Below are 57,671 nucleotides of genomic sequence, written 5' to 3'. Positions count from 1 at the left end.
GCTCGCCCCCGACGTGGTCGTGCTGGGCGGCGGGATCATGGCGCGCCGGGGTCTGGTCGCCCGGCGGTACCACGAGTCGTTGACCGGGCTGCGCTGGGCGGCCCGCACCCGGTTCGAGTTGTCCCGGCTGGGTGACGCCGCTGGACTGCTGGGCGCCGCCCGTCACGCTGCGGACGCGCTCCTGCTCGCCGGGTGATCGGCACCCGTCGGTGCGGCGGGAACAGACCAATTCCTCGGATTTGGATCTATCGTGGGGGCCAATGTGCGAGGAGAGTCCTCGATCACAGGGCGAGCCACCGGTCCCTCGACGAGCAGTCGAGGACTGCGAGAGCTGCCGGGGCACCACACTCAAGGAAGAGAGACCGTGCGAGTTGGGATTGTCGGAGCCGGGCTCCGAGGAAGCATGTTCGCCAACGCATTGCTCCAGGTCGGCGACGTGGAGATCGCCGGCGCGGCGGAGCCGAACGACGCCGTGGCCCAGCGGTTCGCCGACGAGTTCGGATCCCCGACCTTCGCCAGCGCCACCGAGCTCTACGAGTCGGGTCCGCTGGACGCCGTGATCGTCGCGACGCCCGACTTCGCGCACGAGCAGCCGGCGGTCGAGGCAGCGCGGCGTGGCATCCACCTGCTGGTCGAGAAGCCGTTGGCCACCACGCTCGAGGCCGCCCATGCCATCGCCGACGCCGCCCGCGAGAGCGGCTCCATGGTTGTCGCCGCGTTCGAGAACCGCTGGAACCCGGCCTTCCTGGAGGCCAAGGCGGCCGTCGCGGCCGGGCAGATCGGCGAGGTCATCTCGCAGTCGGCCTTCCTGTCCAGCACCACCCGGGTGCCCACGCAGATGCTCTCCTGGGCCGAGAAGACGTCGCCGACCTGGTTCTTCATGTCGCACACCGTCGACCTGGCCATGATGTTCGCCGGCCGTCCGGTCGTGTCCGTGTACGCCAAGGGTTCCAAGAAGGTGCTGATCGCCCAGGGCATCGACACCTACGACGGTGTGCAGGCCATCCTGACCTTCGACGACGGGACCACCGCCGTGCTGGACTCGACCTGGGCGCTGCCGGACAACCTGCCCTCGCCCTTCCCGTTCCGCTTCGAGGTCCGTGGCACCACCGGTTCGGTGCTCATCGACCAGACCAACCAGAGCGTCGCGATCAGCGGCCCGGCCGGATACGCGTGGCCGCGCACGTACTTCCCCACCGCCGACGGCCGCTTCCACGGCTTCCCGGCATGGATGGCGCACGCGTTCGCGGACAACCTCATGGGCAAGACCGAGCCCGAGGTGAGCCTCGACCACGCGCTGGCCGTCACCGAGGTCCAGGTGGCCATCGAGCAGTCCATCGCGGCCGGCACCGAGATCACCCTGCCGCTGCCCCGCTCCTGACCCTGCACACGGAAGCAACAGGACTCCCATGCGCGCTGTCGTCTACCACCAGCCCGAGCTCTACAAGATCGAGGAGGTGCCCGAGCGTCCGCTCGCCGCCGGTGAGGTGCGCGTGCGCAACCTCGTCGTCGGTGTGTGCGGCACCGACGCGCACCTGCACGTCGGTGAGTTCGGGCCGCGCTGGCCCCTCACCCCGGGTCACGAGATCGTCGGGGAGGTCGTCGAGATGGCGGACGACGTCGTCGACCTCGCCGTCGGCGACCGCGTCGCGGTCGACAACACCATCCACTGCATGCACTGCGAGAACTGCAAGCGGGGCGACTTCAACTTCTGCCTCAACGGTGTGGCGCTCGGCGTGCAGGCCCCCGGCGGCTTCGCCGAGACCACCATCGCCAGCGGCACCAAGTGCTACCCGATCGGCGATCTCGACCTGGACGCCGCGGCGCTCATCGAGCCCACCGCCTGCGTCGTGCACGGCCTGGACGTGCTCGACCTGCAGCCGGCCGCCGACGTGCTCATCATCGGTGCCGGCCCGACCAGCCAGATCCTGGCCCAGTTGATCGTGCACGGCGGGGCTTCGCGGGTCACCATCGCCGCTCCCACCCAGTTCAAGCTGGACGTCGCCGCGTCGCACGGGGTGAACCAGACGGTCCTGCTGGACCGCAACGACTTCACCGCCTCGGCCGACCAACTGCGGACCCTGGCCCCGCACGGCTTCGACGCGGTGATCGAGGCCAGCGGCGCCATCGGGGTGCTGCAGCACGTGCTCCCGCACGTCAAGTCGGGCGGCACTTTGATGATCTACGGCATGGCCTCGGAGACGAGCACCATCGAGATCCACCCCTACGAGATCTTCCGGCGCGAGATCCAGATCAAGGGATCGTTCGCCCACGCCTACGGTTTCGCCCGCGCCATCCAGTTCCTGCGCGCCGGCAAGGTCGACCCGAGCGGCATCATCACGCACCGATACAGCCTGGACCAGTACGACCAGGCGCTCGCCTCGCTGCGGGCCCCCGGCTGCCTCAAGGCCGTCGTCGAACCGCAGCGCTGATCCCGCCGGCGGCGCCCGCCTCGGCGTCGACTTCGCCGTCGCCGAACCACCCAGCCCGACCCGGATCACCGCAGCCCACCGCTGCGGTGATCCGGCCTGCCCGAAATCCCCACACCTTCTCTGACAGCTGCAGATCAAAGGAGATCAGATGGCATCCCACCGCCTGCACCGGAACCCGTGGTCCATCGGCGTCACTGCCACCGTCATGGCGCTGACCCTGACCGCCTGCGGTTCCTCCGGCTCCGACTCGTCGGCCGGCGGCGGGTCCACCTCCGCCACCGGTGGCAGCGCCGACAGCGACATCCTGATCGGCCTGGTCACCAAGACCGACACCAACCCGTTCTACGTCCGGATGAAGGAGGACGCGCTCGCCGAGGCCGACAGGCTGGGCGTGCAGCTGCAGACCTTCTCCGGGAAGGTCAACAACGACAACGACTCCCAGGTCACCGCGGTCGAGAACCTCATCGCCGCGGGCGCCGACGGCATCCTGATCACTCCGGCGGACTCAGCGGCCATCGTCCCGACGATCGACAAGGCCCGCGCGGCCGGCATCATCGTGATCGCGTTGGACACCCCGACGCAGCCGGCTGACGCGGTCGAAGCGACCTACGCGACCGACAACTTCATCGCCGGGCAGGAGATCGGCAAGTGGGCGGCGGCCCAGATGGAGGGCCAGGACGCGCACATCGCCCTGTTGGACCAGGACGCCGCCAACACCTCGGTGGACGTGGCCCGCAACCAGGGATTCCTCGACGGCTTCGGCATCGACCTGGCCGACGAGACCAAGAACGGTGACGAGGACGACCCGCGGATCGTCGGCAATTACCCGACGCTGTCCGAGCGCGACGAGGGCCGCACGCAGATGGAACTCGCGCTGCAGACGAACCCGGACATCAACGTCGTCTACGCCATCAACGAGGTGGTGGCCGCCGGCGCGTACGAGGCCATCGAGGCCGCCGGCAAGCAGGACGACATCATCATGGTCGCCGTCGACGGCGGATGCCCGGGCGTGCAGGCGATCGCGGAGGGCACGCTCGGCGCCACCTCCATGCAGTACCCCGGGAAGATGGCCGTCCAGGGCATGGAGGCCATCGTCAACGCCGTGAAGTCCGGCGAGGCCATCACCGAGACCGACGTGGACACCGGCGTCAACCTGATCACCGACACCCCCGTCGAGGGCCTCGAGTCCGAGGACAGCGCCTGGGGCCTGGAGAACTGCTGGGGCTGAGCGGCCCCAGCCGCCCCGAACCAGCAGCGAGCAGCAGTGACCCCGTTCGAGAGGGACGAAGATGTCTGAGCAGTCCGTCGCCACCGCACCACCGGCAGGCAAGGACGAGCACCGCCAGAGCCCACCGGCGCTGGTGCGTCTGCGCATCCTGATGCACGACAAGCCCATCCTGGGGCCATTGGTCGTGCTGGTGCTGTCCTTGGTGGTCTTCTCCCTGCTGGCCGACAACTTCCTGTCAGCCGGCAATCTGTCGCTGATCACCCAGCAAGTCATGGTGATCGGCATCGCTGGCCTTGGACAGACCATCATCATCCTCACGGCCGGGATCGACCTGTCCGCCGGCGCGGTCGCCGTCTTCTCCGCCATCGTGATGGCGAAGGCGGCGACCGACCTGGGCCTGCCCGGCCCGCTGGCCATCCTGGTCGGCCTGCTGTGCGGCGGGGTGTGCGGGGCGCTGAACGGCGCCCTGGTGGTCCGGTTCCGGCTGCCACCGTTCATCGCCACCCTGGGCACGCTCAGCGTGTTCTACGCCCTGGGTCTGTACCTGTCCGGCGGAGCCACCATCCGTGGCACCGACATGCCGGCGATCATGACGGCGATGGGCAAGTCGTTCAGCCTCTTCGGCACGAACGTCTCGTACGGTGCCGTGCTGCTGGTCGTGCTGGTCGCCGTGGTGAGCTACTGCCTGCTGTACACCTCGTGGGGCCGGCACGTGCACGCCGTCGGCGACGACGTGCAGGCTGCCGGGCTCACCGGCATCCGCACCGGTCGCGTGCTGATCAGCGTCTACATCGTGGCGGGCGTGCTGTACGGCATCGCCGCCTGGGTGCTCATCGGCCGGACCGGTGCGGCCAGCCCGCAATCCGCGTCCACGTTGAACCTGGACAGCATCACCGCGGCGGTCATCGGCGGGGCGAGCCTGTTCGGCGGCCGTGGCCGGGTGCTGGGGACCTTCGTCGGCGCCCTCATCGTCGGCGTGTTCCGCAACGGCCTGGCCTTGGCCGGGGTCCAGGTGCTCTGGCAGGACTTCGCCGTCGGGCTGCTCATCGTCGGCGCCGTCGCGCTGGACCAGTGGATCAGGAAGGGATCTCGATGACCGTCGACCGCACCGCCACCCCGATCCTGCAGGCCCGCAACATCACCAAGAGCTACGGCCAGGTGCAGGCACTGCGCGGGGTCGACTTCGACATCCTGCCCGGCGAGATCGTGGCCATCATCGGTGACAACGGCGCCGGCAAGTCGACCTTGATCAAGTGCCTGTCCGGCGCGGTGGCCCCGGACAGCGGCGAGCTGCTGCTCGACGGCAAGCCGGTCACCTTCGCCGGCCCCAAGGCCTCCCGCGAGCAGGGCATCGAGACCGTCTACCAGACCCTGGCCGTCGCTCCGTCACTGGACATCGCCAGCAACCTGTTCCTGGGGCGAGAACGACGCCGGCCGGGCGTGCTCGGCTCGGTGTTCCGCATGCTCGACGTCAAGGGCATGCGCAAGGACGCCGAGAAGGCGCTCAGTGACCTGGGCATCCTCACCGTGCAGAACCTGGGCCAAGCGGTCGAGACCCTCTCCGGCGGCCAGCGCCAGGCCGTCGCGGTGGCACGAGCGGAGGCCTTCTCCAGCCGGGTGGTCATCCTGGACGAGCCCACCGCAGCGCTGGGCGTCCGGGAGTCGGGCAAGGTCCTCGACCTGATCCGTCAGGTCCGGGACCGGGGCCTGCCGGTCGTCCTGATCAGCCACAACATGCCGCACGTGTTCGAGTTGGCCGATCGGATCCACATCCAGCGGCTGGGCCGCCGGGCCGCGGTCGTCACCCCGCAGAGCCACACCATGAACGAGGCCGTGGCGATCATGACCGGCGCCATGCAGGTCGACACCACCCCGTCGGCCGACGCGGCCAGCCTGTCGAAGGCGTGACCGCAGGTCCGCCCGCTGGCCTGACCCCCGGAGAGCCGAGGTCCGCGCCGATCCTGGCGCTGGACCTCGGCTCCACCCGTTGTCGGGTCGGCCGGTTCGACGCCGACGGCCGCCAGGTCGGCCCGATCATGTCGGTCCGCTGCCGGGATGACCGGCACGGTCCAGGGCGGGTGGACGCCCTTGGCGTCCTGCACGCAGTCGAGACCCTGCTCGACGCGTGCGATCTCGAGGGCGTGCAGGTGGTGGCCAGCAGCGTGCTGTGGCAGAGCCTGCTGCCCGTCGACAACGGCGGCGCACCGCTGGACGCGGTGACCACCTGGGAGGCGGCCCATCCCGAGCGGGTGCGACACCGCCTGCTGGACCGAGTGCCCGGGTACGACCCGACCGTCACCGGTGTCCCGCTGCACCCCAGCTCCCCCACGGCCGCGATCGCGGCGCTGCACGACCGTCCGCTCGCTGATGCCCCGGCCCGGCTGACCGACCTCGGCGGCTGGGTCCTCGGTCGGCTGACCGGCGCCGACACCGGGTGGAGCGAGGCCATCGCCGCGGGCTCCGGTCTGTGGGACCAGGCCGCACGGACGTGGGCCGGCCCGGTGCTCGACGGACTGGGCGTCGCCCCCGAACAGTTCGGCCCGCGGTTCGCCGCTCCGGTGACCATGACGCCCGCCCGGGCCCGCCGCTGGCCGGCGCTGCGCACCGCCCGCTGGCTGCCGCCGCTGGGCGACGGGCTCTGCCACAACCTCGGGCAGAGCGTGGTGGGCGCGGACGCGGTCGCGGTCACGGTCGCCACGTCGGGGAGTGTCCGTCGCGTCGAGCAGACCGCCACCTACCGTCCGCCCGTCCACGGCCTGTGGGCATACCGGTGCGACGCCCGCACGGTGGTCCGCGGTGCGGCGGTCACCTCAGCCGGAAACACCCTGGAATGGCTGGCCCGGTTCGTCGGCCGACCGCTGGACTGGTCGTTCGCCGCGGGTCCGCCCCGGCTGCCCGACCTGGTCACCGATCCCAGCGTCTTCGGCCGGCGTAGCCCCGACTACCCCTGGGAAGCCGCCGGATCCGTCGGCTCGCTGCGGCCGCACCACACGCTGGACGATGTCGGGACGGCCATGGCAATCGACCTCCTCGCCCAGTTCGGTCCGCTGCTGGATCTGGTCGACCCCGACCGCGGGGGGTCGGTGTGGGCGGCCGGTGGAGTGCTCGACCACGCACCCGTCGCCGCACAACTGCTGGCCGACACCATCGGCCGGGACGTGTCGATCAGCCCGCAGACCGAGGCGTCCCTGCACGGCGCCGCCCGCCTCGGCCAGGCCTGGCTGCGCCGATCGGAACGGATCGACGTCGACGGACTGGTGGACGACGCCGTGACGCTGGCCGCCGCCGGTACACGGCTCCCGCCCGTCGCCGTGCGGCAGCCGCGGCCGCTGTGGACGCGCGCGCTCGCCGCGCGGGCGCGACTGACCCGAAGCAGCGTGGGCTGACGGCGTCACGCCGCCAGGGCGGCGTACCGGCCCTCCCGTTCCAGCAGCGTCTCGTGCGTGCCCTGTTCGACGACCCGGCCGTGGTCGAGCACGGCGATCTGGTCGGCGTGCCGCACGGTCGACAGGCGGTGCGCGATGGTGATCGTGGTGCGGCCCTCGGCCAGGGTGTCGAGCGCCTGCTGCACGGCTCGCTCCGTCTCGGTGTCCAGCGCACTGGTGGCCTCGTCCAGCACCAGCACCTTCGGGTTGCGCAGCAACGTGCGCGCGATGGCCAGGCGCTGCTGCTCGCCGCCGGAGAACCGGTGGCCCCGCGAGCCGACCGTGGTGTCGTACCCGTCGGGCAGGCTCACGATCAGGTCGTGGATGCGGGCGGCCCGCGCGGCCGTCTCGATCTCGGCATCGGTGGCACCCGGTTTGGCGTAGCGCAGGTTCTCGCGCACCGAGGTGTGCAGCAGGTAGGTGTGCTGGTTGACCACGCCGACGATGCCGGCCAGGTCCTCCAGCCGCAGGTCGCGCAGGTCGACCCCGTCGATGGTGACCCGGCCCCCGGTCGGGTCGGCCAGCCGGGACACCAGCGAGGCGAGGGTGGTCTTGCCCGAACCGGTCTCGCCGACCAGGGCCAGCGAGCTGCCGGCCGGCACGGTGATCGAGACCCCGGCCACGGCGGCACTGTCGGCGTTCGGGTAGACGAAGGTGACGTCCTCGAACCGCACCTCGCCGCGCACCGTGGCGGGATCCATCGGCACCGGGTGCACCGGGTCGGCGATCTCCACGTCCAGGTCGAGGTACTCGAAGATGCGGGCGAAGAGCGCCAGCGAGCTGGTGATCTGCACGCCCACGCTGAGCAGGCCGAGCATCGGGCGGAACAGCGCGGCCTGCAGGGCGGTGAACGCGACCAGGGTGCCGATCGAGATCTTGCCGGCGGTGGCGGGCAACCCGGCCGACAGGTAGATGGCCGCCGGCACCGCGGCGAAGACCACACTCATGGTGGCCATCCGCCAGCGTCCGGCCAGTTCCGACCGGAGCTCGAGATCGACCAGCCGGTGGGAGGACTCGGTGAACCGGTCGATCAGCGACCGGGCGGTGCCGAGGGTCTTGCTCAGCTGCACGCCGCTGATCGACAGGCCCTCCTCGATGGTGACGTTGAGGTCGGCCAGCTCGGCCTGCCGGCGGGCGGTGATCTCCCGCCGCATCCGGGCCACGGTGCGGGTCAGGAGGAACGCCGGTGGCAGCACGATCAGCGAGATGAGCGACAGCTGCCAGGACAGGGCGACCATCGCGACCAGCGAGGCGACCACGGTGGTCAGGTTGGCGGCGATGGACGTGGCGGTCGAGGTGACCACCGACTGCATGCCGCCGATGTCGTTCTGGATGCGGGACTGCACCTCGCCGGTGCGGGTCCGGGTGAAGAACGCGACCGACTGGCGCTGCAGGTGGGTGAAGACCTGGGTGCGCAGCGTGTGCATGATCTGCTGCCCGACCCGAGAGCTGATCCAGGTCTGCACCACACCGAGCACGGCGGTGATGACGGCGACGGCGAGCATGCCGGCGACCAGCCACACCAGCAGCCCGAGGTCCTGCTGCGGCAGGGCCGTGTCGAGGACGGCGCGCAGCAGGAACGGCGAGGCCATGCCCACGACGGCGGCGGCGGCGATCATCAGGCTGACCACGACCAGCGGCCAGCGGTGAGGGACGAACAGGGCGCCGATGCGGCGCAGCGAGACCGACCGGGCCTCGGCGCGCTCCTGTGGCGTGATGCGGGACGAGCGACCCCGGCGGCCGCCTCGTGCCGGGGTGTCCGGGCCCAGACCCACCGGGATCTCGCTGCCGGCGCGGCCGGACCCACGGTCCGGCCGGGAACTGGGTGGCAGTGATGCCAGGCTCATGCGTACCTCCTCCACGGGCGCCGGACACTGCGGATGCGCGCGGCCGACCCGTGCTCGACGGCAACCTTCCTGAGGTTGCCTCAACATGAGGCTACAACAGGGAACCCTGCTAGGTTGTTCCCCGTGTCCGCGCCCTCCACCCGACCGCCGTCCGCGACCGGCGCCCCGGACGCCACCGGACCAGGATGCGGTCCCGAGCCCGGCGGCTCGGACTCACTGAGCGAGGCCTTCTGGTCGGTGGCCCGCACGCTGCGCCGGTCCACCCAGTTGGCGCTGGCCCCCTGGGAGGTGTCCCCGTCCCAGGTCCGAGCACTGAGCGTGCTCACCCGGCACGGCGACCAGCGCCTCGGTGCGCTGGCCGACCACCTGCACATCGCCCCGCGCTCGGCCACCGAGGTGGTCGACGGGTTGCAGGAGCGCGGCCTGGTCGACCGCCGCGCCGATCCCGACGACCGCCGGGCCACCGTGGTGACGCTGACGGCGGCCGGCCACGATGCGGTGGCCGCGATCGGGGCGGCCCGGTCGGCCGAGGCCGATCGCTTCTTCGCCGTGCTGGACGAACGGGACCGGCACGAACTGGCCCGGCTGTTGCGGCTGCTGCAGCCGGCCCGTACCGACCGATGACGGCCGAGCTGCCCGCCGCGCTGCTCGCGGTGCTGCCGGCACTGCGGTGCCCGGTGTGCGGAGGGACGGTGCGGTCGGACGGCGGCCGCTCGCTCGTCTGCCCGCAGGCCCACCGGTTCGACGTGGCCCGGCAGGGGTTCGTGACCCTGCGCTCCGGGCGCCCCGATCCGGGCACGGCCGACACCGCTGAGATGGTCGCCGCCCGCGAGCGGTTCCTGGCCACCGGGCACTACCGGCCGATCGCCGACCGACTGGCTGCGGTCACGGCGCAATCCCTGCCCGGGGGCTCCGGCGGGCTGATCGTCGACCTGGCCGGCGGCACCGGGAGCTATCTGGCCGTCGTGCTCGAGGCACTGCCCGACCGGCACGGCGTGTGCCTGGACCTGTCCCGGCCCGCGCTGCAGCGGGCGGCCCGGGCCCATCCCCGCGCGGCGGCGATCGGAGCCGACGTGTGGCAGCCGCTGCCATTGGCCGACGGCTGCGCCGCCGCGGTGCTGAGCGTCTTCGGCCCCCGGAACCCGGCCGAGATCGAGCGGGTGCTGCGCCCCGACGGCGTGTTGGTCACCGTCACCCCGACGGCAGACCACCTGGCCGAACTGATCGGACCGTTGGGCATGCTGAGCGTCGACGAGCGCAAGACGGAGCGGCTGGCCACCGCGCTGGCCCGGTTCGATTCCAACGCCGGACCCGAGCTGCGGCAGCAGTTCTCGTTGACCGACGCGGAGGCCGCCGATCTGACCGGCATGGGTCCGAGCGCGTTCCACACCGACCCGGACACTCGTGCGGCCCGGATCGCCGCGCTGCCGAGGCCGCTCACCGCGACCCTGTCGGTGCAGGTGACGGTGCACCGCCCGGCCGGAGCCTGACGGTGGCCCGTGGCACCGGGGATCCGGAAGCTCTCAGACCTTCTCGGGCAGCCCGACGACCAGGTCGCCCTTCGGCGCGGCCCGGGACCTGGATCACTCGTTCGACGCGCTGCGCACATCCAGGGCGGGGCGGGTAGAGCGACCGCGGCGCGGTCCGACACGGCTGCGGCCCTCGAGAACCATATCCATACACTCGAGCGTCGAGATCCGCACCGATCAAGAGGCTGCGCCTCTGGATGTCGGTGTCCTGGACGGAGGACGGTGCCCATGGAACTCCGACATCTGCGTTCGTTCGTGGCCGTGGCCGAGGAACGACACTTCGGCCGGGCCGCGGCGCGGCTGCACATCGCTCAGCCGCCGCTGTCGCAGCAGATCCGGACCCTGGAGGCCGAGCTCGGCGTCCAGCTGCTGCTGCGCACCACCCGGCGGGTCGAGCTGACCCCCGCCGGAGCGGCCTTCCTGACCCGGGTGCGCACGCTGCTGCAGGACGTCGACGACGCGGTGGCCGAGGCCCGGCAGGTGGCCGCCGGCAGCATCGGCCGGCTGGCGGTGGGCTGCGTCGGCTCGGTCACCTACAGCCTGCTGCCCGCGCTGGCCCGGCACCTGTCCGACGAGCTGCCCGGCATCGAGTTCGCCTTCCGCGGCGAGATGCTGGTGCCTGATCAGGTGGCGGCGCTGCGGGCCGGGGACATCGACGTGGCGCTGCTGCGCCCGCCCGTGCACGATCCGGCCATCACGCTGCGGGTGCTGCGCTCGGACGAACTGGTCCTCGCCGTCCCGGCGGATCATCCCCTGGCCGACCGGCAGTCGGTGCGCATCGGCGACCTCCGGGACGCCCGGTTCATCGTCCACTCCGGTCGCCGGGAGTCAGTCATGTACGACCAGGTCCGCCGGTGGTGCCGCGATGCCGGATTCGAGCCGGTGTTCCGACACCAGGTCGACGAGACCTCCACCCTGGTCACCCTGGTCGCCGGTGGCCTCGGCGTGGCGATCGTGCCCGCCCCGGTCATGGCGCTCACCGTGGCCGGGGTGGCCTACCGGCCGATCAAGGACGCGCGCAGGCTCGATCTGGCCGTGGCGTGGCGCACCGACCGGGACGAGCCACACCTGCTCCGGGCCGTGGAGGCGGTGGAACAGCACCTCGGCAGCCGGTGACCCGCCCGGGTCCCGCGGTCAGTCGCGGCCCGGTGACCGGACCGGGACCCGTCCGGGCCGGCGTGGACCGCGCGCCGCGGCCAGCGCCTCCTGGCACTCGGCCACGGACAGGACGTCGCCGGTGACGGTGGACAGGTCCAGCTGGAGCCGGGTCAGCAGCCGCAGCGCCCGGTCCCGGGCCTCGGCATGGGCCTGGGGGAACGTCGTGACGGCGAGCCGGCGCTCGCCGAGCCGGCCGAACGACTCGGCGGGGGCGCCGTGCGGCACCAGGACGCGCGCGCCGGTCAGCGCCACGTCGATCGAGACGTCGAGCGCGGCACTCCACGTCGCGGTCGGCGGCGCGCTGACCACGACCAGGTCGGCGCCCGCCGATCCCACCGTGCCCAGCGCGATGTCGATCTCCTGCCGCAGGGCCGGCCCGTCCGTCGCGTCGCCGACGAACTCGGCGCCGAGGCCGGCGGCGACGGCCCGGCGCTGCCGGTCGGCATCGACCGCGACCACGGTCGCGCCGGTGCGGGCCAGCAGGCCGACCATGGCCAGCCCGACGGTGCCGCACCCGAGCACGATCGCGACCTGGGAGGCGTCAGCTCCGCCGGCGGCCTGCAGCCCGCCCAGCGCGGCGGCCAGCGGCTGGACCGTGGCCGCCCGCCGGGCCGTGATCCCGGCCGGCACCCCACCACAGTCCGCGGCGGCGACGGTGAGCTCGCCGGCGAGGGTGCCGCCGATCCCGAAGCCCAGATCCCCGCGTCCGACCGCCACCTGGCCGACCGTCAGGTCGTGCACCGCGGCGCCGACGGCGAGCACGGTGCCGGACCAGGGGTGACCGGCACCGGCCGGCGGATGGCCGGGCTCCGGTCCGGTGAGCCGGTCCAGCTCGCCGCCGCCGAGGTCCACGAACTCCGGTCGCACGACGACGGTCCCCGCCCCGGGGGCCCGGCGGCCGGTCCCGAGCGGACGGCGGACGCCGGCCGGGACGACCTCCCACGGCGCCGGCGCCCCGGACGACGGGGTCATGGGCGTCGTCATCGGCGTGGTCATGGGGTGGTGAAGCCGCCGTCGACGACCAGCTGTCCACCGGTGACGTAGGAGGCCTCGTCGCTGGCCAGGAACAGGATCGCGTTGGCGACCTCGTCCGGCCGGCCGGCGCGGCCCAGCGGGGTGGTGTCCACGAGTCCGGCGGAGATGGCCGGGTCCTGCGCGTCCGTCATCGGAGTGGTGATCAACCCGGGGTGGACCGAGTTGACCCGGATCCCCTCCGGCGCGTACGTCACGGCCGCGTTCTTGGTCATCACCGTCACCGCGCCCTTGGACGCCTGGTAGGCGGAGACACCCGCGGCGCCGACCAGCCCCCAGATGGACGAGACGTTCACGATCGAGCCGCCACCGCGGGCCCGCAGCAGCGGGATCATGCTGCGCATCCCGTAGAACACGCCGGTCTGGTTGACGCTCACGATGGAGTGCCAGCGATCCACCTCGATCTCGGTGATCGATTCGTACGACCCGACGAGACCGGCGTTGTTGACCAGGATGTCGGCCCCGCCGTGGTCCGCCGCGATCTCCTCCGCGAGCGCCGTCCAGGACGCCAGGTCGCTCACGTCCAGGTGCCGCCGCCGGATGCCGGCGGCGTCGGTCCCGCTGCTCTCGGTCGCGATGTCACCGGCGTACACGATCGCGCCCTCCCGCGCGAAGCGTTCGGCCGTGGCGAGTCCGATCCCGCCGTGGGCACCGGTGACGACGGCGATCTTGTGCTCGAGCCTCATCGGTCGAGATCCTTCCGTTGGTGAGAGGTGCTGCCTCAGACCGACGCCCGGTCTGTGGCGGGGGTCCGGTCGAGGAAGCGGATGGCGGTGTCGTAGGCGCGCTGGACGGCCTCCTCCAGCGGCAGGCGGCGGTAGGCGGTGGAGAGCATCTCGACGCCCCAGGGTCCCTGGTAGCCGGTGCGCTGGATGGCGTCGACGAATCCCTGCACGTCGAGCACGCCCTCGCCGGGGAACTCCCGCCCGTTGAAGGTGTCCTCGAGCAGCGTGCCCTCCACCTCCGCGCGGGCGTCGTCGAGCTCGATGCCGAACAGCAGTTCCCCCGGCAGCTCGGCCAGGGAGGCGACGTCGACTCCGGCCCGGGCCACGTGCCACACGTCGATGAACAGCCCGGCCGCCGGGTGCCCGGCCCGCTGCACGATCTCCAGACCCATCGCTGGCGTGGTGATGTCGGCGAACGGCATCGGCTCGATGCCGACCTTGGTGCCCACCTCCGCGGCGTCCGCACCCAGGCGGTGCAGCTCCTCCGCGACGCGGTCGACGTCGACGGTGCCGCCGGCCAGGTGCCCACCCACCTTGATGTGCCGGGCGCCGAGCGCCTCGGCCGCGCGCAGGAAGTCGGCGCGACGCACATCGCTGAGCCGCCGGACCTCCCCGGTGTCGTACCAGCCCTCGAGGAACTCGAACTCCAGGTGCCGCATGCCATGGTCGTCCAGCAGCCGACGGAAGTCGGCGAACCCGAGCGTCTGCTCGACCCGCATCAGGTCGCCGTGGCGGATGCCGAAGCCGCGGAACCCGGCCCGCGCCGCGGCGCGGACCCGATCGGTGACGTCCAGGGGACTGCGGTCGTCGGCGGCCATCGGCTCACAGGCGCCGGCCGTGGTCCAGCAGGCGGAGATCAGGTCGTACTCGGACACGGGGGAGCTCCTCGGCGGGTGCGTGGTGGATCGAGCGACAGGGCGATGAGACGGATGTCAGGCGGCGGGTCTGACCGTGGGCTGGTAGGCGAGCAGCTTCCAGTCGCCGTCGAGCCGGGCCCAGACCGCCAGACTCACGTTGTCGAGCTGCTTGCGGACCCCGCCGGCGGTCAGGTCAGCCCGCATGTCGCCGAACACCAGCGCGGTGTCCCCCACCACGGTGATCGCCGCGATCGGGTGCTCGATCCAGTGGTAGTCGTAGAACCCGGTCGTGCACTTCTCCAGGTACGACTCGACGGTGTCGGTGATCGCGGTCGAGTGCGTGTACCGCAGGTCGGGATGACACAACTCGCGGAAGGTGACGAAGTCCCCGGCCACCATCGCGTCGTAACGACGGTCCTCCAGCTCGCGGATGACCGCTTCGTCCTGCGCTGCCGTGATCACTCCGGACTCCTCATGGGCCGACGGGTCCGCAGTGATCTGCGGACCGGCGCTGGGGTGGACTGGCCGGTTGTCCTTCGGTCGCCGCCGCAAGCGTTTGCACAGCGTGGCCTGTGGTCGTCGCCCCTGTCAACCGCTCCCTGATGGAGGTGCCTTCGAGGTCGAAGGATCTCATCGAATCATGGCGCCTGCAATTCGGATGCAAGCGCTTGTTGTGCATGCCGGTATGAGCGGCTACGGTCGCCACCGAACAGCCCATCGACGGCGCGGACGGAGGATGCCTGATGCCGGCTCGACTGTCCGAGGTCGCGGCCCTCGCGGGAGTGCACCCGGCCACCGCGTCACGGGCACTGAACGAGGCGACTCGGAACAAGGTCAGCGCGGACACCGTGCTCAAGGTCCGCCGAGCCGCCGAGCAGCTGAACTACAGCCCCAACCCGGCCGCCCGGAGCCTGGTCACCAACCGCACCTCCACGGTCGGCGTCATCATCGGCGATCTGACCGTGCCGTTGTTCCCGCCGCTGCTGCGCGGAGTCGACGACGTGACCTCGGCGGCCGGGTACACCGCCCTCATCGTGAACACCGACAACGACTGGTCCCGCGAACTGGCCCGGATCGCCGCACTGCAGGCGCGCCGGGTGGACGGCCTCATCGTGGCCACCGCAACGTCGGGCGACCAAGCCGACCCGAGGATCTGGTCGTCGGTCGCCCCGACCGTCTTCGTGGTCCGCGCCCCGGCCGACCCGTTGGCGCCCACCGTGTTGAGCGACGACTCGATGGGTGTGCACCTGGCCGTGGAACACCTGGTCGCCCAGGGCCACCGACGCATCGCCCACGTGGCCGGCCCCCCGGAGATCAGCACGGCCACCGCCCGGCTGCGGGCCTACCGCGAGGCGTTGTTCGAGCGGGGCATCGAGGTCGATCCCGCCCTGGTGACGACCATGGACTCGATCAGCGCCGACGCCGGCACCGAGGCCCTCGGTCGACTGCTGGACAGCGGCGCGGGAGTCACCGCGGTCCTGGCCTTCAACGACATCGTCGCCTACGGCTGCTACCGGGCCGTGCGCCAGCGGGGACTGCGGTGTCCGGAGGACATCAGCATCGTCGGGTACAGCGACATGAACGGCGCCGATCTCGTGGCCCCACCCCTGACCACCGTCCACGTCGACCACCAGGCCATGGGCGCCGAGGCCGCCCGGATGCTGCTGGGCATGCTCAGCGACCCCGGCGCGCGCCCCCCGCACTCGGTCCGGCTGCCGGTGTCCCTCACCGTCCGGGAGTCGACCGCCCCACCGCGACAAGGAGTTCCGAGATGACCGAGACGAGGATCGACACGGCGACGGACCGATCGTCCGCCGGCCCGACCGCTGCGCGCGAGCTGTTCACCGAGGAGCGCTCCGCCGAGGTGGTGGCCGCCAGCCTGGCCGACACCCCGGACCCGCGACTGCGGGAGCTGCTGACCGCGCTCACCCGGCACCTGCACGAGTTCGTCAAGGAGGTGCAGCTCACCGAGTCCGAGTGGGCCACCGCGATCGACTTCCTGACCCGCACCGGGCAGATGTGCAACGAGGTCCGCCAGGAGTTCATCCTGCTCTCCGATGTGCTCGGCATCTCCATGCTGGTCGAGACGATCAACCACCGCGCCGCCGGTGGCACCGAATCCACCGTGCTGGGCCCGTTCCACATGGTCGAGTCCCCCGAGCGGGACCTCGGCGCGGACATCGCGCTGGACGGCAAGGGTCAGCACTGTCTGGTCACCGGGCAGGTCACCGATCAGCACGGGAACCCGCTGCCCGGCGCCACGATCGACGTCTGGCAGGCCAACGAGGACGGCTTCTACGACGTCCAGCAACCGGAGCTGCAGCCGGAACGCAACCTGCGCGGCCTGTTCACCGCGGACGACAACGGCCGGTTCTGGTTCCGGTCCATCGTCCCGCGGTACTACCCGATCCCCACCGACGGACCCGTCGGCTCGCTGCTGGAGGCGACGGCGCGGCACCCGTTCCGGCCGGCCCACCTGCACTTCATCGTGACCGCCCCCGGGCACCGCCCGGTCACCACACACCTGTTCGTCGACGACAGTCCGTACATCGACTCCGACGCCGTGTTCGGCGTCAAGGAGAGCCTGGTCCGCGACTTCCCGGAGGTCGACGACCCCGAGCGGGCCGCCGAACTCGGCTTCCCGAACCCGTACCGGACCGTGCACTTCGACGTCGCCCTGCTGCCGCTGTCGGCCCCCGAGGCCCAGCACGACGGCGAGATCGCCCTCGAGGAGCGCCCGTGACCCGCACCTTCACCTACCAGGCCCTGCCGATGCGGGTACAGCTCGGCGTCGGCGCGCTGACCCGGCTGCCCGCCGAGGTCGAGCACCTCGGCCTGCAGCGGGTGCTGGTCATCTGCGCCCCCGACCAGCAGCACACCGGCGAACGGGTGGCCGCGGCCCTGGGCGACCGGGCCGCCGGCGTGCTCGCCGAGGCCACCATGCACGTCCCGATCGAGATCGCCGCCCGCGCCCGGGACCGGGCCGAGGAACTCGGCGCTGACGGTTGTGTCACGGTCGGCGGCGGGTCCGCGGTCGGGCTGGGCAAGGCCATCGCCCTCGAGTTCGGGCTGCCGGTCATCGCCGTGCCCACCACCTACGCCGGGTCGGAGATGACCCCGGTCTGGGGACTCACCGAGGGCGGCCGCAAGCGCACCGGCCGGGATCCACGGGTGCTGCCCCGCAGCGTCATCTACGACCCGGAGCTGACCGTCAGCCTGCCCGCGGCGATGTCGGTGACCAGCGGCATCAACGCGATCGCCCACGCCGTGGAGGCCCTGTACGCGCCGGACGCCTCGCCGATCATCTCGCTGATGGCCGAGGAGGGCGTGCGGGCGCTGACCGACGCGTTGCCCCGCGTGGTCGCCGACGGCGCCGACCTGGACGCCCGGGCCGACGCCCAGTACGGCGCCTGGTTGTGCGGCGCCTGCCTGGGCGGGACCACGATGTCGTTGCACCACAAGCTGTGTCACACCCTGGGCGGCACCCTCGACCTGCCGCACGCGCAGACCCACACCGTGGTGCTCCCGCACGCGCTGGCCCACAACCAGCCCGCTGCCCCGGACGCGGTGGCCGCGCTGTCCCGCGCCCTGGGCGGCGTCCCCGACCCGGCCCGGGCCCTGTGGGACCGGGCCGCGGACCTCGGTGCTCCGACCTCACTGCGGCAGTTGGGCATGGCCGAGGCCGACATCCCGCGGATCGTCGAACTGGCCACCGAGCAGCCGTACGCCAACCCGCGCCCGGTCACCCCTGCCGGCATCGAGGCGCTGGTGCGCGCGGCCTGGGCCGGCGAGCCGCCCCACGGCTCGCACTGACCGCAGCGCGATCCTCGTCCCATCTCCCGCCCGTGAAGGAACCCATGTCCACCAGCACCAGCACCATGACCGCGGTGACCATCACCGGACCGGGCACCGGCGGGGTCGCCCGCGTCCCGGTGCCCGAACCGGGCCACGGCGAGATCCAGGTCCGGGTGGTGCTGGCCGGCATGTGCGGCACCGACACCCACCTGCTGTCCGGGCACAGCTTCTACCTCGAGCACGGGTTCCTGCGGTACCCGTTCGTCTTCGGCCACGAGTACACCGGGGTGGTCTCGGCGATCGGGCCTGGCGTGCAGCACCTCTCGGTCGGTGACCGGGTGGTCGGGCACACCATGGTGCCGTGCCACCGCTGCGACAACTGCCAGCGCAGCCGGCCGCACCTGTGCCGCTCGCTCAAGGAGGTCGGGCTCCGGTTCATCCAGGGCGCGGCGGCCGAGTACATCAGCGTCCCGGAGTTCGCCGTCACCGTGCTGCCCGACTCGGTGTCGTCCGAGGCGGCCGTACTGGTCGAGCCCAGCGTCTCGGCCTACCGCGCCGGCCTCCGGCTCGACCTGCGGGCGGTCGACCGGGTCGCGGTGATCGGCAGCGGCACCCTCGGGCTGCTGGCCCTGCTGTACGCCAAGCTGGTGGCCGGCCGCGTCGAGGTGATCGGCGTCGCCGAGGGTGAGCTGGCGCTGGCCACCGAACTCGGGGCCGACGCCGTCCGGCACCCGGACCAGCTGGGCGACCAGCGGTACACCGCCGTGATCGAGGCGTCCGGCTCGCCGCGCGGCCTGCAGACCGCGATCGACATCGCCGACCTCGGCGGCCGCATCGCCGTGGTCGGACTGCCGCCCAACCCCGTCGCCGTGGACCAGACCGCCCTGGCCCTCAAGGACCTCACCGTGCACGGCGTGCTGCACGGCCTGGACTGCTACCAGGACGTCGTCGCCCTGCTCGCGGCCGGCGCCGTCGACCCGACCCCGCTCATCGCGCGGATCGTGACGCCGGACCAGGCGGTCGCGGCGCTCTCCGGCCAGGGCACCGACCCGGCCACCCGCCGCGCACCCAAGACGCTGGTCCGGTTCGCCGCCGACGCCTGAGCCGCGACCGGATCGCCGGTCCACCGGGATTGACCGGCGGCGACGCGGGTCGGGACGACAGCACCACCGCCCGAGACCCGGAGTCGCGCACGTCCGTCCGCCCCGCCCGCGCCGTCGGCCCGCTGGCCGCCGCCCTGACCGTGGTCGCGCTCGCGCTCGCCGCCTGCACTCCGACCCGGACGGCGGCCTGGGCTCCCCGTCCACCACCGCCCCGTCCACCACCGCCCCGTCGATCATCACCGAATCGGGTCGCACGTCGGTCTCCATCTCGACCGGCACCTCCACCCGCACCCCGACCGGCAGCCCGACCGGCGTTGGCCGGTCCGGAACAGCCGGGGCGACGGCGCCGTCACTGCCCGATCTGGTCGAGCAGCTGCAGCCATCCATCGCGACGATCGTGACGACTTCCGGATCCGGCAGCGGGGTCGTCTTCACCGCCGACGGCCTGATCATCACCAAACGAGCACGTCATCCGCGGTGCGACCGCTGTCCAGGTGCAGTTCGCCGACGGCCAGCAGATGGCCGGTGACATCGTGGCCAGCGACGTGGTATCCGACATCGCGCTCGTCCAGGCCGATCGCACTGGGCTGCCGGCCGGCGAGTTCCGGACCGAGCTGCCCCGGGTCGGCGGTCAACAGCCAGTCCCTGATCGACCTGATCCAGACCGACGCCACCATCGGCCCCGGCAACTCGGGCGGTGCGCTGCTGGCGGTCCGGGGCCGGACGCTGGCATCCAGGCCGGGGACGTCATCGTGTCGATGGACGACCAGGCCCTCGGCTCGGCCGAGGCGCTGCTGGGCGCGCTGCGCGGCTACTCCCCCGGCGAGCAGGCCGAGGTGGAGCTGGACCGCAACGGCACCGCCGTCACCACGACCGTGACCGTCGTCGACCGCCCGGTGCGCTGACCCGCCCCGGCCCGGCGGCGCCGCCCGCTGGATAGGCTGGGCCGCATGACTGCACCGGTGCCCCCGCGTGACCTGCGGGTCTCCGACGAGGAACGCCGGCACGTGCTGCAGCTGCTGGAGCGGGCCACCGGCCGCGGTCTGATCGACCTCGGCGAGTACACCGAACGCAGCGCCACCGTCATCGCCGCCCGGACCCGCGGCGAGCTCAACGCCGTCCTGCTCGACCTGCCCGGCCTGGCCGCCGCCGTGGCCAGCGGCGCTCCCGGGCCTGGGACGCCGCCAGCCTCGTGGACGGCCGGCGCGCCCGCCCTGCCCGCCGGGCCGGCAGCCCTCGAACCGGACGGTGGGGCCGCCGTCGCCACAGGTGGCGTGCTGGAGCTGACCGGCTGGAGTTCCCGGACCTACCGCGGCTACTGGACGGTGCCGCCGCGCATCGTGGTGGCCGGGACCGGGGCCGGCACCCGGCTGGACTTCAGCCAGGCCCAGCTCACCTCGTCCATGGTGACCGTGGAGTTCCGGTCGAACTACGGCGGCAACGCCGAACTCGTCGTGCCGCGGGGCACCGACGTGCGGCTCGAGGTGCAGATGCGGGGCGGGTCGCTGCACAACAAGGTGCCGCCGGGCAGCGCGACCGGCCACCTCACGGTCGTGCTGACCGGCATCAAGAAGCAGGGGTCGATCACGGTGCGACACCCGAAGCAGGGCTGGCAGGCCAGGATCGAGCAGTGGTTCTGATGACGAAGAAGAAGCCCGCCGGCAGACCCGCCGGCAAGGTCAGGCGACCCAGCACCTCACCCAACCGGCGGCCACCCGCCGCGCCCGCCGCCGATGCGGTGATCACCCCGGCCGTCACCACGGCCGGCCGCCCCGACCCGGTGCTGGTGGCCGCCGTCGTCGTCGCCGTCTTCGGCGTGGCCCTGCTGGTCGTCTCGATCCAGGCCGCGTGGTGGGTGGTGGTGCTGTTCGTCGTCGTGGTCGCCGCCGCCGCACTGCTCATCCGGCGGGTCCGGTCGGGCCGGACCGCCCGCGCGGGAGGACCGCCCTCGTCACGTCGGGTCTGAGTCCTCTTCGGACGAGCCGTCGAGCAGGACGGCCAGGATCAGCCCCGCGACGTTGGCGCGGAAGGTGTCGACGCGGACCAGCCTGGCGTTGCTGTACAGATCGGAGACGACGTAGAGGGCCAGTTGAACACGTAGGTGGGCTTGCCGCTGGGTGAGCGCAGGTCTCGTCTGGACCAGCAGTGACACCCACTCGTTCATGTACTCCTTCCGGAACGTCCGGACGATCTCCGCCTGCTCGTACTCGCCTCCCCTGGGGTACTCGACGCTGGACGCCCAGGGACGGGCCATGGCGATGTACGCGTGAGCGAGCTTGCCCAGGGCCTCCTCCGGATGACGCGAGGTCGCCAGCGCGACGTCGAGCCCGAGCCACAACGCGTGACTGTTCCGTTCGAACACGGCTCGCAGCAGATCGGCCTTGCTTCCGAAGTAGCTGTAGAGGTTCGGTCCGGTGACGTCGACCGCGGCGCCGAGGCTGGCCATTGAGGTGTCTTGGAAGCCTCGACGGCCGAACTGGTCCAACGCGGCGAGCAGGAGCCGCTCGCGCATCGAGTGGGGCAGCAGTTGCTGCGGCTCATGCTCCACGGCGCTGCCGGTGGGCACCAGCTGCGCAGCCGTGAGCGCCCTCAAGCCGTTCCGGACCGCTGGGATCCGTCCGCGCACCGACAGCTGGAACGACTGGCGGCCCACACAGGCGATCATCGACTGGATGGCCCAGATCAGCACCTCGACCTGGCCCGGGTCGAGGTCAGGTCGCTGACTGAGCAAGGCCGGTCGGAGACTGTCGTTCCAGACCCGCATCCGCCGCCGCAGGGCGCGTTGCTTGTCCTCGGGCAGGTGGCGGAGCTCGTGGGTCCAGAGGTCGGCCAGGTACGGCCGATCGATCACCAGCGCGATGACCTCGTCGACCGCGTCCTCGTAATCAATGTGTGTGACAGGATCGTCCAGGTACGAGAAGCTGTCCTCGATGACGCGCTCGAGCAGCACGGCCTTGTTGGCGAAATGGCGGTAGAGGGCACCCGCGGTGATGCCGACCTGCTCCGCGATCATCGCCATCGAGACACTCGCATAGCCGTTGGCCACGAACAGTTCGCGGGCCGCCACGAGGATCTGGTCCTTGCGATTCCGCGGACGCCGCCGGCGGTCGGCGGCAGCCGGGTCAGCCGCTGTCGTCACGCATCCATCCTAGTCGGCCGGATCGGTCCCGCGATCGACGGACGTCGCCAGCCCAGGCGGCGTGCTGCGCGTTTCAGGACCGTGAGAGCTGGCGGATGACGTCCAGTCCGGTCGGGTCGACGGGAACGCCGTCGAAGACGGCCCGCGCGTTGGCATGGCCGGTCTGATGCAGCGCGAAGGCGTGGCGCAGCGCGGTGAACTGCCCCTGTGCTTCCAGCGCCCCGTTCACCGACAACTTCGCCAGCTTCAAGCCGAAAGCGGGGCGCTGCGCGATCTCGATCGCGATGCCCAAGGTTGTCCGTTCCAGGTCCTCGCGGGCCACGACGTGATTGACCATGCCGAGTTGCCGGCATTCCTCAGCGGTCAGCGCGTGACTGCGGAACAGCATCTCCTTGGCCTTGCGAGCGCCCAGTTCCCAGGTGTGCGTGTGGTATTCGTGCCCATTGACCGCGAAGGCGACGGTCGGGTCCGAGAAGGTGGCGTCGTCGCTGGCCACGATGATGTCCATCGGCCACACCAGCATGAGGCCTCCGGCGATCACCTTGCCTTGGACCTGCGCGATGGTCGGCTTGGGGACATTGCGCCAGCGCCAGCACATCCCGAGGTAGAACTCCTCCTCGTTCGCCATACCGCCGGCCTGACCCTCCTGGGTGTATCCACCGGTCATGCAGTGCGGTTCGAAGTCGGCCCCTGTGCTCGGGGTGACGACGTCGTGACCCGACGAGAAGTGCGGACCGTCGGCGGCGAGGACGATGACGCGGATGTCGTCGTCGAGTGTGGCTCGCTGGAAGGCGATGTCCAGCTCATGCAGCATCCGGTAGTCCTGCGCGTTGCGCGCCTCCGGTCGCGCCAGGGTGATGCGAGCGACCCGCTCCACCGGCACGTCGTACCGGATCCGCTCGAACGTCATGTCAGTCACGGATTTTCAACCTTTCCAGTGCTTCGTCCCGCATCTGGCTGCGGCGGACCTTTCCGGCGTCGTCGCGCAGCGGCTGGTCGATGAACTCGATAGACCGCGGGATCTTGTACCGCACGAGACGGGTCGCCAGGAAGTCGAGCAGTTCCTCCGCCGTGGTTCCCGCCTCGGCCTGCACCAAGGCGTGCACCCGTTGCACCAGGTCCCCGTCTGGCAGTCCGACGACCACCGACGACAGCACCTTGGGGTGCTGATCCAAGGCGTTCTCCACCTCGGCCGGGTAGATGTTGGCTCCGCCGCTGACGACCATGTCGACGCGCCGGTCGCTGATGTAGAGGTACCCGTCCTCGTCCTTCCACCCCAGGTCACCGAGGGTCTGCCAGCCGTTGAGCATCCGGGGCTCCGCACCGACGTACTCGTAGCCGATGCCGAAGCCCTCGGGACCCTTCATGTAGATCTCGCCGACCTCGCACGCGGCCAGCTCGCGGCCATCTGCATCGAGGACCTTCATGTCCCCGAGCCACGGGCGGCCCACCGAACCGCGGTGCTCCAGCCACTCCCGACCGGTGATCACCGTCAGTGCGACCGATTCCGTGCCGCCGTAGAGCTCCAGGACCCGGTCGGGGCCGAGCAGCCGGATCCATCCCTCCTTGAGCCATTCCGGGCACTTGGAGGCCGCATGCCACAGCACCCGGATCGACGACAGGTCGTGAGCGTCGCCGGCCCCGATCAGTCGGTACATCCGGTGCATCATCGTGGGCACCAGCATCAACCAGGTGATGCGATGCCGCTCGATCTGCTCGAGCGTCTTGGCGGCGTCGAACTTGTTCATGACCACGAGGCGCTGGCCCGACAACAGTCCGGCGACGGACATGGCCAGCGAGGAGTTGTGGTAGAGCGGCGCGACCACGGCCTGGACATCGTTGCCGGTGAACCGATACATCGCTTCGTTGACCGCCACCGATCCCACTGCGGGGGACGCAGCTCGGATGATCTTCGGTCGTCCCGTGCTGCCTCCGGAGGTCGGCGCCTTCCACGAGGGCGACACGACCTCCGGGAGCGGCCCATCGCTGATGGAGGTTTCGGGCCGATACCCGGCCGGTACCGTGGCGCACCCGACGTGCTCACCGTCAGGCACGCCGACCAGCAGCGCCGGTGCGGCGAGGTCGATGATGGCCTGTCGCTCCGCGGCCGGCAGGCGGTAGGACAGCGGCATCGGGACGGCGCCGACCTTGAGGGCCGCGAAGAAGGCCACGAAGAAGTCGATGCCGTTGGGCAACGCGATCGCGACGTAATCGTTGAACTCCACGCCCCGCTGCAGGAACAGCCGAGCCATCCGGTTGGAGCGCAGCTCGAGTTCGTGTCTGGTGATGGATCCGTCCTCATCGACGATGGCGACGGAGCCGGGGCTGTTGACGGCGAGTCGGGTCATCGTCCGGACGAAGGGCTCGGCCGGGCTGGTCGCCGCGACCTTCGCCAACTCCGAAGCATCCACCGGTCACACCTCTCTGTGTGTCGAGTTCGGGTACTGGAACGTACGACTCAGGGCTGCCCCACGGTGGTGACCTTCGCGCCCGGGCTCGCCAACACACGCTCGGCCTGCTGCATCGCCGCCACCAGCTGGCGGTTGCGGTGGTCCAGGTGCTCGGCCAGGACGTTCCGGGTGGCGATGTACGGCTCGTTGCGCTCGACGGCCCGCAGGACCAGTTCGCCGACTCCGTCGGGGGGTGCGCCGGCCTCGTTGAGCTGCCGGTGCGCGATGTCCAGGATCTGCCGGACACGGGCGCTGTGGGTCGGCGCGGTGTCGGGCCGGATCTGTTTCGTGTTCAGGACGATGTCGGTGGCGACGGGGCCGGGGAACAGGACGGACACACCGATCCCCTGCCGCGACAGCTCTTCCCGCAGCGCCTCACTCAATCCGGCCACCGCGAACTTGCTGGCGTGGTAGAGGAACCCGGATCCGGCGTGGACCAGTCCTGCCTCGGACGAGGTGTTCACGATGTGGCCGCCTCGCCCCGAGCCGAGCATGCCCGGGAGAAAGGTCTGGATGCCGTTGTAGACGCCGTTGAGGTTGATTCCCATCACGTAGTCCCACATCTGATACGTGGCCAGGCGCGGACTGACGGAGTCGATGACGCCGGCATTGTTGAACAGGAGCGTCACCTGCCCCAGGTCGCGCTGCACCGCCGCCGCCACCTCGGCGTACTGGTCACGATCGGCGACATCCAGCTGGTAGCAGCGGAGCCTGGACCCGGACGCTTCCAGCTGTCCACCGGCCTGCCGGAGGGCGTCACCACTGATGTCCGCGATGGCGACGCGAGCACCGCGCCGAAGCAGCGCGTGCACGATGCCGAGTCCGATGCCGCGTGCACCGCCGGTGACGAATGCGGTGCGCTCGGCGAAGTCGTGGATGCCGTCGTTCATCTCGTCGCTCTCGTTCACGAGCTACCTCCGGTCATGGCCGTGCGCTGACGGGCGATGGCCTCGTCCCGCATCTGGCTGCGGCGAACTTTGCCGGCGTCATCGCGCAGCGGCGCATCGATGAACTCGATCGAGCGTGGGATCTTGTAGCGGACGATCCGGTGCTCCAGGAACTCCATGACGTCCTGCTCCGACGTACCCGGCTCGGCTTGGACGAGCGCGTGCACGCGGTGGCCGAGGTCGTCGTCGGGCAGGCCCACGACGACCGACGACAACACCCCTGGGTGCGCCTCCAATGCCTCCTCGACCTCGGCCGGGTAGACGTTGGACCCCCCGGTGACGATCAGATCCACCCGTCGGTCGTGGATGTAGACGTAACCGTCCGCGTCTTTCCAACCGAGGTCGCCGATCGTCTCCCACTCGCCACTGCGGTGCGCGTCCGAGCCGACGTAGCGGTAGGTCTCGGCCATCCCGGCGGGCCGCTTCATGTAGATCTCTCCGACGGTGCCGGTCGGCACCTCGCGCCCCGACGGATCGAGCACTCGCATCGACCCGACCACCACCCGGCCGACGGAGCCGCGGTGCTCGAGCCACTCGGTGCCCGAGATCATGGTGGCCGCGAGTGCTTCGGTGCCGCCGTAGAACTCCCACACGCGTTCGGGACCCAGTCGGTCGATCCAGGCCTGCTTGAGCCAATCCGCGCACTTGGCCGATCCGTGCCACAGCAGGCGCACCGATGACAGGTCGACTCGCCGGCCGTCCTCGAGCAGACGGTGCATGCGGTGCATCATCGTCGGCACCAGCAGCACCCAGGTGACCTTGTGCAACTCCATCAGGGCCAGCAGCGTGCCCGCGTCGAACCGACGCATCACCACCACGTGCTGGCCGAGGAGCAGACCACCGATAGCGAAGATCAGCGGACCGTTGTGGTACAGCGGCCCGACGACCATCTGGACGTCGTCAGCGCGCATCTGCCACAGGACGGAGTTCAGCTCGGGAGATCCCTCCGCAGGACTCCCCGCCACGATGATCTTGGGCCGGCCGGTGCTGCCACCTGAGGTGGGCGCCTTCCACGACGGTGAGACGACCTCATCGAGCGGCCCGTCCGCGAGCGCGGCCTCCGGCTCGAATCCGACCGGCAGACAGGTGAATTCGGGATGGTCGGACGGATCGACCCCGACGAGGAGCGCCGGCCGGCCGAGCGCGACGATCGCCTGCCGCTCGATCAGCGGCAGCCGGGCGGACAGCGGCAGGGGAATGGCGCCGATCTTCAGGGTCGCGAAGTAGGCGACGAACCAGTCGATGCCATTGGGGAGCGCGATGACGATGAAGTCGCCGTGCCTGGCGCCCCGCTGCGCGAAGGCCCGTGCCAGGCGGTTGGATCGCCGTTCGAGCTCGCCCCGGGTGACCAATTCGCCGTCGCAGCTGATCGAAACGGCGTCAGGTTCCTGCTCGGCCAGGCGGCGCATCGTGCGCACGTACGGTTCGACCGGGCTGTCAGCGAGGATCTTCGTGATCGCCGCAGTGTCCACGTGTGTACTCCAGCTTCGTGTGTTGGGACGGCTCTGGCCCTCAGCCCTCGATACCCCCGCCGGTCACGATGACCTGACCGGAGACGTAGTCGGCCTCCGGATAGGTCAACATCACGACGGAGCCGGCTGCCTCTTCCGCGGTGCCCGCCCGGCCGAGCGGCACCATCTGTTCGACGGCCTTGAGGAAGGCCGGGTTGATGCCGACCTTGATGTTCCGACCCTCGACCTCGATCGTCCCGTCCTGCTCGGCAGTGACAGCGGTGAGACGGGTCTGGATGAACCCGAAGGCCACGCAGTTGACGTTCACGTTGTAGCGGCCCCACTCCTTGGCCAGAGTCTTGGTCAGGCCGACGACTCCGGCCTTGGCCGAGGCGTAGTTGGCCTGACCGGCGTTGCCGTGCAACCCGGCGACCGAGGAGATGTTGACCACCTTCCGGTGAACCGTCCGGCCCTGCCGCTGCTCCTGCTTGGCCGCAGCACTGATGTGCGGCTGCGCAGCGCGGAGGATGTCGAACGGCGCCTTGAGGTGCAGGTCCACGATGGCGTGCCACTGCTCGTCGCTGATCTTCTGGATGACGTTGTCCCAGGTGAAACCTGCGTTGTTGATGATGATGTCGATCCCGCCGAACCGGTCGACGGCGGTCCGGACGAACCGGTCGGCGAAGCCGTCCTGCGTGACGCTTCCCGGGACTCCCACCGCGGCGCCGCCGGCCGCGGTGATCTCCGTCAGGACCTCCTGCAACGGCGCCTCGTCCAGATCGTTCGCGACGACCCTCGCCCCCTCCGCCGCGAGCTTCAGGGCGATCGCGCGACCGATCCCCCGGCCGGCGCCCGTGACGAGCGCGACCTTGTCGTCGAGCTTGCCCACGCTCAGTCGCCGACCTTGGCGTACATGGTGACCACGCACGCTCCGCCGAGGCCCACGTTGTGTTGCAGCGCATGTCGCGGAGCCCCAGCCACCTGACGGCCGCCGGCCTCGCCGCGCAGCTGCCAGGTCAGCTCCGCGCACTGCGCCAGTCCGGTGGCACCAAGAGGATGCCCCTTCGAGATCAGTCCGCCCGACGGATTCGTCACGACGCGGCCGCCGTAGGTGTTCTCACCCTCGAGGACGAACTTCTCCGCCGAGCCTTCCGGCGTGAGTCCGAGCGCTTCGTAGGTCAGCACCTCGTTGGAGGCGAAGCAGTCGTGCAGTTCGACGACCGTGAGGTCGTCCGGTCCCACACCCGTCTGCTCGTAGACGGCCCGCGACGCGGCGAGGGTCATGTCGTACCCGACGAGTTTCATCATGTCGCCGTCGAAGGCGCCCGGGAGATCGGTGCTCATGGCTTGACCGGCGATCACCACGTCGGAGCGCAACCCGTGCTTCCTCGCGTATTCAGGCGACACGATGACCGCAGCCGCCGCGCCACTGGTCGGCGGGCAGCACTCGAACCGGGTCAGCGGTCCCCAGATCGTCGGCGACGCGAGCACCTGTTCGAGCGTCAGGGGCTCGCGGAAGATCGCGTTCGGATTCGCGGCCGCGTGCCGGCGCGATTTCACGGTGATGTGCCCGAACAGAGCGGGATCGATGTCGTACCGCTCGCAGTACTGCTGTCCGGCGGCGCCGAAGAACACCGCGGACCCGGCGGTGCGGTCGTCCGGAATGCCCAGCGAGGTGGCGACGGCCGCGAAGTAGGGCTCCAGGGCAGTCGGTCGGTCGTCGAGCCACCCGGTGACGCCCTTGCCGGGCATCTGCTCGAAGCCGATCGCGAGCGCCACCTCGGCGATCCCGGTCTCGACCGCCTGGCGGGCGAGATACAGCGCCGACGACCCGGACGAGCAGTTGTTGTTGAGATTGAAGATCGGGATGCCGGTGGTCCCCAACTCGTAGAAGCCCCGCTGACCGGCGGTCGAGTCCCCGAGCACGTAGGACGCGTAGCCGACCTGCACGGCGTCGTAGTCGATGCCGGCGTCATCCAGCGCACGACGGCCGGCCTCCGCCGCCATCTGGAAGTACGGCGCACTGGTCCCGACCTTGACGAACGGTGTCATCCCGACGCCCGCCACGACTGCCTTGTCGTTCATGACGACTCCTCACTGAGCTCGTATGTATGGATGTTAACGCACATTCACTTGACGCGCCAGACACACACGTCAGTCGTCATAGGCGCTCGCTTTGCCGCCGACATGGAGGTTCACATATCGCGGCCCGTCCAGGCGCCGTCGCCGACTCTGGACCGCCGACGACAGGCCGGTGAGTTCCGCCGCGAGTTCGCGGGGGGTGTCGAGCATCGGGTTGTGACCGACTCCCCGCAGTTCACGGATCTCGACCGGAGTCGTCGTACTCGCCTCTGCGATGGCCCGCAGGGTGGACGGCCCGGCCAGGCCGTACTCGCACCGGTAGTAGACGACCGGCGTCGTCAACTTCAGCGGACTCGACCGGTCGCGCCACGTCGCCGCCCGGATGCGCGGGTCGAACTTCCAGCGGAAGCGCCCTTGATCGTCCGAACGGATCGAGTGGTGGGCGACGTAGTGCAGCATCCAGGGCGCGGCCCGACCCTGGTCGGGAATGGGGCGGAACCGGCTCACCAGCTCGGCCCGCGTCTCGGTGAGGCGGGGTGGACGGACGCCCGGAGACGGCGGGATGTCCTGGGCGCGGCCGAGTCCCAGCAGTGAGTCGATGGCGACCGTGGCGGCGACCCGATCGCCGGCCTCGGCCGCCGCGCTGAGCGCGATGGCGCCGCCCATGCTGTGGCCGATGACGACCGGCGGCGCAGCGAACAGCTGATCGATGACGGCGCACACCTCACCGGTCCAGTCGTCCAGGTCGTAGTGATCCCGGGTGTCAGCGTCTCCGTGTCCGGACAGGTCCAGGGCCACGACCCGGTGATCACCCAGCAGCGGAGCCACGAAGTCCCACCAGCGGGCGTGCGCGCTTCCTCCGTGCACCAGCAGGACACCGCCGTCGCCGCGGCCGGCCCACTCCCGGAACGGGACCCGGACGGGACCGGACCGCACCGTCCCCGTCGTCACCGGGACCGCGAGCGCCTCCCGTGCCCAGTCCGGCGTCGCATCATGGACGTCGTCGGCGGTCACGCCTGCACCGACCCGGCGAACCGCGGTCGGCGCTTCCCGATGAACGCCGTCGTGCCTTCCCTGGCATCGGCATGTGCGCCTTGCGAACGGAGCGCGAGAGCCTCGCGCCGGAGCGCGGTCTCAACCGCCGGCTCGGCGGCCCCACGCAGCAGCGCCTTCGTCGCCGCCTGCGCCTCCGCCGGGCCGCTCAGCAACTCGTGAGCCAGTGCGTCGGTCTCCCGGCCCAGGTCCTCATCAGCGACGACCGTGGTCACCAGTCCCAAGGCCGCAGCCTCGTCCGCACTGATCCGTCGGTTCAACAGTGCGAGTCGCAGCGCGCGGTGCAGGCCGATCGAGTGCACGAGCAGGCTGGTGCCGCCATCGACCGACAGACCGACCTTGGTGTATCCCAACGTGAACGACGCCGACCGGGCTGCGACCACGAGATCGGCCGCTGCGACCAACGGGAAGCCGGCACCGGCCGCCGCGCCCTGCACGCTGCACACGACGATCGCGTCCGAGCGTTGCAGCTCGCTGACCACCCGATGCAGCGAGTCGGCGATGTGATCGAGGACATCGGGCAGCGACGGCGCGCCGACCATGACGTCGACGTCACCGCCGACGCAGAAGAAACGACCGGTGGCCGACAGCACGATCACCCGGGCGCGATCCTGCCGGGCCCGGGCGAGGGCGGTCAGCATCGACTCGTTCCAGGCCTGGTTGATCACGTTGCCTCGGTCGCCGCGGCACATGACGATCCGCGCGAGCCCGTCCTCGAAGTGGTAGCCCACCAGATCCTCAGCCATCGTGTCTTCCTTCGATGAGTACGTCGCAGAGGTGCCGCGGGGACGAGATCGCCGGGACCTCGGCAGCGGGCTCCTGGCGCCCGGGCTCGTCGTTGGGCCGAGCCGCCGGACGACCGTCACGGGCGCTCGACGCGACCAGCGCGACGGCCGCCAACGTACGACCCCGCACCGGTCACCGCAACCCGGTAAGTGAATCCATCGTCACGTCGACACATGCCGCTTCATGCGGCGCGAAGGACCGTCTGCCGCTGGCGAAGAGGCCCGACTCCCGGTCTCAACGAGGCTTGACATCCAGTAGTGAACGCCGATTCACTGTTTCGAGGCCCACGCAAGGTCGCGGCGGGCGGCATCCCTGGAGGCATTCGATGATGAACGCAGGATGGAAGAGATGGGCGTCGCTCGTCGCCGCAGGCGCGCTGGGCGCCGCCGCGCTGACCGCGTGCGGATCCGGGCGCAGCGCCACGGTCGACGCCGGCGGCACAGCCGGCGGATCGTCGGACAGCGCGGCGTGCTCGCCGGGCGTCACCGACACCGAGATCAAGATCGGCCAGAGCTCGCTGCAGTCGGGGCCTGGCGCCGCGTACAAGGCGCTGGTCGACGGCGCCCGAGCGGTCTTCGACGAGGTCAACGAGTCCGGTGGCGTCACCATGGGCGACGGCAAGACTCGGAAGATCGATTACATCAGCCTCGACGACGGGTACGACCCGGCCCGGGCCGTGGTGAACGTCAAGCAGTTGGTCGAGCAGGACCAGGTGGCAGCGTTCTTCGGCAACACCGGGACCTCCGCGATCCTCGCGTACATCGATTACACGACGGACAAGGGCGTGCCGCTCATCCTGCCGGCCGGCAGCCCCCCGGCCGAGCTGGTGGATCGGTACCGCGACGGCACCGCCATGCTGGCGCTGTACACCAACGCCACGGTCGACTTCGAGAACGTCGTCCGGGTCAAGGCGATCGCCGCCGACAACCCCGACGCGAAGATCGCCGTCCTCTACTCGAACGAGGAGACGGGCAAGACCCAGCTGGAAGCGTTCCAGCAGGCGATGGCGGGCACCGGTCTCGAGATCGTGGCCGAGGAGTCCTACGAGGTCACGGCACCGTCCATCGATTCGCAGATCACCAACCTGCGCGGGTCGGATGCGGACACCTTCGCGATGCTGGGGTCCGGCAGCTTCATCACCATGGCGCTCAAGAAGATCGAGGAGCTCGACTGGCACCCCGAGAAGTGGATCACGGCCGCCAATCCCTCCGTCGACCTGATCACGCCGGCGGGCCCCGGCGCCACCGACGACGTGAAGTCGATCGCGTGGGGCAAGGGAGCAGGCATGATCGGTCTGGACACCGACCCGGCGGTCATCGAGTACGGCCAGTGGGCGACCGAGAACGGGTACGACCCGACGGACGACCTGTTCATGGCGGGCACGGTGTCAGCGCGGACGTTCCTGCAGGTGCTCGAGGCGACGGACGGCTGCACGGGCGAGGCCATCTTCGACGCCGCCAAGACGGCCGAGTTGGACACCGGGTGGTCGCTGCCGGGTGTCACCTACGCCAGCACCGACGACAACCCCTCGTACGTCAATCAAGCCGTCGTCGTCGCCTTCGATCCCGCGCAGAACGGATGGGTCGTCGGCACCGAGGTCTACTCGGCCGATGACTGAGGCCATCGGCGCGGACGTGCACGTGACGATCGGCGGCCAGCCGGCCGGTGCCCTGCACATCCAGGACGTGCGCCTGCACTTCGGAGGTGTGACGGCGCTCGACGGGCCGTCGTTCGAGGTGGAACCCGGCGAGATCTGTGGCCTCATCGGACCGAACGGCGCCGGCAAGACCGCGTTGTTCAACTGCATCAGCGGTCTGTACCGACCTGACTCCGGTCACGTCCTGCTCGATGACACCGACCTGCTGGCACGGCGAGCAGACCAGGTCGCCGACATCGGTATCGCGCGCACCTTCCAGAACCTCGGCCTGTTCGCATCGCAGTCCGTGCTGGAGAACGTGATGGGCGGCGCCTATCACCGGACCCGCAGCGGGTTCCTGGTCGGCAGCCTCGGCCTGCCACTGATGTGGCGTGAGGAGCGACGCGAGCGTGAGCGAGCACGCGGCATCCTCGACTCGCTCGGGCTCGACCACCTCGAGTCACGTCCAGCGGCAGGGCTGCCGCTGGGCACGTTGAAGCGCATCGAACTGGCCCGCGCGCTCATGGTGCGCCCCAGACTGCTGATGCTCGACGAGCCGGCCAACGGCCTCATCCTCGAGGAGGTGCACGAACTCGCCGGACTGGTGCGCGCGTTGCGTGACGAACACCGGTTCAGCGTCCTGTTGATCGAACACCACATGGGCATGGTGATGTCCATCTGCGACCACCTCGTGGTCCTCAATCTCGGCCGGAAGATCGCCGACGGGCGACCGGGCGAGGTCCGCAACGACCCCGCCGTGGTCGAGGCGTACCTGGGAGGCGCCGCGTGAGCCTCTTGACCGTCGACCGTCTCTGCGCGGGTTACGGAGCCCTGCGGGTGTTGCACGACGTCTCCTTCTCCATCGAAGAAGGCAACGTCACGGTCGTGCTCGGAGCGAACGGGGCAGGCAAGTCGACGCTGCTCCGGGCGCTGTCGGGGATGATCCCGGCGACCGGCAGCATCGAACTGGATGGCTACGAACTGCTGTCGGGTCGACGGCGTCGGCCGATCGCGCTCCTGGGCATCGGGCACGTGCCGGAAGGTCGAGGCACCTTCGGCGGTCTGACGGTCGAGGAGAACCTCCGGGCCGGTGGCTACCACCGGCCGCGTGGCGAGGTCGAACGCTCGATCACGGAGTGGTTCGAACTCTTCCCCCGACTGGCCGAGCGCCGGGACCGACTGGCCGCCGGCCTGAGCGGCGGCGAGCAGCAGATGCTCGCCATCGCTCGGGCGTTGATGGCCAGACCCAGGCTGTTGTTGCTCGACGAGCCTTCGCTCGGGCTCGCCCCCAAGATGACCGGCACCCTGTTCGACAACCTGCGAGCGATCCGCGAACGCATGGACATGACGGTGCTGCTCGTCGAGCAGAACGCCCACCTGAGCCTTCAGATCGCCGACGACGCCCTGCTGATGACCGCCGGGCAGGTGGGCCCACGACGCCCGGCCATCGCTCTCCGTGAGGACGAACAGATCAGGCGCGCCTACCTCGGCGCATAGGAGCCAGCCACGTGACCACCTTCTTCCAACAGATCGTCGATGGGCTGACCACCGGCGTGATCTACGCCGCGATCGCCCTGAGCCTCGTCCTGGTCTACCGCACCTCGAGACTCGTGAACTTCGCACAGGCCGAGATGGCCACCCTCGGCGGGTTCCTGGCCTGGCAGCTCTCCGACTGGGGCGTGCCCTTCCCACTGGCCATCGCCCTCGCCGTCGCCGCTTCCTTCGCACTGGGGGCGACCATGGAGCGGACGGTGGTCCGCCCGCTGCACGAAGCGCACAACGAGTTGGCGCTCTTCGTCATCTCGCTCGGCATCCTCGTCGTCCTGATCAACGTCGAGGCGTGGATCTGGGGTTACCAGGTCAAGGCGGTCCCTCTGGTGATCGACGGCCCCGCTGTCTCCATCGGATCCGTCCTGGTCAGCCGGCAGAAGCTCGTCATCGTCGCCGTCGCCATCGTCATCGCCGCGCTGCTGTTCGTGTTGTTCCAGCGGACCAGGTTCGGTCTGGCCATGCGCGCGGCCGCTGACAACCAGCCCTCTGCGCGACTTCTCGGGCTACCAGTCAACGCGACGATGACCCTGAGCTGGGGGATCGCCGCCGCGATCGGCACGCTGATGGCGATCCTGGTCGCACCGCAGCAGTTCCTGCAGCCGGGCATGCTGCTGCCGGTGCTGCTCTACGCGGTCGCCGCAGCCACGCTCGGTGGTATCGACAGCCCGGTCGGGGCAGTCATCGGCGGGCTCATCGTCGGCGTCGTCGAGAACCTGGCCGGCACCTACGTGCCCGGCATCGGGCAGGACTTCAAGTCGGCGGTCGCATTCCTGATCATCATGGGCGTGCTGCTGGTCCGCCCGCAGGGTCTGCTCGGTTCCAAGTCGGTGGTGCGGGTATGAGCGCGATCATGCGCAGACTGCGCCAACCGCGGCCCCGGCTGCCCATCCCCCGGTGGGTCAACCTCGTGGTCGGCATCGCCGCGTTCGCCTACCTGCTGTACGCCCCGCTGGTGTCGCCGTCGTACAGCAACACGCAGATGGCCATGGTGTGTGTCTACGCCGTCGCCGGCCTGGGCCTGCACCTGCTCACCGGCATGACCGGACTCATCTCACTCGGGCACGGCTTCTTCTTCGCGGTCGGCGCCTACACCGCGGCGATCCTGTCGGGGACGCAAGGTTGGCCGGTCCCGGTCTCATTCGTCGTTGCGGCAGCTCTCGGTTGGCTCCTCGGCTTCCTGTTCGGCCTGCCGGCGCTGCGGTTGTCACCGTTGGCCCTGTCGCAGGTCACCCTGGCGCTGGCGCTGATCACGCCCTCATTGATCAAGCGGCTCGACTTCATGACCAACGGCAGCGCCGGCCTCTCGGTGGACGTCGGCGACCCGCCGGCATGGTCCGGGTTGGACAAGGACCAGTGGATCCTGTACATCTGCCTGCTCATCGCACTGGTGGCCTACCTCGTCACCCTCGCGCTGTCCCGGGGCCGGACCGGACGGGCCATGAAGGGACTGCGCGACAACCTGCCCGTCGCGACGACGCTCGGTGTCCGGGCCACGACCACCAAGTCGTTCGTCTTCGCGACCAGCGCCGCGTTCGCCGCTGTCGGGGGCGTGCTCTACACGCTCGTCATCCAGTACGTCGGGGCCGACGCGTTCGGTCTGACCTTCGCGATCGCATTGATCACCGTGATCGTGGTGGGCGGCCTGGGCTCCGTGCCCGGGGTCATCCTGGGCGCCGTCTTCGTGGTGTTCGTACCCTCCTGGGCCTCGGAGGTCAGCCCCTCCGCGTCCGGACTGATCTACGGCGTGGCCCTGGTCGTGTTCATGTTCGTCCTCCCGGGCGGAGTCATCGGGGTGTTGCGAGCCATCGGCCATCCGGTCGTCAGCCGGTTCCACGCCCGACGGAGCACTGCGCAACCGCCCGTCCCGCAGGAGCAGGAGGCCGGCCGCCGCTAGGCGGCGCGTGGCATCGGTGCCATCGGCGTGGCCACTGCCGGCACCCCGAGCGACCAGGAGGAGGAACCCCGTGACGACGGAATCGAGTGGATCCGTTCCAGACGCAGTCCACCCGCAGTTCGCCGTCGGCCGCCCTGACGAGGGCGTGCCCCGTCGATCGATCACCCCGCCGCCGACCATGAGCCATTGGGAATGGGAAGTGCTGCGGGCCATCGACAGCGGTTTCGGGCAGCGACTCACGTTGCGGCGGGCCACGGGTCTGCCCAAGACCACCGTGTCCGCCGCGGCCCGGTCGCTGCTCGAGCGAGGTCTCGTCGAGTCGACCGTCAGCGGCCGATCGCCCAACTTCAGACCGACGCAGCGAGGACTCGCCCGACTCCGAATGCTCCCGGCCGCGGAGGATCTCGCTCGCCGCGACGCCGAGTGACCGCAGTCCCCCGCACACCTGGAGCGGGTGAGCGACCGCCGATGCGCGTCACCTCACGCAGGACGTCACCACGCTCGAAGCCATCACGAAGGAAGCAGATGCACATCGAAGGATCCAGTGCGATCGTGACCGGCGCCGCCTCCGGCCTGGGCGCCGCCACCGCCGCAGCGCTGGCGGCCGCCGGCGCCCACGTCAGCGGGTTCGACCTCGACATCACCCACGCACCATCCCTGTCGGGCGTGAGCTACCAGCAGGTCGACGTCACGGACGACGCTGCCGTCAGGCTCGCCGTCGAGAGGGCGGCGGAACGGACACCACTGCGGATCGTCGTCAACTGCGCGGGTATCGCCCCCGGCTCCCGCATCCTGGGACGCCACGGCGTGCACAGCACTGCGGACTTCGCCCGCGTCGTCACGGTGAACCTGATCGGCACGTTCACCGTGCTCGCGCTCGCCGCCGAGCGGATCGCGGCCACCGAGCCGCTGACGGACGGACAGCGGGGAGTCATCATCAACACGGCGTCGATCGCCGCGTTCGAGGGCCAGATCGGCCAGGCGGCCTACGCCTCGTCCAAGGGGGGCGTCGTCGGTCTGACCCTGCCCGCGGCGCGGGACCTCGCCCAGCACGGCATCCGGGTCAACACGATCGCGCCCGGCATCGTCGAGACACCCATGCTGGTCGGCCTGGGCGACCAGATCCGCGCCAACCTCTCCGCGGGCGTGCCCTTCCCCAAGCGGCTGGCCCTCCCCCGCGAGTACGCGCGACTGGCCACCTTCCTGATCGAACACGACTACATCAACGGCGAAGTCGTCCGCATGGACGGTGCTCTCCGGATGGCACCGCGATAGGACTCGGCGGCCAGCTCGTCGCCATCGCGGCACCGCACGTCACCCAGCAAGGAGACTCATGAACACAGCAGTGATCGTCGACGCGGTCCGCACACCGTCGGGGAAGGGCAAGGCCGGTGGGGCGTTGGCGACCGTGCACCCTGCCGATCTGCTCGCCACCACACTCACCGCGCTGGTGCGGCGCAACGACCTGGACCCCGGCACCGTCGACGACGTCATCGCCGGGTGCGTCAGTCAGGTCGCCGATCAGGCCCAGAACATCGGTCGGACGGCGACGCTGACGGCAGGGTTCCCCGAGCACGTGCCGGCAACCACCGTGGACCGGCAGTGCGGATCGAGCCAACAGGCCGCGCACTTCGCCGCCCAAGGCGTCATCGCCGGCGCCTACGACATCGCCATCGCGTGCGGCGTGGAGTCGATGAGCCGCGTCGCCATGGGCAGCGCCCAGCGCGACGGCGAACCGCTGCGGCCGTTGAGTACCAGGTACCGCTCGTTGCCGCACCAGGGCATCGGCGCCGAACTCATCGCCGCGCGGTGGAAACTCGACCGCCACGAGCTGGACGAGTACGCCGCGCGGTCGCACTCACGGGCCGCGGCGGCCGCCGCCGCCGGGGGATTCGACCGGGAGATCGTCCCGGTCGCACTTCCCGACGGACAGCGGCACATCGTCGACGAGACGGTGCGCGCCGGCACCACCACCGAGATCCTGACCCAACTGGCGCCGGCCTTCACCGACGCCCGTCACCAGGAGCAGTTCCCCGAGATCGACTGGCGGATCACCCCGGGGAACTCATCCCCGCTCACCGACGGGGCGTCCGCGGTGCTCATCATGAGCGAGGCCCGAGCGCACCGCCTGGGGCTGACCCCGCGGGCGCGCTTCCACACGTTCGCGGTGACCGGATCGGACCCAGTGGTGATGCTCGACGGCGTCATCCCGGCCACGTACCGGGCCCTGCGACGCTCTGGGTTGACCATCGATGACATCGACGCCTTCGAGGTCAACGAGGCCTTCGCCCCGGTGCCGCTGGCGTGGGCACGCGAGTTCGGAGTCGACGCCGCTCGACTCAACCCACGCGGCGGGGCGATCGCCCTCGGCCATCCACTGGGGGCGTCGGGGACCCGGCTGCTGACCACCTTGCTGCACCAGCTCGAGGCGACCGGTGGGCGGTTCGGGCTCCAGACCATGTGCGAGGCCGGGGGCATGGCCAACGCCACGATCATCGAAGTCCTGTCGTGACGGCACGCCACCACCTCACAACCCGAGTCGGCACCACCCGCCGCCTCCCGACGGGAGGACCACGACGATGACCGTGCACATCGAGCGACGCGACAGCATCGCGATCGTCACCCTCGACCGGCCCGAAGCGCTCAACGCGGTGAACGGAGCGCTCGCGCTCGCGCTCGGCGAGGCCCTCGAAACGGCCGAGACCGACGACAACGTCCAGGTGATCGTCCTGACCGGCCGCGGCAGGACGTTCTGCGCCGGAGCTGATCTCAAAGCGATCGCAGCCGGCGAAGGACTGGACCCGCCCGGCCACCCGGACTGGGGCTTCGCCGGCATCACCCGGCATCGGTTGCGCAAACCGACCATCGCCGCAGTGAACGGGGCAGCTCTGGGCGGGGGTACGGAGATCGTGTTGGCCTGCGACCTGGCGGTGATGAGCGAGACCGCTCACCTGGGGCTACCGGAGGTCCGGTGGGGACTGTTCCCCGCAGGGGGCGGGACGATCCGACTCCCGCGTGAGATGCCACCGAAGATCGCACTCGAACACCTGCTCAGCGGAGCGCCCATCACGGCCGTCGATGCCGCGCGATGGGGCCTGGTCAACCGGGTGGTCCCACCGGACCTGGTCATGCCGACCGCCCTGGAACTGGCGGCCAGCGTGGCCGCCAACGGACCGATCGCCGTCCGGGCCGCCAAGCGGCTGGCCAACGCCGCTACGGGCGCCGGATCCGATCGGGACGCCGAGATGTGGGCAGCCAACGCCGATGCCATCGCCGAGGTCTTCACCAGTCAGGACGCAGCCGAGGGCATGGCCGCCTTCGTCGAGCGGCGCACGCCCGGCCCGTGGCTCGGACGGTGACCGCACGGTGGCTCGGCACCGGGCACCGATTCCCGCGGTCGGGACCGGTGACCCCGACGCAGTCCGACCACCAGCTGCGCCGGCCGGACGCACTCACCCCACCACTCACCGACTCATGGACAGGATCGACATGACCGAGGCCTTCGTCCGATGCGGACCCCGCCACCGGCCCCTCACCGAGGTCCAGGACCGAGCAGTCCGGTTCGCCGGTGCCCTGCAGGGGCTCGGCGTCGGCCACGGCGACCGCTACGCCATCGTGATGCGCAACGAGATCGCCTACGTGGAAACGACAATTGGCGCCTCGTCCATCGGTGCGGTACCGGTACCGGTGAACTGGCACTGGACCGGCACCGACCTTCGCCACATCCTGACCGATTCGGGCGCCAAGGTCGCCGTCGTTCACAGCGATCTGGTCCCCGCGGTCGAGGCGCAGGCACCCGAGGGCCTGGTCATCATCGAGGCGGCCGTGCCATCGGAGGTGTCGAACGCATACGCGCTCGGCCACGTGCCGGTGACCGGCCGGCACCCCCTGCTGACCGACCTCATCACCGCCAGCGCCCCCGCGACGGCGACCGTTCACGCACCGCCCATCTCGGTCATCTACACCTCGGGGACCACCGGTCGCCCGAAGGGCATCCTGCGCAACCCCATCGCCGCGGCCGCCATGCCCGACACCCTGCGCGAGTTCTCACAGAGCATGGGGATCCGGCCGGGCGGCACGACATTGATCCCGGCCCCCCTCTACCACGCCGCTCCGAACGTCGGCATGTCGTTCGCGGCAGCGATCGGCGCCAACATCGTCATCATGCCGCGGTTCGACGCGGAGGGGTTCCTCGCCCTCGTCCAGGAGTTCCGTGTCGAGACGGTCCAGATGGTGCCAACCATGTTCGTCCGGCTCTTGAAGCTGCCCGAGCAGGTGCGCCGGGCGGCCGACGTCTCCTCGCTGAAGACCGTGGTCACCGCGGCCGCCTCCTGTCCGCCGGACGTCAAGCGCGCCATGATCGACTGGCTCGGACCGATCGTCAGCGAGTACTACGGCGGCGCCGAGACCGGCGTCCTGGTCGAGTGCACCGCACAGGAGTGGCTCGCGCACCCGGGAACGGTCGGCCGACCTGTCCGTGGGGCGGCCATCAAGATCCTCGACGCCGACCGGCGCGAGGTGCCCGTCGGAGAGGTGGGACTCGTCTACGGGCGGCCGACGACGACGTGGCCCGACTTCACGTATCTCAACGATGACGCCGGTCGCCGCGAGGTCGATGACGGAACGGGCTTCATCACCGTGGGCGACGTCGGCCGTGTCGACGACGACGGGTTCCTCTACCTCAGCGACCGACTCAAGGACATGATCGTCTCCGGCGGCGTCAACATCTACCCGGCCGAGATCGAGGCGGCGATCGTCCAGCTCGCAGGCGTGCGGGACGCGGCCGTCTTCGGCATCCCGGATCCGGACATGGGCGAGGCGATCGCGGTGCACATCGAGCTCGAACCGGGAGCCGTCATCACCGAGGAGGACGTCCGCGCGCACGTCCGCTCGACGCTCGCGAGGTACAAAGTGCCGAAGGTCGTGGTGTTCGACGACGCCCTCCCCCGTGAGGACACCGGCAAGCTCTTCAAGCGCATGATCAAGGACCACTACTGGTCGGCGGCCGGGAACGGCTGAGGTGACCTGCGCGGTCGCCGGCGGGCGTCCTCCTTCCTCGCGCGAGATCCACTCGATCCCGTGACGCGGCGAAAGTGATCACTTGGCTACTCTCCGTTCGACCTTGTGGCGGTGAGTGACCGTCGCGTGATCTCTCCGAACGGAGCCCCGGGTGACCCCACCCTCGTCCCGGCCGTCCCGACGGCCCGGTCCCCACGTCCCTGACATCGCGAGACGTCCGCGCGGGGCGCGATCGTCGCGGCGCGTCGCGAGCGTGGTGCTGGCCGCCGCGCTCATCGCGGCGCCCGTCCTGACCGGCACCGCCGCCGCCGCGCCGTCCGGCCCGGTGCTGATGGCGCCGGTGCTGGTCGCATCGGGCAGCACCTGGTCGATCACCGAGGACGGCGGGGTGTACACCGTCGAGCTGCGGCTGACCGAGCCGTTCCCGGTCCGCTCCGAGGTCGCCGAGCTGCGCATCGACGGGGAGATCATCGGCATCGCCGTTCCGTCGGAGGACGGCCTGTCGGTCACCACCACGACCACCGATCCCGACGTCGCCAACGCCACCGAGGTCGTCCTGGTCTGGGACGGCTACCCCGACACCGAGGCGGTCGACGGCATCGGCGCGACGCAGGCCGAGCCGACGCCGACCGTGCTCACCGACGACCCGGCGACCGAGGGCCGGTTCGACGTCCGGCGGGCCGACTACAACCTGGGCGATCAGGTCATCGATCTGCCCGGCCTCGGTGCCAAGGGCGAGATCCGCGGCGCCGTGTACTACCCGGACGCCCGCGGCGCGCACCCGGTCGCGGTGTTCCTGCACGGCCGGCACGCCGCGTGCGTGAACCGGTCCGCCGAGCCGGCGTGGCCGTGCTCGGGCAGCGACATCCCCAGCTACCTGGGGTACGAGGACGCGGCGGAGGCACTGGCCAGCAACGGCGTCGCGGTCGTCTCGATCTCGGCCAATGCCATCAACGCGCTGGACGACGGCGCCGTCGACTTCGGCACCGAGGCCCGTGGGCAGCTGGTGCTGCACACCCTCGATCTGCTGGCCGCCGCCACCACCGATGGGTCCCCCGGCTTCGCACCCGACCTCACCGGCCGGCTGGACCTGTCCCGGGTCGGCCTGATGGGGCACTCCCGCGGCGGCGAGGGCGTGGTCCGGGCCGCGCAGCTCAACCAGCTGCGGGAGCAGCCGTACGGGATCCTGTCGGTGATGCCGTTGGCGCCCACCGACTTCGGTCGGCTCAGCGTGCCGGGTGTGGTCACCGCGTCCGTGCTGCCGTACTGCGACGGCGACGTGGCGGGCCTGAACGGGCAGCAGTACCTGGACGACGCCTGGCGCTCGTACCAGGACGACTCGGTGCTGCGGTCCTCGGTGCTGGTGATGGGGGCCAACCACAACTACTTCAACACCGTCTGGTCGCCGGGTGGCTTCCCGGTGGGCGGCGCGGACGACTGGATGTTCGCCGATCGGGACCAGAGCAATCCGGTGTGCGGCGCATCGGCGCCCACCCGGCTCAGCCAGCCCGAGCAGCGGGCGGTCGGCACCGGGTACCTGTCCGCCTTCTTCCGCTTGACCCTGGCCGAGGAGGAGCAATGGCTGCCGCTGTTCGACGGGTCCAAGACGGTCACAGCCTCGATGGGGCGGGCCGACATCCGGGTGACCGCCACCGCCCCGGTGAAGGACCGGCTGGACATCGCCCGACTGACCAGCGACGCGGCGAACGTGACCGTCAGCGGCGCCCAGGCCGAGCTGTGCGCCGGGACGGGCACCGTGCCCGGTCCGGGTCTGCCCGCCTGTGCGTTCCTGCTCGAGGATCAGCTGCCCCATTTCGCGCCCGCAGCGCTGGCGCCGGAGGTCGGCACGGGCACGATGCTGCACGCCACCTGGACGTCGCCCGGCGGGGCCGTGCGGGTGGCCGTACCCGACGACGCCCGCAACCCGGCCGGTCTGGGCAGTGACGCGGCGCTGACCTTCGGGCTCGCCCCCGACGACGACACGATCGACCGGGTCGACGTGACGGTGCAGGTCGTCGACGGCAGCGGCGCGGTGGCCGAGGTCGACCCCGCACTGCTCACCCCGGCCGCCACGGTCCTGCCCGGCGTGGGCAAGCCGTTGCGCAAGGTGATCCTGCGCGGGGTGACCGTGCCGCTGGGCACGCTCACCGGCATCGACACCACCGACGTGCGGGAGATCCGGTTCACCGGTGGCGCCGCCGGCGGCGTCCTGCTGTCCGGCATCTCGTTCAGCCGGCCGGCGCTCGGCAACCCGGGGACGCCCGACCTGCCGCAGCTGACGATGCGCGCGACGACCGTGCTGCAGACCGAGGCGCCCTCCACCGGCACGATGGCCGTGCTCCTCGACCGTCCGGCCACCACCCCGGTGACCGCGGTGGTCAGCGCGTTCAGCAACGCCGACAGTCAGCTCGTCACCACGGCGCCGGTCCGCTTCGAGGCCGGCGAGCGATGTGTGGCCGTGCCCCTGCCGGTGCCTGCCGTGTTCGGGGCGCGCGGTCGGGTCACCGCGCTGGTCGCGGCGGCGGCTCTGGTCACCGAGGCTCTGCCGACCGTGACCAACGTCCGCGTCGGCGTCGGCCGGGCCGACGCCGCCCAGCGGGTCGGCATCCCGGGCGACGTCTGCGCCGAGGCCACCGCGCCGGTGGGCCGAGCGTCGGTGACGCCGGAGTCGGCCGCTCCGGGTGCGGCGGCGACCATCACCGCCACCGGCTTCCGGGCTGGCGAGACGGTCATCCTCACCGGGCTCGGTGAGCCGGTCAGCGTGCTGGCCGACGACACCGGTGCGGCGCGGGTCATCCCGGTCGCGCCGGCCGTGCCGGCCGGGGTGGTGCCGTTCACGCTGACCGGGTTCGGGTCGGGCATCACTGCCACCGGCACGTTCACGGTCACCGCCGGCACCCCGACGACCACCACGCCCACGACCACGCCGTCGAGCGGCACCACCACGACGGTGACCAGTACCGAGACGTCCACCGCACCCCCGACCACGGTGACCAGCACCGAAGTGGTGGCCACCACACAGCCGACGACAGGGCCGACCACGCTGGTCGAGGTCGTGGCCGTGCGCGACGGCGGTGGGCCGGCTGACGGCGGTCAGTCCAGGACGGGCGTCGGCGGCGGCTCCGGCTGGTCCGGCACCGGATCGGGCGGTTCCGGCGGGCGATCGAGCGACCCGGAGAAGTCCGGGGTCGCGTCCGGCACGCTCCCCTCCACCGGCGTGCACACCAGCGGCATGCTGATCGCCGCCGGCGGCCTGCTCGTCGTCGGCGTCGCCCTGTCCGTCTGGGGCGCCAGACGCCGCCGGGAGCAGTGACCCGGCTCCGTCACGACACGTGAACGGCGCCCGGCCCCGTGGGATCCACGGGACCGGGCGCCACTGTCGTTCCCGTGGGGCCTGCGACTCAACCGACGTTGACGCCGAAGTCCTTGGCGATCCCCGCGAGTCCGGTCGCGTACCCCTGACCGATGGCGCGGAACTTCCACTCGGCGCCGTTGCGGTACAGCTCGCCGAAGACCATGGCCGTCTCGGTGGACGCGTCCTCGGTCAGGTCGTACCGGGCCAACTCCTCGCCGGTGGCCACGTCGACCACCCGGATGTAGGCGTTGCGCACCTGCCCGAACGACTGGTACCGCTGGTCGGCGTCGTGGATCGACACCGGGAACACGATGGCGCTCACCTCGGCCGGCACCTGGGCCAGCTCGACGATCACCACCTCGTCGTCGCCGTCGCCCTCGCCGGTCAGGTTGTCACCCTGGTGCTGGATGGACCCGTCCGGCGACCGCAGGTTGTTGTAGAACACGAACCACTCGTCCCCGAGCACGGTGTGCGTGCTGCCCAGCGCCAGCGCGCTGGCGTCCAGGTCGAAGTCGTGGCCGGAGGTCGAGCGCACGTCCCACCCCAGGCCCACGGACACCGACGTCAGGTCCGGTGCGGCCTTGGTGAGGCTGACGTTGCCACCTTTGCTCAGACTGACACCCATGACTGCTCCTCTTGTCTCGATCTCAGGTCGGGTCGGGTCGGGCCGGGTCAAACCCGGGGCTGCAGGACGCCGGCGAGCAGCAGGCCGGCCACCACCGCGGCCAGCGCCAGGCGGTAGATCACGAACGGCCGGAAGCTGTGCGTGCTGACGTACCGCAGCAGCCAGGCGATGACGGCGTACCCCACGCCGAAGGAGACGACGGTCGCCACCGCGATCGGCCCCCACGGCGGACGGACCGGGTCGTCGGCGATCTGGGTCAGCTGGTAGACCCCGGAGCCGAGCACCGCTGGGATGGCCAGCAGGAACGAGTACCGGGCCGCCGCCTCCCGGGTGTACCCCATGGCCAGACCGGCGGCGATGGTGCCACCGGACCGGGAGACGCCCGGGACCAGCGCCAGGCACTGGGCCAGCCCGAACAGCAGTCCGTGGGGGACAGTCAGCTGCTCGAGCGTCCGGTCGGTCCGGGCCCGGGCGTCGATCCAGCCGATGACCAGCCCGAACCCGGCCAGCATGGCCACCGTGATCCACAGGTTGCGCAGCGTGGTCTCGATCTGGTCCTGGAAGAGCAGGCCGGCGACGACGATCGGCACCGAGCCGAGGATGACCAGCCACCCCATCCGCACGTCGGCGTGGTCGCGCGGCACCCGCCCGACCAGCGACCGGCACCAGGCCAGCGCGATCCGGACGATGTCCGCACGGAAGTACACCAGCACAGCGATCTCGGTGCCCAGCTGGGTGATCGCGGTGAAGGCGGCGCCCGGATCCTGGCTGCCGATCAGCTGGCCCACGATGGACAGGTGCGCCGACGAGGAGATCGGCAGGAACTCGGTCAGCCCCTGGGTCAGACCCAGCAGCACCGCGTCGAACCACCCCATCGGGCCCTTCCTGCCGATCGAGCCCGCTGCCGGTCGGCCGGGCCGCCGCACGGGCGCGGCGAGCGCCCAGTGTGGACGGCCGATGCTGAAGCCAGCCTGAACGCCGCTGATCCGGACCTGGAGCTGGCCGGGCGGGTCAGTCGTGCACGGACGGCAGCCGCAGTTCCAGCCGCGCCCCGCCCAGCTGCGACACGCCCAGACGTGCTGTCCCACCGGCGACCCGGGCACTCTCGGCCACGATGGCCAGCCCCAGTCCGGTGCCCCCGCGATCCCGGTCACGGGCGTCGTCGCGGCGCTCGAACCGCCGGAACACCCGCTCCCGGTCCTCGACCGGGACCCCCGGACCATCGTCGTCGATCCACACCAGGGCCGTCGCCCCGTCGTCCCGGACGGTCAGCGCCACCGCCGAACGTGCGTGCCGGCGGGCGTTCTCGACCGCGTTGCGCACCGCCCGGGCGGTGAGCGCCGGGTCGGCCAGGACCCGCGCCGGTCCCACGCCGCTGGCGTCGACCTGCACGCCCAGTGACCGCAGCCGGGCGCCCTCGGCCAGCAGCAGGTCGTCCAGGTCGACCTCCTGCTGGTTGAGCGTCCCGCGTTCGTCCAGCCGGGCCAGCAGCAGCAGGTCGCTGACCAGGTCCTCCAGCCGGGCGGCCTCGGCGTCGACCACCTCGGCCAGGCCGGACAGCGAGGTGGCGCCCGGGTGCAGCAGCGCGACCTGCGCGTGCTGGCGGATCGCGGCGACCGGGGAGCGCAACTCGTGCGAGGCGTCGGAGACGAACTGGCGCTGGACGGATCTCGCCTGGTCGAGCCGGCCGAGCATCCGGTTCATGGTGACGGCCAGCCCGGCGACCTCGTCCCGCCCGGGCGGCGCGTCCACCCGGCGCGACGGATCGTCGCCGATGCGTTCGACGTCGGCCCGGATCCGCTCCACCGGGCGCAGCGACCGGCCGACCACGATCCAGGTCAGCGCGGCGACGAACACACCGGCGGCCGGCACCGCGACCGCCAGCAGCACGGCCGCGGCCCGGGTCGCGTCGTCCACACCCTCGAGCGACCGCGCGACCACGACGTGTTCGACACCGGCCGACGGCAGCGCGATCTCACTGGACCGGACCACGTACCGCTGGCCGGCGACCCGGACGGTCGCCGCCTCGGCGGCCACCGGCAGCGGCGCGATGCCGGCGAAGTCGTCGTCGGCGACCGCGACGACCTGACCGTCCCGCTGCAGCTGGATGACCACCTCGTCCGCCTCGAACGGCGGCAGCCGACCCGTGGCGCGGGTGTCGGCGGCGATCTGGGTCGCCTGCTGGGCCGCGGTGGTGGCCTGGGCAGCGACCGACATCGACTGCAGCACCGCCAGGAACGCCAGCGCGCCGACGACCAGCACCACCAGGACGACCGCGGTGGCCACCCCGGTGATCCGCACCCGCAACGACCAGCGTCGTCCCACCGCCCGCACCTCAGGTGTCCGCGGTCAGCCGGTAGCCGACGCCGCGCAGCGTCTCGATCGTCTCGAGCCCGAACGGCCGGTCGATCTTGGCCCGCAGGTGCGCCACGTAGACCTCCACGATGTTCGGATCGCCGTCGAAGTCGTCGTCCCAGACGCCGCGCAGCAGTTCGAGTTTCGGTACCACGGTGCCCGCTCGGCGAGCCAGGAAGGACAACACCGCGAACTCGCGGTTGGTCAGCACCATGTGCCGGTCGCCCCGCCGGACCTCACGGGTGGCCGGATCGACGACCAGGCTGCCCACCACCAGCTGCGTCGGCCGCTCGGGCCGGCCGCGACGCATCAGCGCCCGCAGCCGGGCGACCAGCACCGGGAACGCCACCGGCTTGACCACGTAGTCGTCGGCGCCGGTGTCCAGCCCCTCGACCTGGTCCCAGGCGCCGTCCTTGGCGGTGAGCATCACGATGGGCGTCCAGTTGCCGTCGGCACGCAGCTGCGCGCAGACCTGGTAGCCGTTCATGCCGGGCATCATCACGTCCAGCACGATCGCGTCGTACTGCACCTCGCGGGCCCGCCACAGCCCGTCGACCCCGTTGCCGGCCACGTCGACCGAGAAGCCCTCGGCGACCAGCCCGCGGCGCAGCCCCTCGGTGAACCGCGCCTCGTCGTCGACCACCAGCACCCGCACCCGGCCAGTGTTCCCCGGCGCAGCTGAAGGCGAGCTGAAGCGGCTCAGCCGCCGGCGCGGGTGCGCCAGCGGGTGTAGGCGTCGTCCTCGCCGTCGGTGATGTCGGTGGTGTCCGGTTCGGTGCCGACCGCGAACGCCTCCGCGGCCTCGGCGGCCGAGGTGACGTCCAGCGGGGCGGGATCCGCGGCCGGGCCGTCGGCGCCGTCGGCGGAGACCTCCGGCCCGCCGATCGCCTGGTCCATCCACTGCACGGCGTTCCAGCCGCGTTCCGGGTCGCCCTCGAGCACGACCACGCCGGTGTTGGACAGCGGGTTGCGGGAGCCGTACCCGGGTTCCAGGTTCTGCGCGCGCACCGTGGCCCAGGTGCGGATGATCGCGCCGTGACTGACCACCAGGACCGCACCGTCGTCCGAGGAGACCGCGCTGACCGCGTCCTCGATGGCCCGGTCGTAGCGCTCGATGACGTCGTACCCGAGTTCACCACCGGGCATCCGGACGTCGAAGCGGCCCTGCATCCACTCGCCCAGCGCGTGCAGGTAGCGATCGACCGAGGGGCGGTCGTTGGCCATCTCCATGTCGCCGGCGTCCACCTCGCGCAGACCCGGCAGCACCCCGACCGGCAGCCCGAACTGGGCCGCGGCGGGTTCGGCGGTCTCCTGGGCCCGGGTCTGGTTGGACGCCCAGATGGTCCGGACCGGCTGGTGGGCGATGGCGTCGGCCAACGCCTGGGCCTGCTGGCGGCCCAGCTCGGTCAGCGACGGCCCCGGCACGGCGGTGTCCAGGAGCCCCTGCGCGTTGGACGGCGTCTGGCCGTGCCGAGCCAGGAGCAAGATCGTCATGAGAAGTCCCCCAGTTGCCATCGCCGGACCGCGTCCCGCGCTTCACGATAGGCGGACCCGGTGGCGAACCCGGGCAGGGGTTCGCCCCGGCCGTCCTGCCGGGCGTACGACCCGAGGAACCGCCACAGCGCCGACCGTCGGCGCAGCGCGACGAGGACGTCGGCCATCGCGGGGTCGGTGAGGTGACCGTCGGCATCGACCGTGAAGACGTACTCCCCCATCCGCGATCGGGTCGGTCGCGACTCGAGCCGGGTGAGATTGATGCCGCGGGAGGCGAACTCGGTCAGCACCGCCAGCAGGGAACCCGGGTGGTTGTCGACCGAGAGCACCATCGAGGTGATGTCGTTGCCGGTCGGCGCGGGGACCGGGCCGGGGCGGCGCAGCAGCACGAACCGGGTGACGGCGTCGTGCCGCTCCCCGATGTCGGCCGCCGCCGCGACCAACCCGTACGTGACGGCCGCCACCGGCGCGGCCGCCGCGGCGTCCAGGTCGCCGGCCGCCACGGCCGCCGCGGCCGCCGCGTTCGACTCGCACACCACCGCGCGGGCCCCGGGCAGCTGCCCCTCGAGCCAGCTGCGCACCTGGGCCAGCCCGTGCGGGTGGGCGCCGACGGCGGTGACCGCCGACAGCTCGGTACCCGGCCGGACCAGCAGGTCGAAGGTCACCGGCACGTGCGCCTCGGCGGTGATCAGCAGCGGCTCACCGTGGATCAGCTCGTCCTGGGTGACCGGGACGGATCCCTCGACCGAGCTCTCCAGCGCCACCACCGCGGCCCCGACCGAGCCGTCCCGGACGGCCCGCAGCGCGGCCGGCACGGTCGGGGCCGGGCGACGCTCGACCGGGCCGGGGGCGCGACGGCTCAGCAGCTCCGCGGCCTGCTCGGTGAACGTGCCCTCCGGTCCCAGGTACGCCCACCGCTCGGTCACCGGGCCACCCTAGCCAGGCGGCCGCCCGGCACCCCCGGTGCCGCGACCGCGACACGGGATCGGCACAGTGGAGATCATGGAACGTCGTATGCCGTACGCAGCCGCCGCCCGCACCGTCCGCCCGCGCCGCCGCACCGTGCCGTTCGTCGGTGCGCTCACCGCCGCCGGGTTGGTCCTGGCCGGCTGCGCGGGCGCTGACCCGGAGACGCCCGCGACCTCGACGACCAGCCCGGCGTCCTCGGCCCCGACCTCGTCCTCCCCCGCAGCGACGACCTCGGCCCCGACATCGACCTCGACATCCGCCACCGGGGCGCCGGACTCGACGCTGCCGGCCGGTCCGCTGGGCGAAGCCGCGGCCTGGGTGCTGCCGCTGCTGGAGCCCGGCGGCGCGGACCTGACCGAGGCACAGGCCACCGAGCGGTTCACGCCGGAGTTCCTCACCCAGGCCCCGATCGCCCAGCTGAACCCGATCCTCGGGCAGTTCCGGGCCTTCGGGCCGTGGACGGTGAGCGAGGTGCAGGAGCAGAGCCGGACCGCCGCGGTGCTGGTGCTGACCTCGGACACCTCACCCCCGCTGGCCCTGTCGATCAGCGTGGACGACGCCGGCCTGATCGACGGGTTGCTGTTCCAGCCGCACGTCGAGCGGGACCCGGCGACCAGCCTGGGCGCCCTGCAGGCCGAGGTGGACGGACTGGGTACGGAGACGTCGCTGCTGGCCCTGCCGATCACCGACGCCGCGAGCTGCGACACCGACCCCGGCGCGGCGGGCCTGGCGCTGCGGGTCGACGAGGCGCGTCCGATGGGTTCGATCTTCAAGCTGTACGTGCTGGGCGCGGTCGTCGACGCGGTCGCCGCCGGCACGCTGAGCTGGGAGGAGACCCTGACCCTCAGCGACGACGTGCGCAGCCTGCCGTCCGGTCAGCTGCAGAACGAGCCGACCGGCACGCCCGTGACGGTGCAGGACGCGGCCGCCGGGATGATCGCCATCAGCGACAACACCGCGACCGACCTGCTGATCCAGCGGCTGGGCCGGCCGGCGGTGGAGCAGGCGATGGCCGACCTGGGGATGGCCGACCCGGCCGCGAACCGGCCGCTGCTGACCACCCGCAACCTGTTCCAGCTCGGCTGGGGCACGCCCGACCGCACGCCCGAGTGGGTGGCCGCGGACGAGGCCGGCCGGCGTGCGCTGCTCGACGGGCTGCCGGGTGGGCCGCTGGCGATCGACCCGCTCACCGTGACCACCGTGGTGTGGCCGGACGGTCTCGAGTGGTTCGCCACGGCGCGGGACATCTGCCGGGCGCACCTGGCCCTGTCCGACCGGGCCGGCACCCCCGCCGGTGAGCCGTTGACCGAGATCCTGACCGCCAACCCGGGCGGGATCGACCCGGCGCAGTGGCCGTCGGTGGCGTTCAAGGGCGGCAACTCGCCGGGGGTGGTGGCCGGCAGTTGGCTGGCCACCGACGCCGACGGCGAGCGGTTCCTGGTCGTGTTCCAGACCGCGTCGACCGATCCCGGTGCGGTCCCGCTGGAGCCGCAGCTGGTCGGTGTCGCCCAGGACGCCCTCACCCTGCTGGCCGGATGAGGCCCGGCCGGCCGGGGCTGGCCATGTTCACAGTCAGGGCAGCCAGTCGACCCGGCCGGCCAGCAGCGAGTACCCGACGAACGCGAACACGTCGAGCAGGGTGTGGGCCACGACCAGCGGCCACAGCCGGCGGGTGCGGCGGAACCACAACGCGAACACCACCCCCATCACGGCGTTGCCGAGGAACCCGCCGAACCCCTGGTACAGGTGGTACGAGCCGCGCAGCACCGAGCTGATGGCGGTCGCCTTCCACGGCCGGACGCCGAGCTGCTCGAGCCGGGTGAGCAGGTACCCGACGACGAGGACCTCTTCCAGGAAACCGTTCTCGAAGGCGGCGAGGATGAGCACCGGCACCCGCCACCAGGCGTCGTCCAGCGTGGTCGGTGCCACCGCCAGGTTGATGCCGATGGCGTGCGCGAACAGGTAGAAGAGCAGCCCCGGGATGCCGATGAGCGCGGTCAGCCCGACCGCCGCGAGCAGGTCGCGGCCCGGCCGGCTCAGGTCCAGGCCGAGCCGGGTCCGCAGGTGCACGCCGGAACGCCACAGCAGGTAGAGCGCGAGCGCGCCCCAGGCCAGGCCGGAGGCCACGCTCAGCAGCTGTTTGATCAGGTCCAGGTACGACGCCCGCGCCTGCGGCACCACGATGGCCACCGTCTGCTGCGCGAGCGGGGTCGGCGCCAGCAGCGAGTCGATCAGGTTGACCAGGCTGCGCAGCCCGCTCATGCCCAGGGTGACCAGGAAGACGATGACGAGCTCGATCCGGACGGATCGCGCGGTCTCGGCCGGCGGACGGTCCGGCAGGAAGGACGGGCCGGCCCCGGTGCCGGTGAATCCCGCAGCGACCCGGTCGGGAGCCGGTGGACCGGCGGCAGGAGGTGTCGTCATGGCCACGTCAGGGTAGGTCGAGCCCCGGCCGATCGGTGCCCACCGAAGACCCGTGGATCCGTCGCCACCGCCGCGGGGCGTGCGCGATCCGATCGGAAGCGTCGTGACGGACGCGGCCGCTCCCCGTCCTCACCGTCAGCCCTCCGCGCAGGACGACGACATCCTCCGCCGGCCGCCGCGCGCGTCCCCGACACTCACATGTAGGCGCCGATGCCGTAGGCCCAGTCCTGTTCAGCGCCCGGCGGCACCACGATCCGCCGTCCTGTCACGCCGTGGGGGATGATCCGCACCCATCTCAGATCGGCATCCGCGACCCACGGCTGCAGGCCACTGGTCTCGGTCCGTTCCCGGACCTCTTCGCTGTGTCGATCGGTGAGTTCCTCGGCCTGGCCACGCACGAGCACGCTCCATCCGGTCCGTGTGACCGTGTCGAAGTCATCCACCTGGAACGTGACGTTGGCGTGGCTCGCGTTGGTCAGCTTGGTGCCCGGCCTGGACCTGATGACGACGACGCCGCGGTCCAGGGTGTAGTTCACGGGAAGGATCAGCGGGTAGCGCTCCACCATGACTCCCAGTCGTCCGACGGTCCGAGCGCTCAACAATTCGGTGCACTCCTCGTCGGTCAGGGTCTGCAGTTCAGCGGCTTCCGTCATGACATCCTCCTCGTGCGCAGGCATTCCCCCGGTTCTCGACCGTAGGCCGATCCGCGGCGGTCGGCCGGGGAAGTCAGCTGGACCGGTAGCCGCGCCACACCCGGCAGAATGAATTCATCGGCACCGAACGAGTGACCGCGCCACTCGATCGGAGATCTCCGTGGCCATACTCTATTGTCGATACGTCAAGAGTATTGGCATGAACCACATGTCACTGGACGACTGGAGTAGTTGTCGAAGCTGACCGGGGGCCCCATGAAGCAGGTGCTGACCGAGATCCTGAGCGCCGAGGAGTTGGACGACGCAGCGGTCACCCGGGTGCTGACCCTGGCCCGCTCCCGACTCGGCATGGACCTGGCCTGGTTCTCCAGCACGATCGACGGTGATCAGGTCGTCGAGGTGCTGGACGGCCGCACCGAGCTGTTCGGCGTCCGACAGGGTGACCGACTGGCACTGGACGGCTCCTACTGCATCCGCGTCCTGGCCGGCAAGCTGCCGGCGGTGATTCCCGATACCGCCGCCAACCCGGTCACCAATGCGCTCGGAGTGACGCGGACCGTCGGGATCGGCGCGTACGTGGCGGCGCATCTGCGGGCCAGCAGTGGCGAGTACTACGGCACGCTCTGCTGTTTCAGCTCCGCGCGTCAGCCCAGTCTCGATGAGCGGGACGCGACGTTCCTGCAGGTGCTGGCCGACCTGCTCGCCGATTCGATCGACCGACGTCTCGAGCAGCGACGCAGCGCCGAGATGGTCCGGGACCGGATCCGGTCGGTGTTGGACGACGGCGGTCCTCGCATGGTGTTCCAACCCGTGGTCCGCCTCTGCGATCTCGAGACGGTCGGCTACGAAGCCCTCGCTCGATTCCCGGGTGGCCACGGCGGTCCCGAACAGTGGTTCAACGATGCAGATCGGGTCGGCATGGGGTGCGACCTGGAACTCGCAGCGGTGCGCAATGCACTCGCCGCCCTTCCCCTGTTGCCGGGTGCGCTGTGGCTCTCGGTGAACGTGTCCGCACGCACCCTCATCGACACAGCGCTGTGGTCGGCCCTCCCGAGCCACGCCCGGGCTCGCACCGTCCTGGAGATCACCGAGCACGCGCCGGTTGTCGAGTATCGCGTGCTGCATCATCGCATGCGCGACCTTCGGAGTGCCGGCATACGGTTCGCCATCGACGACGCCGGGGCCGGGTACTCCGGCATGCGTCAGCTCGTGGAGTTGCGACCAGACATCATCAAGATGGACTACCACCTCACCCACGGGATGAACCGGGATCCTGCGCGCCTGGCCATGGCCACCGCTCTGGTCGCCTTCGGCAACGCCACCGACTCCGTGATCCTCGCCGAGGGCATCGAGACCCGAGCCGAGCTGCTCACCGCTCAGCAGCTGGGTATCGGGCTGGCCCAGGGGTACTTCCTCGGCCGGCCGATGTCCATCGAGGATCTGTCCTGCCCGGTGGGCATCGACGACGCAGCTCCGAACGAGGTCACCGCCGTCTCCCTCCCCACCGGGTGAGCGTGGACCGGGCGCGAGTCATCGCCATCCCAGTCGCTGTGAGCAACCATTGCGCTACTGTTAGCAACCACCACTGGTCAACCCGCCCACGAGTCCGAGCGGGCGATCACCCTTCGTACCGGCCTGCCGAGGCGTGTGGTCGAACACGCGCCCAGCTGCGACACGCCGGCTTCCAGGAGTGCCATGTTCGCGATCCTCGTGCGCTGGATGCAACCGCGGGACGCCGCCGCGGCAGCGCGAACGGTGCGGCTCTTGACCAGGGTCGCCGCGGTCGTCACCATCCTGTTCGCCTTCCTCCGCCCTCCGGACGGCGTGGACCGATCGGCATTGGTGCTCCTGACCCTGCTCGTCGCCGCGACCGTCGCCGGAGCCGGTCAATTGACCGGTCGACTGGGGAAATCGGGCACCCATCGAGTGCTGTGGGTCCTGGTGCCGGTCCTGGCGGTGATCGGGACCACCGCACTCGACCTGTTCACGGCGGACACGTCGACGACCGCCGTGGTGTTCTTCTTCTTCCCCGTGCTGTTCGCCGCGTCACAGCTGCCGCGTGGCGGTGTGGCGGTGGTGACGACCTGCGCGGTGATCGGCACGGCCGTCGTCGTGTTCACGCAACGGTCGTTCGCCGACGGACTGCCGGACTTCGGCTTCGTGGCCGCCGCCCTGCTGGTCACCGCCACTCTGCTGACCGAGGCCGAGGAACAGCGCGAAGCCCTCCTGCAGAAGATGCGTCGGCAGGCGGCGATCGACCCGCTCACCGGGCTGGTCACCCGACGGGTCCTGGACGAGGCCGCGCGAACCGCGCTGTCGGGTGCCGCCAGCCCCGAAGGCACCGTGCTCATCCTCATCGATGTGGACCACTTCAAGTGGATCAACGACTCGTTCGGGCACCCAGGAGGGGACGACGTCCTGCGCGGCGTCGCGGAAGTCCTGACGTCACTGAGTCGACCGAACGACGTCGTCAGCAGACTCGGCGGCGACGAGATCGCGCTCCTGCTTCCGGGGTGCCCACCTGCCGCAGGGCTCGAGCGGGCACGGCAGATCATCGAAGCCATCCGCTCGCGTCGGTTCCGCACCGCGGCGGGCGAGTTCGTCGATGTCACGGTGAGCATCGGGCTGGCACACGCACCGACCCATGCCGGTGACCTCCGACCCCTGTACTCGGCTGCAGACATCGCGCTGTACCAGGCCAAGCGAGCCGGGCGGAACCGGATCGGGGAGCCGGCGGCGACCGGGCTGTGACGGACGCCCCGGAGCGATCGGATCGCCGCAACCCTGTGTGATCCTCGTGCACCGACGACCGAACCGCGCGCCGGGGACCGCAGCGCGTGACGACTGACCGCACTCGGCGACACGCTCGCCTGAGTGACACCTCGTCAGAGCGATCCCAGGCTCGCCCGTCGAACGCCCACCGTCACGCGGTTTCCGCATTCGGGTCGCGATTCTGGTCAATCGGGTGGAGCTTCGACCGGCCGGCCACCGAAATGATCTCTGTACGTCGCACGATTTCATCTCGACGCCCGGCGTTCGAATCTGAAACACGTTCATCTTGAACTGATCTCAGTTCGCCAGGAACCGCTCGCGGGCCTCTTTCGAGCTGAACAAGATCGATTACCGACCGATCCTGACCACCGAATCTCAGGATATTGTTCGCGGACGGATCGCGCTTTCTCGGGGGAACGCGCGTCGACCGGTGACGTCGCCGCTGCCGCAGGGGGAACGAGTACATGATCAAATTCGACCGTCATCAGGTGGACCCACACCCACGGTCTCATCACCTCACACGCCGGATGACCGCCGTCGGCGCCGTCCTCGCCCTCACCGCCGGGACCGCCCTGGTCGGGATGGGCGTGGCCACGGCTGCCGGACCCGTGTCCCAGGCCGAGGGACGGTTCCTGGGCGGAACGGTGCTCGGCCTCGATCTGGACTCGGTCCTCACAGTGGCGCCCGCGACCGCCGTGAACCCGGGCGAACCGGACCGGGTGGTGAGCCCGAACCCGCTCGACGTCAGTGCTCTGAACGCCGTGGACGTCGAGATCACGCCCGGTGTCAATCTGCTGGGCGACAACGCGCTGCTGTCTCTGGGGGCGGTCAACCAGGTCGCCGTGGCGGACGCCGACGGCGGCTCCCTGGGGGCCTCCGGCGCGGTCAACGACAGTGGTGCCATCGACATCGGCGGCGCCGGCGTTCCGCCCTCGGACGCCACCCTGGACCTGGCTCCACTGATCGACACCCTTCCTGCGGTCAGCCCGGTGCTCTCCGATGCCGGATTGACCGTGGGAGCGGTGGCCGCGACCGCCACGCAGGCGGCAGGCGCCGGCGCCCAGACGGGCGACTACGGCATCGCCTCACTCGATCTGTCGTTGACCAGTCCCACGCTGGCCGCGGTCACCGGCGATCTGGACGCCACCCTGACCTCGCTGCAGCCGACCGTCGACGGCCTGGTCGACCTCATCAGCGACGTGGTCCCCGGGGCGGAGGTGACCGGCATCCCTGATCTGGCGGATCTGGTCGCGACCCTGTCGGTGGTCAGTACCGCGGATGGGTCGATCACCGCTGACCTGGACACCGGCGTCATCACGATCGACATCGCGGCGGTCCTGGCCGCTCAGGGCCTGGATCTGAACGACCTCGGTCCGTCGACGTCGTTGGTCCCGTTCATCACGGACGCCCTCACCACCGAACTCCTGCCCGCCATCTCGGCCGAACTGACGGCGCTCGGCGAGCAGATCGCCGCAGCGATCGACAGCATCGAGGTCGTCACGGTGCTGGGCCCCGTCGTTCCGGCTGTGATCGCCGGCATCCTGGCCGCCGCGATCGACGAGGTCACGGCGCCGATCGACGTCGTCGTGGCCGGACTGGGCGACGAGGTCATCACCCCGCTGGCCACCGCCCTCGAGACGGTGCTCGAGCTCAACGCCAACGTGCAGACCACCGCCGACGGCGTCTTCACCGAACGCGCGCTGCAGATCGGTCTCGTCCCTGCCGCGCCGGTCGCGTTGATCAACCTGGCCTCGGCCTCCGTGGGACCGAACCAGTTCCCGCTGCCGACGCCGACCGCCACCGGGATCGACCCCGGCACCGGCCCCGAAACCGGCGGCACCACGGTGACCATCACCGGCACCGGGTTCGTCCCCGACGCCACCAC

At 70.9% G+C, this 57,671-nt stretch carries 54 protein-coding genes (1 of these 54 running past the window's edge); 32 read left to right on the top strand and 22 right to left on the bottom strand.

Annotated elements, in window-relative coordinates; translation table 11 throughout:
• The 7 genes from JL106_RS11200 to JL106_RS22040 form a co-directional block, all read left to right on the top strand.
• Window positions 1-196, top strand: the 3' end of a protein-coding gene (locus JL106_RS11200; protein WP_205260812.1) for an ROK family protein. Its footprint begins 725 nt before the window's first position; the window shows 196 of its 921 coding nt (coding positions 726-921); its start codon lies off the left edge, out of view; the stop codon is at window positions 194-196.
• A 54-nt stretch (window positions 197-250) separates the two neighbouring features.
• On the top strand, window positions 251-1,381 hold the full coding sequence (locus JL106_RS11195) for a Gfo/Idh/MocA family protein (RefSeq protein WP_328842101.1): 1,131 nt from the start codon (window positions 251-253) through the stop codon (window positions 1,379-1,381).
• Window positions 1,382-1,409: 28 nt separating this feature from the next.
• Window positions 1,410-2,432 (top strand): zinc-dependent alcohol dehydrogenase family protein, encoded by a 1,023-nt coding sequence (locus tag JL106_RS11190; RefSeq protein WP_205260810.1) that lies wholly within the window; start codon window positions 1,410-1,412, stop codon window positions 2,430-2,432.
• 148 nt (window positions 2,433-2,580) lie between these two features.
• The gene (locus JL106_RS11185) at window positions 2,581-3,660 is read left to right on the top strand and encodes a substrate-binding domain-containing protein (RefSeq protein ID WP_205260809.1); all 1,080 of its coding nucleotides are present in this window, start codon (window positions 2,581-2,583) and stop codon (window positions 3,658-3,660) included.
• Window positions 3,661-3,721: 61 nt separating this feature from the next.
• The gene (locus JL106_RS11180) at window positions 3,722-4,756 is read left to right on the top strand and encodes an ABC transporter permease (RefSeq protein WP_205260808.1); all 1,035 of its coding nucleotides are present in this window, start codon (window positions 3,722-3,724) and stop codon (window positions 4,754-4,756) included.
• Complete coding sequence (locus JL106_RS11175) at window positions 4,753-5,568, top strand: ATP-binding cassette domain-containing protein (RefSeq protein WP_205260807.1); 816 nt, start codon at window positions 4,753-4,755, stop codon at window positions 5,566-5,568. The genes JL106_RS11180 and JL106_RS11175 overlap by 4 nt, the downstream gene beginning before the upstream one ends.
• Before the next feature lie 170 nt (window positions 5,569-5,738).
• Window positions 5,739-7,046, top strand: coding sequence for an FGGY-family carbohydrate kinase (locus JL106_RS22040; RefSeq protein WP_205260806.1), 1,308 nt, complete (start codon window positions 5,739-5,741; stop codon window positions 7,044-7,046).
• A 5-nt stretch (window positions 7,047-7,051) separates the two neighbouring features.
• Here JL106_RS22040 and JL106_RS11165 read toward each other — a convergent pair whose 3' ends face one another.
• Window positions 7,052-8,932 (bottom strand): ABC transporter ATP-binding protein, encoded by a 1,881-nt coding sequence (locus tag JL106_RS11165; RefSeq protein ID WP_205260805.1) that lies wholly within the window; start codon window positions 8,930-8,932, stop codon window positions 7,052-7,054.
• A gap of 216 nt (window positions 8,933-9,148) precedes the next feature.
• Here JL106_RS11165 and JL106_RS11160 point away from each other — a divergent pair, with 216 nt between their 5' ends.
• The 3 genes from JL106_RS11160 (at window position 9,149) to JL106_RS11150 (ending at window position 11,577) form a co-directional block, all read left to right on the top strand.
• The gene (locus tag JL106_RS11160) at window positions 9,149-9,556 is read left to right on the top strand and encodes a MarR family winged helix-turn-helix transcriptional regulator (RefSeq protein WP_407940148.1); all 408 of its coding nucleotides are present in this window, start codon (window positions 9,149-9,151) and stop codon (window positions 9,554-9,556) included.
• Window positions 9,553-10,422: a putative RNA methyltransferase gene (locus tag JL106_RS11155; RefSeq protein ID WP_205260803.1), complete on the top strand. Its 870-nt coding sequence runs from the start codon at window positions 9,553-9,555 to the stop codon at window positions 10,420-10,422. The genes JL106_RS11160 and JL106_RS11155 overlap by 4 nt, the downstream gene beginning before the upstream one ends.
• A gap of 267 nt (window positions 10,423-10,689) precedes the next feature.
• Window positions 10,690-11,577 carry a LysR substrate-binding domain-containing protein gene (locus JL106_RS11150; RefSeq protein WP_205260802.1) on the top strand — a complete coding sequence of 296 codons (888 nt, stop codon included), beginning with the start codon at window positions 10,690-10,692 and terminating at the stop codon, window positions 11,575-11,577.
• Between the two features lie 18 nt (window positions 11,578-11,595).
• Here the strand turns inward: JL106_RS11150 and JL106_RS11145 are convergent, their stop codons facing one another.
• Genes JL106_RS11145 through JL106_RS11130 form a run of 4 tightly spaced genes read right to left on the bottom strand, consistent with a single transcriptional unit; the run spans window position 11,596 to window position 14,695 of the window.
• Complete coding sequence (locus JL106_RS11145) at window positions 11,596-12,603, bottom strand: MDR/zinc-dependent alcohol dehydrogenase-like family protein (RefSeq protein ID WP_205260801.1); 1,008 nt, start codon at window positions 12,601-12,603, stop codon at window positions 11,596-11,598.
• A gap of 8 nt (window positions 12,604-12,611) precedes the next feature.
• Window positions 12,612-13,337, bottom strand: a complete 726-nt coding sequence (locus JL106_RS11140) for an SDR family NAD(P)-dependent oxidoreductase (protein WP_205260800.1) — start codon at window positions 13,335-13,337, stop codon at window positions 12,612-12,614.
• Window positions 13,338-13,372: 35 nt separating this feature from the next.
• The gene (locus tag JL106_RS11135) at window positions 13,373-14,251 is read right to left on the bottom strand and encodes a sugar phosphate isomerase/epimerase family protein (RefSeq protein WP_205260799.1); all 879 of its coding nucleotides are present in this window, start codon (window positions 14,249-14,251) and stop codon (window positions 13,373-13,375) included.
• Between the two features lie 57 nt (window positions 14,252-14,308).
• Window positions 14,309-14,695, bottom strand: coding sequence for a nuclear transport factor 2 family protein (locus tag JL106_RS11130; RefSeq protein WP_205260798.1), 387 nt, complete (start codon window positions 14,693-14,695; stop codon window positions 14,309-14,311).
• 281 nt (window positions 14,696-14,976) lie between these two features.
• Here JL106_RS11130 and JL106_RS11125 point away from each other — a divergent pair, with 281 nt between their 5' ends.
• The 7 genes from JL106_RS11125 to JL106_RS11095 all read left to right on the top strand — a co-directional run bounded on the left by JL106_RS11125 (window position 14,977) and on the right by JL106_RS11095 (window position 21,097).
• Window positions 14,977-16,008: a LacI family DNA-binding transcriptional regulator gene (locus JL106_RS11125; RefSeq protein ID WP_205260797.1), complete on the top strand. Its 1,032-nt coding sequence runs from the start codon at window positions 14,977-14,979 to the stop codon at window positions 16,006-16,008.
• Entirely contained in the window at window positions 16,005-16,976 is a 972-nt protein-coding gene (locus JL106_RS11120) for an intradiol ring-cleavage dioxygenase (protein ID WP_205260796.1), read from the top strand. The genes JL106_RS11125 and JL106_RS11120 overlap by 4 nt, the downstream gene beginning before the upstream one ends.
• Window positions 16,973-18,046, top strand: coding sequence for a maleylacetate reductase (locus JL106_RS11115; RefSeq protein WP_205260795.1), 1,074 nt, complete (start codon window positions 16,973-16,975; stop codon window positions 18,044-18,046). Before JL106_RS11120 ends, JL106_RS11115 begins: the two co-directional genes overlap by 4 nt.
• Before the next feature lie 44 nt (window positions 18,047-18,090).
• The gene (locus JL106_RS11110) at window positions 18,091-19,131 is read left to right on the top strand and encodes a zinc-dependent alcohol dehydrogenase (protein WP_205260794.1); all 1,041 of its coding nucleotides are present in this window, start codon (window positions 18,091-18,093) and stop codon (window positions 19,129-19,131) included.
• 518 nt (window positions 19,132-19,649) lie between these two features.
• The gene (locus tag JL106_RS21630; RefSeq protein ID WP_407940147.1) at window positions 19,650-20,036 is read left to right on the top strand and encodes a PDZ domain-containing protein; all 387 of its coding nucleotides are present in this window, start codon (window positions 19,650-19,652) and stop codon (window positions 20,034-20,036) included.
• 45 nt (window positions 20,037-20,081) lie between these two features.
• The gene (locus JL106_RS11100) at window positions 20,082-20,771 is read left to right on the top strand and encodes a DUF1707 SHOCT-like domain-containing protein (protein WP_205260792.1); all 690 of its coding nucleotides are present in this window, start codon (window positions 20,082-20,084) and stop codon (window positions 20,769-20,771) included.
• Window positions 20,771-21,097 carry a hypothetical protein gene (locus JL106_RS11095; protein WP_205260791.1) on the top strand — a complete coding sequence of 109 codons (327 nt, stop codon included), beginning with the start codon at window positions 20,771-20,773 and terminating at the stop codon, window positions 21,095-21,097. The genes JL106_RS11100 and JL106_RS11095 overlap by 1 nt, the downstream gene beginning before the upstream one ends.
• Here JL106_RS11095 and JL106_RS22035 read toward each other — a convergent pair.
• The 9 genes from JL106_RS22035 to JL106_RS11050 all read right to left on the bottom strand — a co-directional run bounded on the left by JL106_RS22035 (window position 21,083) and on the right by JL106_RS11050 (window position 30,999).
• Window positions 21,083-22,270, bottom strand: a complete 1,188-nt coding sequence (locus tag JL106_RS22035; protein WP_205260790.1) for a TetR/AcrR family transcriptional regulator — start codon at window positions 22,268-22,270, stop codon at window positions 21,083-21,085. The genes JL106_RS11095 and JL106_RS22035 overlap by 15 nt on opposite strands.
• Before the next feature lie 73 nt (window positions 22,271-22,343).
• The gene (locus JL106_RS11085; RefSeq protein WP_205260789.1) at window positions 22,344-23,180 is read right to left on the bottom strand and encodes an enoyl-CoA hydratase; all 837 of its coding nucleotides are present in this window, start codon (window positions 23,178-23,180) and stop codon (window positions 22,344-22,346) included.
• Window position 23,181: 1 nt separating this feature from the next.
• Window positions 23,182-24,618 (bottom strand): AMP-binding protein, encoded by a 1,437-nt coding sequence (locus JL106_RS11080; RefSeq protein ID WP_236007484.1) that lies wholly within the window; start codon window positions 24,616-24,618, stop codon window positions 23,182-23,184.
• A 110-nt stretch (window positions 24,619-24,728) separates the two neighbouring features.
• Window positions 24,729-25,628 carry an SDR family NAD(P)-dependent oxidoreductase gene (locus JL106_RS11075; protein WP_205260787.1) on the bottom strand — a complete coding sequence of 300 codons (900 nt, stop codon included), beginning with the start codon at window positions 25,626-25,628 and terminating at the stop codon, window positions 24,729-24,731.
• The gene (locus tag JL106_RS11070) at window positions 25,625-27,076 is read right to left on the bottom strand and encodes an AMP-binding protein (RefSeq protein WP_236007482.1); all 1,452 of its coding nucleotides are present in this window, start codon (window positions 27,074-27,076) and stop codon (window positions 25,625-25,627) included. Before JL106_RS11070 ends, JL106_RS11075 begins: the two co-directional genes overlap by 4 nt.
• 103 nt (window positions 27,077-27,179) lie before the next feature.
• Window positions 27,180-28,007, bottom strand: coding sequence for an SDR family NAD(P)-dependent oxidoreductase (locus tag JL106_RS11065; protein ID WP_205260785.1), 828 nt, complete (start codon window positions 28,005-28,007; stop codon window positions 27,180-27,182).
• A 2-nt stretch (window positions 28,008-28,009) separates the two neighbouring features.
• Complete coding sequence (locus tag JL106_RS11060) at window positions 28,010-29,203, bottom strand: lipid-transfer protein (RefSeq protein ID WP_205260784.1); 1,194 nt, start codon at window positions 29,201-29,203, stop codon at window positions 28,010-28,012.
• Window positions 29,204-29,272: 69 nt separating this feature from the next.
• Window positions 29,273-30,214 (bottom strand): alpha/beta fold hydrolase, encoded by a 942-nt coding sequence (locus JL106_RS11055; RefSeq protein ID WP_205260783.1) that lies wholly within the window; start codon window positions 30,212-30,214, stop codon window positions 29,273-29,275.
• Window positions 30,211-30,999: an enoyl-CoA hydratase/isomerase family protein gene (locus JL106_RS11050; RefSeq protein ID WP_205260782.1), complete on the bottom strand. Its 789-nt coding sequence runs from the start codon at window positions 30,997-30,999 to the stop codon at window positions 30,211-30,213. Before JL106_RS11050 ends, JL106_RS11055 begins: the two co-directional genes overlap by 4 nt.
• Window positions 31,000-31,364: 365 nt before the next feature.
• Between JL106_RS11050 and JL106_RS11045 the strand changes: the two genes are divergently transcribed.
• The 11 genes from JL106_RS11045 (at window position 31,365) to JL106_RS10995 (ending at window position 44,452) form a co-directional block, all read left to right on the top strand.
• Window positions 31,365-32,657 (top strand): ABC transporter substrate-binding protein, encoded by a 1,293-nt coding sequence (locus JL106_RS11045; RefSeq protein WP_205260781.1) that lies wholly within the window; start codon window positions 31,365-31,367, stop codon window positions 32,655-32,657.
• Window positions 32,650-33,465, top strand: a complete 816-nt coding sequence (locus tag JL106_RS11040) for an ABC transporter ATP-binding protein (protein ID WP_205260780.1) — start codon at window positions 32,650-32,652, stop codon at window positions 33,463-33,465. The genes JL106_RS11045 and JL106_RS11040 overlap by 8 nt, the downstream gene beginning before the upstream one ends.
• Complete coding sequence (locus JL106_RS11035) at window positions 33,462-34,172, top strand: ABC transporter ATP-binding protein (RefSeq protein WP_205260779.1); 711 nt, start codon at window positions 33,462-33,464, stop codon at window positions 34,170-34,172. Before JL106_RS11040 ends, JL106_RS11035 begins: the two co-directional genes overlap by 4 nt.
• An 11-nt stretch (window positions 34,173-34,183) precedes the next feature.
• Window positions 34,184-35,068 (top strand): branched-chain amino acid ABC transporter permease, encoded by an 885-nt coding sequence (locus JL106_RS11030; RefSeq protein ID WP_205260778.1) that lies wholly within the window; start codon window positions 34,184-34,186, stop codon window positions 35,066-35,068.
• Between the two features lie 8 nt (window positions 35,069-35,076).
• A complete protein-coding gene (locus JL106_RS11025; RefSeq protein ID WP_205260777.1) occupies window positions 35,077-36,120 on the top strand; it encodes a branched-chain amino acid ABC transporter permease in 1,044 nt (347 codons plus the stop codon).
• A 178-nt stretch (window positions 36,121-36,298) separates the two neighbouring features.
• A complete protein-coding gene (locus JL106_RS11020; RefSeq protein WP_205260776.1) occupies window positions 36,299-36,547 on the top strand; it encodes a MarR family transcriptional regulator in 249 nt (82 codons plus the stop codon).
• A 98-nt stretch (window positions 36,548-36,645) separates the two neighbouring features.
• Window positions 36,646-37,395, top strand: a complete 750-nt coding sequence (locus JL106_RS11015; protein WP_205260775.1) for an SDR family NAD(P)-dependent oxidoreductase — start codon at window positions 36,646-36,648, stop codon at window positions 37,393-37,395.
• Window positions 37,396-37,453: 58 nt separating this feature from the next.
• Window positions 37,454-38,632, top strand: coding sequence for a thiolase family protein (locus JL106_RS11010; protein WP_205260774.1), 1,179 nt, complete (start codon window positions 37,454-37,456; stop codon window positions 38,630-38,632).
• 67 nt (window positions 38,633-38,699) lie between these two features.
• Entirely contained in the window at window positions 38,700-39,479 is a 780-nt protein-coding gene (locus JL106_RS11005; protein WP_205260773.1) for an enoyl-CoA hydratase/isomerase family protein, read from the top strand.
• A 130-nt stretch (window positions 39,480-39,609) separates the two neighbouring features.
• Window positions 39,610-41,139: an AMP-binding protein gene (locus tag JL106_RS11000; RefSeq protein ID WP_205260772.1), complete on the top strand. Its 1,530-nt coding sequence runs from the start codon at window positions 39,610-39,612 to the stop codon at window positions 41,137-41,139.
• A gap of 253 nt (window positions 41,140-41,392) precedes the next feature.
• Window positions 41,393-44,452: an LPXTG cell wall anchor domain-containing protein gene (locus JL106_RS10995; RefSeq protein ID WP_205260771.1), complete on the top strand. Its 3,060-nt coding sequence runs from the start codon at window positions 41,393-41,395 to the stop codon at window positions 44,450-44,452.
• Between the two features lie 88 nt (window positions 44,453-44,540).
• Here the strand turns inward: JL106_RS10995 and JL106_RS10990 are convergent, their stop codons facing one another.
• The 6 genes from JL106_RS10990 to pheA form a co-directional block, all read right to left on the bottom strand.
• Window positions 44,541-45,119, bottom strand: coding sequence for a TerD family protein (locus tag JL106_RS10990; RefSeq protein ID WP_205260770.1), 579 nt, complete (start codon window positions 45,117-45,119; stop codon window positions 44,541-44,543).
• Between the two features lie 47 nt (window positions 45,120-45,166).
• Window positions 45,167-45,994 (bottom strand): undecaprenyl-diphosphate phosphatase, encoded by an 828-nt coding sequence (locus JL106_RS10985; protein WP_205260769.1) that lies wholly within the window; start codon window positions 45,992-45,994, stop codon window positions 45,167-45,169.
• Window positions 45,995-46,130: 136 nt separating this feature from the next.
• Window positions 46,131-47,444 carry a sensor histidine kinase gene (locus tag JL106_RS10980; RefSeq protein WP_205260768.1) on the bottom strand — a complete coding sequence of 438 codons (1,314 nt, stop codon included), beginning with the start codon at window positions 47,442-47,444 and terminating at the stop codon, window positions 46,131-46,133.
• A gap of 10 nt (window positions 47,445-47,454) precedes the next feature.
• Window positions 47,455-48,129 (bottom strand): response regulator transcription factor, encoded by a 675-nt coding sequence (locus tag JL106_RS10975; protein ID WP_205260767.1) that lies wholly within the window; start codon window positions 48,127-48,129, stop codon window positions 47,455-47,457.
• Between the two features lie 44 nt (window positions 48,130-48,173).
• Window positions 48,174-48,968 (bottom strand): histidine phosphatase family protein, encoded by a 795-nt coding sequence (locus JL106_RS10970; protein WP_205260766.1) that lies wholly within the window; start codon window positions 48,966-48,968, stop codon window positions 48,174-48,176.
• On the bottom strand, window positions 48,965-49,894 hold the full coding sequence (gene pheA, locus JL106_RS10965; protein ID WP_205260765.1) for a prephenate dehydratase: 930 nt from the start codon (window positions 49,892-49,894) through the stop codon (window positions 48,965-48,967). The genes JL106_RS10970 and pheA overlap by 4 nt, the downstream gene beginning before the upstream one ends.
• Before the next feature lie 76 nt (window positions 49,895-49,970).
• On the opposite strand from pheA, the gene JL106_RS10960 reads away from it, so the two are divergent.
• Window positions 49,971-51,476: a serine hydrolase gene (locus tag JL106_RS10960; RefSeq protein ID WP_205260764.1), complete on the top strand. Its 1,506-nt coding sequence runs from the start codon at window positions 49,971-49,973 to the stop codon at window positions 51,474-51,476.
• Between the two features lie 33 nt (window positions 51,477-51,509).
• On the opposite strand, the gene JL106_RS10955 is transcribed toward JL106_RS10960, so the two are convergent.
• Window positions 51,510-52,361, bottom strand: a complete 852-nt coding sequence (locus JL106_RS10955; protein WP_205260763.1) for a CPBP family intramembrane glutamic endopeptidase — start codon at window positions 52,359-52,361, stop codon at window positions 51,510-51,512.
• A gap of 194 nt (window positions 52,362-52,555) precedes the next feature.
• Window positions 52,556-53,014, bottom strand: coding sequence for a pyridoxamine 5'-phosphate oxidase family protein (locus JL106_RS10950; RefSeq protein WP_205260762.1), 459 nt, complete (start codon window positions 53,012-53,014; stop codon window positions 52,556-52,558).
• Between the two features lie 255 nt (window positions 53,015-53,269).
• On the opposite strand from JL106_RS10950, the gene JL106_RS10945 reads away from it, so the two are divergent.
• The 3 genes from JL106_RS10945 to JL106_RS10935 form a co-directional block, all read left to right on the top strand.
• On the top strand, window positions 53,270-54,526 hold the full coding sequence (locus JL106_RS10945) for a sensor domain-containing phosphodiesterase (RefSeq protein ID WP_205260761.1): 1,257 nt from the start codon (window positions 53,270-53,272) through the stop codon (window positions 54,524-54,526).
• Between the two features lie 183 nt (window positions 54,527-54,709).
• Entirely contained in the window at window positions 54,710-55,765 is a 1,056-nt protein-coding gene (locus JL106_RS10940; protein WP_205260760.1) for a GGDEF domain-containing protein, read from the top strand.
• Window positions 55,766-56,313: 548 nt separating this feature from the next.
• Window positions 56,314-57,671, top strand: a 1,358-nt coding sequence (locus JL106_RS10935) for a choice-of-anchor G family protein (protein ID WP_205260759.1), incomplete at its 3' end; no start/stop codon positions are given.

It is taken from the genome of Nakamurella leprariae, from assembly GCF_016918035.1.
Taxonomy (GTDB): domain Bacteria; phylum Actinomycetota; class Actinomycetes; order Mycobacteriales; family Nakamurellaceae; genus Nakamurella; species Nakamurella leprariae.
Note: the sequence above shows the minus strand (reverse complement) of the source record. Positions and strands in the feature narration are given on the sequence as shown.

Coding starts and splice junctions, on each gene's coding strand:
- JL106_RS11190 (WP_205260810.1), top strand. CDS start 1,410: ATGCGCGCTGTCGTCTACCACCAGCCCGAGCTCTACAAGATCGAGGAG.
- JL106_RS11185 (WP_205260809.1), top strand. CDS start 2,581: ATGGCATCCCACCGCCTGCACCGGAACCCGTGGTCCATCGGCGTCACT.
- JL106_RS11180 (WP_205260808.1), top strand. CDS start 3,722: ATGTCTGAGCAGTCCGTCGCCACCGCACCACCGGCAGGCAAGGACGAG.
- JL106_RS11175 (WP_205260807.1), top strand. CDS start 4,753: ATGACCGTCGACCGCACCGCCACCCCGATCCTGCAGGCCCGCAACATC.
- JL106_RS11165 (WP_205260805.1), bottom strand. CDS start 8,932: ATGAGCCTGGCATCACTGCCACCCAGTTCCCGGCCGGACCGTGGGTCC.
- JL106_RS11155 (WP_205260803.1), top strand. CDS start 9,553: ATGACGGCCGAGCTGCCCGCCGCGCTGCTCGCGGTGCTGCCGGCACTG.
- JL106_RS11150 (WP_205260802.1), top strand. CDS start 10,690: ATGGAACTCCGACATCTGCGTTCGTTCGTGGCCGTGGCCGAGGAACGA.
- JL106_RS11145 (WP_205260801.1), bottom strand. CDS start 12,603: ATGACGACGCCCATGACCCCGTCGTCCGGGGCGCCGGCGCCGTGGGAG.
- JL106_RS11140 (WP_205260800.1), bottom strand. CDS start 13,337: ATGAGGCTCGAGCACAAGATCGCCGTCGTCACCGGTGCCCACGGCGGG.
- JL106_RS11125 (WP_205260797.1), top strand. CDS start 14,977: ATGCCGGCTCGACTGTCCGAGGTCGCGGCCCTCGCGGGAGTGCACCCG.
- JL106_RS11120 (WP_205260796.1), top strand. CDS start 16,005: ATGACCGAGACGAGGATCGACACGGCGACGGACCGATCGTCCGCCGGC.
- JL106_RS11110 (WP_205260794.1), top strand. CDS start 18,091: ATGTCCACCAGCACCAGCACCATGACCGCGGTGACCATCACCGGACCG.
- JL106_RS21630 (WP_407940147.1), top strand. CDS start 19,650: ATGGCCGGTGACATCGTGGCCAGCGACGTGGTATCCGACATCGCGCTC.
- JL106_RS11100 (WP_205260792.1), top strand. CDS start 20,082: ATGACTGCACCGGTGCCCCCGCGTGACCTGCGGGTCTCCGACGAGGAA.
- JL106_RS11095 (WP_205260791.1), top strand. CDS start 20,771: ATGACGAAGAAGAAGCCCGCCGGCAGACCCGCCGGCAAGGTCAGGCGA.
- JL106_RS11085 (WP_205260789.1), bottom strand. CDS start 23,180: ATGACGTTCGAGCGGATCCGGTACGACGTGCCGGTGGAGCGGGTCGCT.
- JL106_RS11080 (WP_236007484.1), bottom strand. CDS start 24,618: ATGACCCGACTCGCCGTCAACAGCCCCGGCTCCGTCGCCATCGTCGAT.
- JL106_RS11070 (WP_236007482.1), bottom strand. CDS start 27,076: ATGCGCCGCCTGGCCGAGCAGGAACCTGACGCCGTTTCGATCAGCTGC.
- JL106_RS11060 (WP_205260784.1), bottom strand. CDS start 29,203: ATGAACGACAAGGCAGTCGTGGCGGGCGTCGGGATGACACCGTTCGTC.
- JL106_RS11050 (WP_205260782.1), bottom strand. CDS start 30,999: ATGGCTGAGGATCTGGTGGGCTACCACTTCGAGGACGGGCTCGCGCGG.
- JL106_RS11045 (WP_205260781.1), top strand. CDS start 31,365: ATGATGAACGCAGGATGGAAGAGATGGGCGTCGCTCGTCGCCGCAGGC.
- JL106_RS11040 (WP_205260780.1), top strand. CDS start 32,650: ATGACTGAGGCCATCGGCGCGGACGTGCACGTGACGATCGGCGGCCAG.
- JL106_RS11025 (WP_205260777.1), top strand. CDS start 35,077: ATGCGCAGACTGCGCCAACCGCGGCCCCGGCTGCCCATCCCCCGGTGG.
- JL106_RS11020 (WP_205260776.1), top strand. CDS start 36,299: ATGAGCCATTGGGAATGGGAAGTGCTGCGGGCCATCGACAGCGGTTTC.
- JL106_RS11015 (WP_205260775.1), top strand. CDS start 36,646: ATGCACATCGAAGGATCCAGTGCGATCGTGACCGGCGCCGCCTCCGGC.
- JL106_RS11010 (WP_205260774.1), top strand. CDS start 37,454: ATGAACACAGCAGTGATCGTCGACGCGGTCCGCACACCGTCGGGGAAG.
- JL106_RS11005 (WP_205260773.1), top strand. CDS start 38,700: ATGACCGTGCACATCGAGCGACGCGACAGCATCGCGATCGTCACCCTC.
- JL106_RS11000 (WP_205260772.1), top strand. CDS start 39,610: ATGACCGAGGCCTTCGTCCGATGCGGACCCCGCCACCGGCCCCTCACC.
- JL106_RS10990 (WP_205260770.1), bottom strand. CDS start 45,119: ATGGGTGTCAGTCTGAGCAAAGGTGGCAACGTCAGCCTCACCAAGGCC.
- JL106_RS10985 (WP_205260769.1), bottom strand. CDS start 45,994: ATGGGGTGGTTCGACGCGGTGCTGCTGGGTCTGACCCAGGGGCTGACC.
- JL106_RS10970 (WP_205260766.1), bottom strand. CDS start 48,968: ATGACGATCTTGCTCCTGGCTCGGCACGGCCAGACGCCGTCCAACGCG.
- JL106_RS10960 (WP_205260764.1), top strand. CDS start 49,971: ATGGAACGTCGTATGCCGTACGCAGCCGCCGCCCGCACCGTCCGCCCG.
- JL106_RS10955 (WP_205260763.1), bottom strand. CDS start 52,361: ATGACGACACCTCCTGCCGCCGGTCCACCGGCTCCCGACCGGGTCGCT.
- JL106_RS10950 (WP_205260762.1), bottom strand. CDS start 53,014: ATGACGGAAGCCGCTGAACTGCAGACCCTGACCGACGAGGAGTGCACC.
- JL106_RS10945 (WP_205260761.1), top strand. CDS start 53,270: ATGAAGCAGGTGCTGACCGAGATCCTGAGCGCCGAGGAGTTGGACGAC.
- JL106_RS10940 (WP_205260760.1), top strand. CDS start 54,710: ATGTTCGCGATCCTCGTGCGCTGGATGCAACCGCGGGACGCCGCCGCG.